Below are 56514 nucleotides of genomic sequence, written 5' to 3'. Positions count from 1 at the left end.
CGGCGGGCCGGACTGTTCCAGCGCGCGTCCGACCGACTCGATGAACTCGGGCAGCGCGTCGCGCAGCGCCGCGTAGTGGACGCGAGGCGCCCCGGGATGCTGGGTCTCGGCCAGCTTGATCCAGCGATCGACGATCAGCGAAGAGTCGCGTTTGAGCACGGCGCCGATTTCCCTGTGGGGCTCGGCGCGCAGCGCGTAAGGAGCGAGATCCATCTTTTCCGGTGGAGAGAGACGAACGCCTCGGAGGGCCGCGCAGTATAACCCGGCCGTGGGGTCAGACCCCAGCTTTATCGGGGTCTGACGCCGGCTTCATCGAGGGTCGGACCCCGGATCCCGTCACCAGCGCCGCGCGCGCCAGCGCATCGGCGAGGTCGACCGCCAGGTTCTGCCGGCCGAGGCGCTCGCTGAAACCCGAGCGGTCGAAGAGCGAGCGCGGCTGCTCGTTGGCCTCGGCGATGAGGAGCGTCTTGCCGTTCTTCTCGAGCTTGCGGTGCAGCGCTTCCAGGATCTCGAGTCCGGTCGTGTCGACGTTGATGAGCTTGTGCATATCGAGCACCACCACGCGCGTCGGATGCTCGGGCCCCGCGAGCGCGATCAGCGGCTCGATCTTGGTCGCGGCGCCGAAAAAGAGCGAGCCGTAGAGCCCGTACGCCTCGACGCCGGCGGGCGTCTCGACGCTCAGCTCCTGGAGGCCGGTGAGCTGAGACACGCGCGTGATGAAGAAGACCGCCGCGAGCACCATGCCGACCTCGACCGCGACGGTGAGGTCGAGCACGACGGTGAGCACGAAAGTCGTCAGCAGGATCGCGCGATAGTTGAGCGTGTAGCGCCTGAGATCCTTGAGGTCGTGCCATTCGCCCATGTTCCACGCGACGACGACCAGGATCGCCGAGAGCGTCGCCAGGGGCACGTATTTCGCGATCGGCGCGGCGACGAGCACCACGACGAGCAAGGTAGCCGCGTGGATCATGCCGGCCACCGGCGTGCGACCGCCCATGAGCACGTTGGTGCTCGTGCGTGCGATCGCTCCGGTCGCGCAGAAGCCGCCGAACACCGGCACCGCGAAATTGGCGATGCCCTGCGCCATCAGCTCCTGGTTGGGATCGTGCCGATCGTCGATCATCGCGTCGGAGACGCGCGCGGAGAGCAGCGACTCGATCGCGCCCAGCAGCGCGATCGTGAAAGCGGGAAAGACGAGATAGCGCAGCGTGGCGAGGTCCATGTCCGGCCACACGAGCGCAGGCAGCGTCGAAGGCATCTCGCCGAAGCGCGAGCCGATGGTCTCCACGCGCAGGTCGAGCGCGGCGGCTGCAACGGTGCCGAGGACCAGCGCGATGATCGGGCTCGGAATCGTGCGCCACTTCCTGGGCCACGCGAGGATGACGACGAGGCAGCCGACCGCGAGCAGCACGTTCTGCACGTTCACCGTCGGCGCGGCCTGCCACAGCATCGCGATCTTGCCGAAGAAATCCGCCGGCAGCGCTTCGGTTTTCAGTCCAAAGAACTCCTTCACCTGCGAGAGCAGGATCAGCACCGCGATGCCCTTGGTGAAACCGGTGACGACCGACACCGGGATGAAGCGTATCCAGGTGCCGATCTGGAAGAACCCCATGAGGAAGAGCATCGCGCCGGCCATCATGGTGCAGAGGAGGAGGTTGGCCACGCCGTACTGCGCGACGATGCCGTAGACGATGACGATGAAGGCGCCGGTCGGCCCGCCGATCTGCACGCGCGAGCCGCCGAGCGCCGATATGAGAAACCCGGCGACGATCGCAGTGTAGATACCCGACTGCGGTGTCATGCCGGAGGCGATCGCGAATGCGATCGCGAGCGGCAGCGCCAGCACCCCGACCGTGATGCCGGCGGCGAGGTCGGTCGCGAATTGCGCGCGCGTGTAGCCCGCGACGGCGTCGACGAGGCGCGGGCGAAAGCGGGCGATGCCGAAGCGGCCCGCGGTGCGGCGGCGGTCTTTCATGGAGGCGCGTAGGGATTTTGGGGCGATTCTAACAGAATTGCCATTCGACGCACATAGTATTAACATACGATTAACATAGCACCGCAACCGCACCCATGGAATCGAAGACCGCACGCCTGACCATCCTGATCGATCCGAACAAGAAAGAGGCTTTCGACGCGCTCTGCGCGGCGCAGGACCTCACGCCTTCGCAGGTCGTGCGGCAGCTCATCCGCGAATACCTCCAGCAGAACGGCGTGACCTGGACCCCAGCCGGCCCCGCCGCGAAGCCGACGCGCAAGTAGGAGACTCGCGCCGCGCGCCGGCCTGCGGTGCGTTACCCTACCGTGACGCATTCAGGAGGAGCGCATGAAGAAGAACGGCTGGGGTCTGATCGGCACCGGCAGGATCGCGGAAGAGCGCGTGCTGCCGGGGATCAACGCGTTTTCGGGCAACGCGCTGGTCGGCGTGGTGAGCCGCGATGCCGGCCGGGCGTCGGACTTCGCGAAGCGCTTCGGGGCGAAGCACGCCTACACGAGCTTCGACGAGCTCCTCGCGAACCCGGAAGTGACCGTCGTCGCCATCCACACACCGAACTCGCAGCACGCCGAGCAGGCGATCGCCGCGGCGCGCGCGGGCAAGCACGTGTTCTGCGACAAGCCGATGGCGACGACCGTCGCAGACGCCAGACGCATGATCGAGGCGTGCTCGTCCGCGGAGGTCAAGCTCGGGATCAACTTTCACAACCGCTTCATGCCGGGTTTCGTCGACGCCAAACGCATCATCGACAGCGGGGAGATCGGCGAAGTGCAGATGGTGCAGATCGAGGCGAGCCCCGGCGCCAAGGGCGGCAGCCGCGCCAACACCTGGCGCACCGATGCGGACCTCGCAGGACTCGGGACGACGATGAGCATCGGGGTGCACATCTTCGACATCCTGCGCTACCTGCTGTCCTCCGAGATCGAGACCGTCTCGTCGTTCTTCGATACGCCTCGCAACGTCATGGAGACGACCAACCTCTCCACGTTCCGTTTCGCCAACGGTGTCCTGGCGCAGGTGAGCATCCACGAGACCACGCCGTTCCCGCACAACGATTTCGTGATCTATGCCGGCAAAGGGCGCATCATCGGCCGCGGCATGACGCGAAGCCGCGCCGGCGGGCAGATGCACATCACTGCCGCCGACGGCAAGACGCGCGTGCAGGAATATCCCGCGATCAACGCCCACGAAGCGTGCGTGATCGACTTCAGCAAGGCGATATTGGAAGGCCGCGATCCCGGCGCTACCGGCTACGACGGGTTGAAGAGCGTCGAGCTCACGGTGGCGATGGCGGAGTCGGCGTGGAATGGAAAGCAGGTGAAGCTGAAGTGACGGATGAGGCGGTGACGGGTGAAGCGGTGACGAAAAATCGGTGACGTGAAACGGTGGCGGGGAACTCATGAGAAAAATTGTTTTTGGGCCGGTCATTGCGCCGGCGGCGTGGGCCATCGGCGAATCGCTGCTGCCGGAAGGCTTCTCGATCGAGATCCTGTCGAAGGACGAGAAGAAGCGCGCGGAGCAGTGGAAAGACGCGGAGTTCTACATGGGCTTTCGCGGCGGGTTGATGGAAGCGGACTACGAGCGCATGGGCAAGCTCAAGCTCATGCAGTTCCTGTCCGCGGGTTACGACGGCGTGCAGCTCGACACGCTGCGCGAGCTCGGCATCTCGCTGGCCAACAACGGCGGCGCGAACTCGTACGCGGTCGCCGAGCACGCGATCCTGCTCATGCTCGCTGTTTCGCGGCAGCTTCCCGACCTCGACCGTCTCGTGAAGAGCGGCAAGTGGAAGTCGAACCGCTTCGGCGAGGAGGAAGAGCACGAGATCGCCGGCAAGACGATCGGCATCATCGGCCTGGGATTCATCGGCAAGACGCTTGCGCGCAGGCTCGCCGGCTTCGAAGTGAAGCTGCTCTACGCGGACCCCGTCCGTCCGACGCCCGAAGACGAAGCGAAGCTCAACGTGCGCCACGTCGACCACGACACGCTCTTCCGCGAGTCGGACATCGTCACGCTGCACGCCCCGTTCGACGCGACCACGCACCACATGGTGAACGAGCGCACGCTCGGTCTCATGAAGAAGGACGCGATCCTCATCAACTGTGCGCGCGGCGAACTCGTCGACGAAGCGGCGCTCTACAGCGCGCTGAAAGGCGGGAAGATCTGGGCCGCCGGTCTCGACACCTACGACCCCGAGCCGCCCAAGCCCGACAATCCTCTGTTCACGCTGCCCAACGTCGTGCTCACGCCGCACGCCGCGGGACCCACGTGGGAGAGCTGGCCCAAGCGCTTCGGCAACAGCTACGCCAACGTGCAGCGCGTCGCGCGCGGAGAAGCGCCGCTGTGGGTGGTGCCCGAGCTCCGCAAGTAGCGATGTGACCGTCATCCCCGCGCAGGCGGGGATCCATTCTATGGAATTCAAGATGGATTCCCGATCACGTCGCGCTGGCGCGCGGTCGGGAATGACGGTGCGGGCGTCTCTATAATAAGCGCCACACGCAGTGAACATCCGCAGTCCAATCCGTGACCATCTACATCATCGTTGCGCTCGCGTTCCTGACGCACGTCGGTTTCGCGGGCAGCCGGCTGGCGGTGCCGCTGTATGCGGTGGACCAGGGCGCTTCGCCGTTCATCGTCGGGACCGTCGTCGCGCTCTATGCGGCGCTGCCGGCGATGCTCGCGGTGCCCGCGGGCCGTATGATCGATCGTCTCGGCTACAAGACGCCGCTGGTGTTCGGCACGAGCACGGTCTGCGCGGCGCTCCTGTTCCCGTTCCTGTGGCCGTCGATGGCGGTGCTGTATTTCACCGCGTGCCTGCTCGGGGTGGGCTTCATGGCGCTGCAACTCGCGACGCAGACGCTGGCGGGCGCGATCGCCGCACCCGACGAGCGCGCGCGCAACTTCAGCTGGCTGTCGATCGGCTTCGCGACCGCTAACCTCACCGGCCCGCTCCTCACCGGTTTCCTGATCGACCGCATCGGCTACCCCTACACCTTCGCGTCGATCGCGCTGCCGCTCGTTCCCGCGATCGTCATCTCGTCGCTGGCGAAGCGCTGGATCCCGTCCACCGCGCACAAGAAGTCCGAGCCGATCAGCGGCGGCTTTTTCGACCTGCTCAAGATACGCGACCTGAGAAATACGCTGATCGCCAGCGGCATCGTGTCTTCGGCGTGGGACGTCTACCAGTTCTTCATGCCGATCTACGGGCGCTTCGTGGGCTTGAGCGCGACCGTCATCGGCACGATCATGAGCGCTTTCGCGATCTCGATCATCCTGCTGCGCGTGGTGCTACCGTGGGCGGTGCGCCGGAGCAGCGAAGCGCGGCTCCTCACCTACGCGATGTTCGTCGCGTGCTTCGCCTTCGCGCTGTTTCCGTTCTTCACGAACCCGTTCGCGCTCGCCGCGGTTTCGTTCTTGCTTGGCATAGGCTGCGGCTGCGGCCAGCCGCTTTCGATGACCCTCGTGTTCAACGCCTCGCCCAAGGGCCGCGCGGGCGAAGCGACCGGCATGCGCATCACGGTAAACCAGCTCACTCACATGACCATCCCGCTCCTCTTCGGCGCGATCGGCAGCACCGTCGGACTGCCTTCGGTATTCTTCGCGAACGCGGGCTTCCTCGTCTTCGGCGGCTACATGAGCTGGCGCAACCACGCCTCATGAAGGTCGTCTGCGCGCTCATCGCCTGTTTCCTCGCCGCGCCCGTGGCCGCGGCGGAGTTCGACGCCTGCGTCGCCAAGCTGCGCAAGGAAGCGGTCGGTAAAGGGATCGACGGGAAAGTCTTCGACACCGCGCTCGCGGGCGTGGAGCCCGACCAGACCGTGATCGACGCGCTGGGCGCGCAGCCCGAGTTCGTCACCCCGATCTGGGATTACCTCGCCGCGCTCGTCGACGACGAGCGCATCGCCGACGGCCGCGCGATGCTCACTCAATGGGGCAGCGTGTTCGCCGACGCCGAGCAGCGTTACGGCATCGACCGCCACGTCATCGCGGCGGTGTGGGGCGTCGAATCGAACTTCGGCCGCAATCTCGGCGGCAGACCGCTGGTGCGCTCGCTCGCGACGGTGTCGTGCTTCGGTCATCGCCAGCGCTTTTTCCGAGGCGAGCTGATCGCGACGCTGCGCATCCTCCAGTCCGGGGATATGCCCGCCGAAGCGCTCAAAGGCTCGTGGGCCGGCGCTTTCGGCCAGACGCAGTTCATGCCCTCGACGTACCAGCGCCTCGCGGTCGACTTCGACGGCGACGGCCGGCGCGACATCGTCGCTTCGGTGCCCGACGCGCTCGGCTCGACCGCGAACTTCCTCGCGCGCGCGGGGTGGCAAACCGGCGACCCCTGGGGCTACGAAGTGAAGTTGCCCGCGGGCTACAGCGGACCGTCGGGCCGCCGCAACAAACAGCCGCTCGCGAAGTGGAACGCGCTGGGCATCACGCGCATCGACGGTACGCCGTTGACCGGCGGCGGTCCTGCAGGCCTGCTATTGCCTGCAGGCGCGACCGGACCGGCATTCCTGGTCTTCCGCAACTTCGATGCGATCTACTCGTACAACGCCGCCGAATCGTACGCGCTCGCGATCGCGCACCTGTCCGACCGCCTGCGCGGCGGCGGCCCGTTCACGACGGCGTGGCCGACCGACGATCCGGGCATCTCGCGCGCGCAGCGCAAGGAATTGCAGCAGCTCCTGCTCGACCGCGGCTACGACATCGGCGCGGCCGACGGCGCGATCGGGCCGCGCACGCGCGGGGCGATCCAGTCGTTCCAGACAATGGCGGGACTCGAGCCGAACGGACGTGCGGGGATGAAAGTGCTCAACGCGTTGAAGGCGCAGGCGGCCGCGCCGGCGCCTGCGGAAAACCCGGGTCAGACCCCCATGGAGCCGGGGTCAGACCCCGCTGCTCCCGCGGCAGCCGGTACGCCGCCGGCTGCTTCGCAACCGTAGGGTGCGTCAGCCGCGAGAGCGGCGTGACGCAGCGCGCCGGACTCAGCCTTCCGCTGCCAGCATCGCCAGCGCGTCGCGAAGCTCGTTCGTGAACCGCTTCGCCACGCCCTTCTGCACGGCCTGCGAATTCTTCGAAAAGTAGACGAGCGCGCCGTCGGGCCGCGTGCGCCCACGCTCCTCGTAGATCGCGGTGATGAACGCCTTGTCGAAATCGGCATCGTCCGGCGAGACATCGACGTTGGCGAGCGCTTTCGACGGTATCGTCGAGGCGCCGCCGTGCTGGACGGCCGTCGACCAGATGACATCCTGCAGCGCATGCGACCGCGTGAGCACGTCGAGCCCGTCTTCGTCGACGAGCTTGCGCACGAGCAGGTCGAAGTGCGTGCGCTTGATGAATTCGTGCTGCGCCGCCTGGAACGCGGCGGGATCGGAGGTCGCGAGCGCTTTCCACGCCGCGGTGAACTGCGCCGAGCCGGGCGTGAGCCCCGCGAAGCGGTCGGCGAACTCGAAATCCGGCTGCGACACGAAGCGCTTCACCGTGCCGCCGTTGGGCTTCGACGTCATCTGGTACGAGCCGTAGGACGAGCCGCCCTGGTCGCCTTTGCCGGTCGACACCACGCCGGCGCCGAGGCCGCCGGTCTCGTACTGCAGCGACAGCGCGCCGAGCTCGTGCAGCGCCGGCGGCTGTGGCAGCGGGAGCGGTTTGGGGGTGAGCGTCGGCTGCGGCTTGGGCCTGGTCGTGACTTTCTCGCCCGGCAGCGTAAGGACGTCCCCTACACGCAGCTTGTCCGGATTCGGCTTGAGCTTCGGGTTCGCGTCGAGGAGCCTGGCGAGCGTGACGCCGTTTTTCTTCGCGATCTTCGACAGCGTATCCCCCGACTTCACGGTGTAAGGCATGGCGGAGCTCCTCTGGCGGCGTTCGATCCACGATAGGGGCGCCCGTCGAACGCGTCAATCAGTGAAACGGGGCTTGCTGCGACTTTTCTTGCGGTACGTGCCTTCGGCCGTCACGTTGAGGCCGAAGCCGCATTCGCCGGCCTGCGTGACGTCGAGCCGCGTGCGCGCGAAGCGCATCGTGATCCGGCAATCACGCGTGCCGGGCGGCTCGAAGATTGCCGTGTCCTCCGCGATGTACGCGATGCCGCGCGCTTCGCCGGTGTTGGCGATGCCGCCGGATTCGTACGTTCCGCTGTACTCGACTTTCAGCCTCTGCCTGCCGAGCGCCCACACCTTGATCTCGCCCGAATCGGCGATCCACGTGCCGTTCACTTCGCCCGCGCCGACGACGCGCGCCTCGGCGTGCGCACACGGGAGCGCGAGCGTGCACGCGAGCATGTACCATGCGGGGTTTCGCATGGCCCGATCCTAACTCACATGCAGTCGATCATCTCCATCAGCAACCTTTCCAAGATCTATGCGTCGGGCTTTCGCGCGCTGAAGCACGTCGACCTCGAGATCAGCCGCGGCGAGATCTTCGCGCTCCTCGGCCCTAACGGCGCGGGCAAGACGACGCTCATCAGCATCGTCTGCGGCATCGTCAACGCCTCCGGGGGCAGCGTCACCGTCGACGGGCACGACATCGTGAAGGACTATCGCGCCGCGCGTTCCATGATCGGCCTCGTGCCGCAGGAGCTCACGACCGACGCGTTCGAGACCGTGTGGGCCACGGTGTCGTTCAGCCGCGGCCTCTTCGGGCGGAGCGCGAACCCGTCGTACATCGAGCAGGTGTTGCGCGACCTCTCGCTGTGGGACAAGAAGGACAGCCGCATCCGCACGCTCTCCGGCGGGATGAAGCGCCGCGTGCTGATCGCCAAAGCGCTGTCGCACGAGCCGCGCGTGCTCTTCCTCGACGAGCCGACCGCGGGTGTCGACGTCGAGCTCCGGCGCGACATGTGGACGCTGGTGCGCAGGCTCCAGGCGAGCGGCGTCACGATCATCCTCACCACGCATTACATCGACGAAGCCGAGGAGATGGCCGACCGCATCGGCGTCATCAACCGCGGCGAGCTCGTCCTCGTCGAGGAGAAGACGGAGCTCATGAGAAAGCTCGGCAAGAAGCAGCTCACGCTGCACCTCCAGCGTCCGATCGAGCGCATTCCGGACGGATTCGAAAGTTACGGGCTGGAGCTGACCGCCGACCGCGAGAACCTCATCTATACCTACGACGCCCAGCGCGAGAGCACCGGCATCGTGCCGCTGATCGCCCAGCTCAGCGCGGCCGGCATCGAGTTCAAGGACCTGCAGACCCGGCAGAGCTCGCTCGAAGACATCTTCGTCGACCTCGTGCACCGCGAGAAGGAGTCGGCATGAACCTCCACGCGATGCGCGCGATCTACATGTTCGAGATGGCGCGATGGGCGCGCACGCTGATGCAGAGCGTCATCTCGCCGGTGCTGTCGACCTCGCTCTATTTCGTCGTCTTCGGCGCGGCGATCGGCTCGCGCATCCCGCACGTGGAGGGCATCAGCTACGGCGCCTTCCTCGTGCCGGGGCTCGTCATGCTGTCGGTGCTCACCCAGAGCATCTCGAACGCGTCGTTCGGCATCTATTTCCCGAAGTTCAGCGGCACGATCTACGAGCTCCTGTCCGCTCCGGTGTCGTACTTCGAGCTGGCGGTGAGCTACGTCGGCGCCGCGGCGACCAAGTCGTTCATCCTCGGGGTGATCACCATGGCGACCGCGGCGCTGTTCGTGCCGCTCGAGGTGCAGCACCCGGTCTGGATGATCGGTTTCCTCGTGCTCACGTGCGTGACCTTCAGCCTCTTCGGCTTCATCATCGGGATCTGGGCCGACGGCTTCGAGCAGCTCCAGCTCATCCCGCTGCTCGTCATCACGCCGCTCACGTTCCTCGGCGGCAGCTTCTACTCGATCCAGATGCTGCCGCCCCTGTGGCAGACCGTCTCGCTCTTCAACCCCGTGGTGTATCTCGTCAGCGGATTTCGCTGGAGCTTCTACGGCCTCGCCGACGTCCACATCGGGGTGAGCCTCGGGATGACGGTCGCCTTCCTCGCGGCCTCCACCGCCGTCGTGGCGTGGATGTTCAAGACCGGGTATCGCCTCAAGCGCTGAGCGCACTACGCGCGCGCGCTCGCCGGTGAACGCCAAGGAGGAAAACCAAGGTTTCCCTCCTTGAACCTCCTTTCCTTCAAAGCCGCGCAGGGTGCGTTAGTCCTACTGTGTCATTGCGAGGCTCGCACAGCGAGCCGTGGCGATCTCGTGGCGCACGAGCCGTCCCGAGCGCCTCGGGATTGCTTCGTCGCCGCGCGCGCGGCTCCTCGCAATGACACAGTAGGATGAGGCGCGACAGCGGCGTAACGCACCGCGAGATGCCGGGTTGATGTACGCACCTGCGCCGGAGTAGCCTGTCCCGACTTGCGACCGTTTCGCTTCCTCGGGAGGAGCCGTCATGAACATCAAGGCGATGAATGGCGTTGCACGGATACTCAAGGCCGAAGGCGTCAAGTGGATCAGCTGCTATCCCACCAGCCCCATCAACAACGCGCTGGGCGAGGAAGGAGTGCCCATCTACATGATGGGCGAGGAGCGTTTCGGCATCGCAGTCGCGGACGCGTTCTCGCGCGTGACGTGCGGCCGGCAGATCGGCGTGTGCACGGCGATGGCCGGCCTCAACGCCGCGGGCATCCAGATGGCGTACGGCGCGATCGCGCAGGCGTGGGAGGATTCCTCCCCGGTGCTGATCATGGTCGAAGGCCTCGCCCGGGGCGCGAGCCGGCACACCCATTTCGATATCGCGCAGGCGTTCAAGCCCGTGACCAAGTGGGTCGGCGAGATCGATCGCGCCGACCTCGTTCCCGATTACATGCGCCGCGCGTTCACGCATCTGCGCTCGGGCCGGCCCGGTCCGGTGCTGCTCGTCGTGCCGCGCGACCTCGGCGAGTACGACGAGGACCAGGTTCCCTACACGCCGGTGAAAGGCTGGCGCAGCGGCCCCGATCCGGACGACGTCAAGGCCGCGATCCAGGCGTTACGCGCGGCGAAAGATCCGCTGCTCTACGTCGGCGAAGGCGTGTATTACGCCGACGCGACGCAAGAGCTGCTGCAATTCGCCGAGCTCGCCCACGTGCCGGTCCTCACCACGCTCAAGGGCAAGGGCACGTTCCCCGAGAACCATCCGCTGTCGCTCGGCGTGCGCGGCTCGCTCGCCGCGCACTACCTCGAGAAGTGCGATCTCCTGTTCGCGATCGGCTCGAGCCTGTTCCCGAACCGCTTCAGCCACGCGGTGCCCGAGCCGCACAAGAAGACGATCGTCCAGTGCAACGTCGATCTCATCGACATCCACCGCAGCTACGAGACCAGGCACGCGGTGATCGGCGATGCGAAGCTCACGCTGCAGGCGCTCGCAGCCGAGCTTGCGAAGCAGGGGCCGAAAAAGAATCCGAACCTGCTCGACGACATCAGCGCGGGCCGCAAGGAGTTCATGGCGAAGTTCCAGCCGGTCATGGAGTCGAACGACACGCCGATGAATCCGTACCGCGTCATCGGCGACCTGATGAAAGTGCTCGATCCGAAGAAGTCCTTCGTGACGGCGGATTCGGGCAATACGCGCGACCAGACGAGCACGGTGTACCAGGCGCAGATCCCGCGCGGCCACCTCGGCTGGGGCAACGTGTCGACCCTGGGCTTCAGCTTCGCGGGCGCGTTCGCGGCCAAGCTCGCGTATCCGGACCGGCAGTGCGTGAACATCACCGGCGATGCGGGGGTGTGCTACATGATGGGCAGCTTCGAAGCCGCGGCGCGCTACGGCGTGGGCCTCACCACGCTGCACATCAACAACGGCGGTTACTCGGGATACGGTCCGGGATTCTGGGGCAAGGGCCACGATCCTTACACCTGGAAAGTGTCGGAGCACGGATCGGCGTGCATGGCGTCGATGGCGCGGGCCGTCGGCTACCATGCCGAAGACGTGACCGAGCCCGCGGAGATCATCCCGGCGCTCGAACGCGCGTTCGCAGAAAACGCGAAAGGCCGCCCGGCTTTTCTCGAGTTCATCTGCTCGCACTATCCGGTGCACGGCGGGTGGGTGGGACGCGAGTAAAGGGGAATTGCATGGCCAGAAACGGCTACAGGATCTTCGATTCGGATACGCACGTCGGTCCGTACATGGAGGTCCTGGACAAGTACCTCACCGACTCGGAACGGACGCGCCTCCAGGCGTGGGAGGACTACAAGAGCGTCAACAAGGGCGGCCACGTCACGTACACGAAGGGTCAGCGCATTTACCGGCGCAGGCTCGGCGACGCCGAAGCGGATCAGGCGCCTGCCGGTTACATGGCGGGCTACACCGGCGTTGCGCGCGAGCGTGATCCTTCGCCGACTCTCGACGCCGATCCGTCCGAGCGCATCAAGGACATGGATTACGAAGGCGTCGACGTGAACCTCACGCTGCCTTCGGGCTGGTTCGGGACGTGGACCGCCGGCGACGACGTCGCGCTCGAGGCCGGCATGTATCGCGCGTATCACCGCTGGATGCAGGACTATTGCAGCGATTACCCGACGCGCCTCGGCGGTCTCGTGCTCGCGTGCGCGCGAGACGTCGAAGGCAGCGTCGCGGAGATCCGCCGCTGGGGCAGGTCGCGCTGGGCATGGGGCGTCATGGCGTACACGCCGTACGGCATGCCGCTCGACCATCCCGACCTCGAGCCGATCTGGGCGGAGGCGGCCGCGCACGATCTCGCGGTCTGCCTGCACACGTTCACCGTCATGCCGCCGTACGCCCCGGGCGGCCTCGACACCTGGGAGAACCTGTTCGTGCAGCGCTCGGCGGCCCATCCGTGGTGCGGCATGCGCAACATGGCCGCGCTGATCGGCAGCGGCGTGATGGACCGCTATCCTGGTTTACGCATCGGCACGCTCGAAGCGGGCCACGGCTGGCTGCCGTTCTGGATGAAGCGCCTGGACGAGCACGCCGAGACCATTCGCGCCGCGCTGCCCGCGCTCAAGATGAAGCCGAGCGAGTACGTGACGAGCGGCCGCTACTTCCAGAGCATCGAAGTGCCCGAAGGCGCCGGAATGACCAACGCGGTCGCCGATCTCGTCGGCGACGAGGTGCTCATGTATGCGTCGGACTATCCTCACGGCGAGAGCCACTTCCCCGAGACCGTGAACATCGCGCTCGGCTGGGAGATGGGCCAGGAGCGCCGGCGCAAGCTCATGTGGGACAACGCGGTGCGTCTCTATGCACGTGCCGGGCTTCAGTAAGGACTTCAGGGAGATGACCCGATGGACGCATTAGAGCTGCTGCACACCCGCCAGTCGGCAGGCAAGCTTCAGGACCCGCCTCCGGACGACATGGAGCTCGCCGAGATTTTCCGGAGCGCGGTCACCGCCCCCGACCACGGCCGCCTGCGGCCCTGGCGTTTCGTCGTCATCCGCGACGAAGCGCGCGAGCGCTTCGGCGAGGTCATGGCGAAAACCCTCAAGGAGCGGCGTCCCGACACCAGTCCGGAGATGCTGGAGCGCGAGCGCGCGAAGCCGATGCGTGCGCCGCTGATCGTCGTCGTCGCGGCGCACACGCAGGCCGGCAAGATTCCGGAGATCGAGCAGGTCCTGGCCGTCGGCGCGGCGGCGCAGAACATCATGCTCGCGGCGCACGCGCTCGGTTTCGGCGCGATGTGGCGAACCGGCGACGTCGCCTACGACGCGAGCGTGAAGACGGCGCTCGGGCTCGAGCCGGCGGACTCGATCGTCGGCCTGATCTATCTCGGCACGCCTGCCGGCGATCCTCCGCCGGCCCAGCGTCCGGTGCCGGAGCATTTCGTGACCGAATGGACCGGCTGAAGGCGCTGTTGCTCGTGAGCGCCGCGGCGCTGGCGCCGCGCGCCGTCGCTCAAACGGTCCCGGACTATCCCGCCAAGCCTGTCCGCGTCATCGTCGGCCAGGCGCCGGGCGGCGGCAACGATATCCAGACGCGGATCTTCGCGCAGAAGCTCACCGATGCTTTCGGCCGCGCGTTCGTGGTGGAGAACCGCACCGGCTCGGGCAGCGTGCTCGCGTACAGGACCGTCGCATTGGCGGCGCCGGACGGCTACACGCTGCTCGGCGCGACGGGCGGTTTCACCATCGCGCCGGCGGTGCATGCGAGCCTCGGTTACGACCCGTCGAAGGATTTCGCGCCGATCTCGCTCCTGGTGCAGGCGCCGTTTCTGCTGATGGCGCATCCGTCGCTGCCGGTGAGAAGCGTGAAAGACCTCGTGGCGCTCGCCAGGGCGCGGCCCGGCGCGCTCACTTACGCATCTTCGGGACACGGCTCGTCCACGCATCTCGCTTACGCGCTGTTCACGACGCTCGCGCGCATCGAGCTCACCCACGTTCCTTACAAAGGCACCGGCCCCGCGCTCGTCGATGCGATGTCGGGACAGGTGCACACCCTCATCGGCAACGTGCTGTCGAGCCTGCACTTCGCCAAATCGGGCAAGCTGCGCGCGCTCGGCGTCACCACCGCGAAGCGCTCGCCCGCGGCGCCTGACCTGCCGACGCTCAGCGAAAGCGGCGTCGCCGGTTACGAATCGAGCACCTGGCACGCGTGGTTCGCGCCCGCGGGCACACCGCAGGCGATCGTCGCGAAGCTCAGCGGGGAGCTCGCGAAGAGCGCCAAGGCGCCCGACGTCGTATCGCGCCTTGCGCCCGACGGCGGCGAACCGGTCGGCAGCTCGCCCGAGCAGCTGCGGCAGTTCGTGGCGAGCGATATCGCCCGCTGGCGCAAGGTGGTGAAGGACGCCGGCATCAGGCTTGACTAGGAGACGGCATGGCCATCAACGAAAAATCCACGCGTCTGAAGCAGCTCATCCACCGCAAGGACAAGGTGCTCGCGGTGCTGCACCCGCCGACCGCCGCGCACGCGCGCATCATGGAGAAGGCGGGTTGCGAGGCGGGTTTCGTCGGCACCGGCGGCGTGGTCGGCGCCTACACCGGGCTCGCCGACGTCGGCACGCTGACCATGACCGAGTGCGTGCAGATCGCCGGCTGGATCGCGCAGGCGGTGAATTTCCCGGTGATGATGGACGGCGATACCGGTCACGGCGGCGTGATGGCGGTGCGCCGCATGATCCGCGAGTGCATACGCGCCGGCATCGCGGGCATCCGCATCGACGACCAGCCGATCGAAGGCAAGCGCAAGACCCAGAGCGCGGGCGTCGAGGTCGTGCCGCTCGAGCAGGCGGTCGCGCGCTATCGCGCCGCGGTCGACATGAAGAACGAGCTCGATCCGGACTTCGTCGTGATGGCGCAGTGCTACGCGCGCGATGCGGCCAACAGCAGCTTCGAGGATACGCTCGAGCGGCTGAAGGCGTATCGCGAGCAGGCCGGCGTCGACTGGGTGCAGCTCGAATCGCCGCATTCCACCGACGAGATCAGGCAGGCGCGCGCCGCCGTCGACGGCCCGTTCTCGTTCATGAAAGGCAAGCTCGGGCGCTTCCTCGGCTTCGACGAGCACTTGGCGCTCGGCGTGAGCATCGCGTGGTATCCGAGCTTCACCCACCACGTCACGTGGGCGGCGCTGTGGGATTTCATGCGCGAGTTCCGGGAGCGCGACGTCGGCGCCTGGAACGATTTCACGGCGAGCCGCAAGGACGATCCGTATCCGGTCCCCGAGGTCGGCCCGGAAGGCGAGGGCCTCGACAGGCAGCGCGAGCTCGAGGAGCGGTATCTCTCCGGCGCGATGCTGGAGAAGTATCGCCGTTAGTTCCTGCGTGTCATTGCGAGGGGCCGCGCAGCCGGCGACGATCTCTCGCGATGAAACATCATGGAATTTTCTCGCAGGCTCCGATTCAAATAAGCGGAAGTAGATGGATTGCACGGCTTTCGTGCGATACCCTCGGGACTGGCTTCCGTTCACCTATCCTTTCATTCGACTACATGAGCGCATTCGAATCCGACCGAGCCCAAAGAAAATTCCCGATCATCGGTGTCCTTTTCCTGATCGTTGTCATCGTTCTCGCGGGCGGCGGGTATTACCTCGCGCCGCGCTTCGAACGCAGCGCGCCGCAAGTGAAGCTTCCGGACTCCGACGTGCTTGGACTGTCGTCCATGGACATCGCTGTGCACGACGCGGGCGCCGGATTGAAATCGGTTTCTGCGACCCTTTCCGCGGGCGGCACGGACTACCCGCTGCTCTCCGAGCAGTTCGCCCAGCCGGCGAGCGGGAAGAAATTCAGCCTCGCGACGTCCAAGCTGTCCGGCCTCAAGGAAGGTCCTGCGGTATTGCGCGTCACCGCGCGGGACGCATCGCTGTGGAACTGGTTCCGCGGCAACGAGACCGTCATCCAGAAGAACCTCACGATCGACGTCACGCCGCCGACGGTCGAGCTCATCGCCGATGACCGCTACGTCAACTTCGGCGGCGTCGGCGTGATCGTCTACAAGGCTTCGGCCGACACCGCGACGAGCGGCGTGAAGCTCGGCAATTATTTCTTTCCGGGTTACAAAGGCCAGATCAAGGATCAGCCCGACGCCTACATCGCGCTTTTCGCGCACGCCTACAACGTGCCGGCGGACGCCAAGGCGCAGCTCGTCGCGACCGACAAGGCGGGAAACTCCAGGCAGATCCCGGTCGTCTACGAGCTCAAGAACGTGAATTACAAGAAGAGCACGATCGCGCTTTCGGACAACTTTCTCCAGAACAAGGTCGTGCCGCTGCTGACGGACGTCGCCGCGCGGCAGGGCTCGCCGAAGGACATCTTCGTCGCGGTCAACAAGAAGCTCAGGGCCGACAACGAGAAGAAGATCATGGAGGTCACCAGCAAAGGGACGCCGACGATGCTCTGGAGCGGCGCCTTCGCCCAGCTCAGCAACTCCAAGGTGGAAGCCAACTTCGCCGATCAGCGGACCTACGTCTATAACGGCGAGCCGGTCGACACCGCCTATCACCTCGGCTACGACCTGTCGGTCACGAAACACTATCCGATCGAAGCCGCCAACAGCGGCACCGTCGTTTACGCCGAGCCCCTGGGCATCTACGGCAACTGCGTCATCCTCGATCACGGCCTCGGCCTCTTCACGCTCTACGGCCACCTGAGCTCGTTCGACGTGAAGGTCGGCGATACGGTGAAGCAGCGGCAGATCCTCGGCAAGACCGGCGAGACCGGGCTCGCCGCCGGCGATCACCTGCACTACGGGGTCTATCTGAACGGCGTCGCCGTCCTGCCGGTGGAGTGGTGGGACCAGAAGTGGATCACCGACAACCTCACGCCGAAGCTCGCGGGCAAGAGCAGCGAGGCGGTGGCCGAATCGCAGCGTTCGGCGCGCGCGGGCAAGGGGACCAAGCGCCGGCGTTGAGCGCCTTATCGGTATGATGTGCGGGTTCGCCACGGCGTATCAGGGGAGATTCGTATGCCACTGCGCAACTCCGCCACGCACTATGGGTCGGTTACCCGGTTCTTCCATTGGGCGGTATTCCTGCTCTTCGCGTACCAGTACGTGGTCGCCAACATCATGACCCGGATAGAGCCGAACAAAACGGTGCTCGGGTTCGGTCAGGACGTGTATTACAACTGGCACAAGTCGATCGGGCTGGTGCTGCTCGCCCTCGTGATATTGCGCTTGGCGTGGCGCAAGCTCACTTCACTGCCCGATTGGGCGCCCGGCCTCACGCCGGCCGAGCGCTCCCTCTCCGGCTGGAACGAGACGCTCCTCTACACCTGCATGTTCCTGATGCCGGTGAGCGGCTACCTCTTCGTCATGGCGGGCGATTACGGCGTCCGGCTGTTCGGACGATGGGACCTGCCCAATCCCATCGGCAAGCAGGAATGGCTCGCGACCACCGCCCGCGTCGTTCACCTCGTCACGTCCTACGCGATCGTGATCATCGCGGGCTCTCACGTGGGCCTGGGTCTGAAGCGCCACATCTTCGACCGCGATGGGTTGCTGCACCGCATGCTGCCTTTCGGCAGGCCCTGACGCACGCCTAGCGCTCGACGCGTATGCCGAGCGCTCTGGTGATCTTCGCGGTGGTCGCCATATGACTTCCCTTCCCAGGCTCGTCACCCCCATCGCTTTCAGCAGCTTACCGTAGCGCGCGACGATCGGCGCCGGCGTTCCCTAAGCACAGACACCCGGTGAGGATGTACTCAATCGATTTCATCTCGATCATGTTTGCGTCCTGAGGCCGCACTGACGATACTGGACGCGACGCACGCACACAAGGAGAGAGCGATGACACAGGCCTTTGGTCCTCTGCATGGCATCCGCGTGATCGACCTGGGCCGCCATCAGGCCGGACCCCGCTGTGCGCAGGTGCTCGCCCGCCTCGGCGCCGAAGTCATCAAGATCGAGCGCATCGGCGGCGAAGAAACGCGCTACCACGCGCCGTGGGTGCGCAGGCAGAGCGCCTACTGGGTTCAATACAACAGCGGCAAGAAGAGCGTGAGCATGGATTTGCGCACCGAAGACGGCAAAGCGGCGCTGCGCAAGCTGGTCAAGGTGGCCGACGTGCTGGTGCAGAACTTCCGGCCCGGGACGATCGACGAGATGGGTTTCGGCTACGAAACGCTCAAGGCGCTGAACCCGCGCATCGTCATGGTCAACATCTCGGCGTACGGGCAATTCGGTCCGTATCGCGACCAGATCGGTTACGACCCGATCGGTCAGACGATGTCGGGCATCGCGATGGTCACCGGCGCGGAAGGGATGCCGCCGATCCGCGCCGGTGTGCCGATCATCGATCGCACGACGGCGCTGCATTCGGCGATCGGCACGCTCGCGGCGCTCATGGAGAGGACCGTGTCCGGAGTAGGGCAGACGATCGACGTGTGCCTCGCCGATTCCGGCTACAGCCTAACCGAGATTCCCATCACCGCGTATCACGGCGCCGGCGTGGAGCCGAAGCGCGGCCGTTCCGAATCGGCGCCCAGCGGGATGTATCCGTGCGCCGACGGATGGATCCTCATTTCCGCCGGCGACGACCACATGTGGCCGCGCGTGTGCAGGGCGCTCGGCAAGCCCGAATGGCAGGACGATGCGCGCTTCGCGCAGCGCCGCGACCGTGCGAAGAACGCCGCGGCGATCAACGAAGCGGTCACGGCGATGTTGTCCACGATGAGCATGAAAGACGCGATCGGGCACTTCACGCGCCACGACGTCACCGCGGCGCCGGTGAACACCATTCCCCAGGCGTCGCGCGATCCGCATCCATGGGAGCGGCGCGCGCTCGTCGAAGTGCCGGATTTCCTCGCCGGCACGATCGCGGTGTCCGGCGATTTCTGGCACTTCGGCCGCACGCCGGTGACCGTGGGCTCCACACCGAAAGTCGGCGAGCACAACGAGGAGGTGCTGGGCGGGCTGCTCGGCTATTCCGACGGCGACATCGCGAAGCTGTACGCTGCGGGCGTCATCTCGAAAGAGGACCACTACGACACGGTCGCGTCGGCGTGATCGGAGGAGACGCTCGATGAACGCGTTGTCGGCGGATCAGGTCGCGCAATGGAAGTACGACGGATTCCTGTCCCCGTTCCCGCTGCTCGATGAACAAGAGCTGCGAGCCTGCCGTCAGGGTGTGGCGCGTTACGAGCAGTGGCTGGGTTCCCCGATCAACGCGGACGAGGCCATGAAATGGCGGTCGATGGTCTATCTGCTCATGCCCTGGGCGGCGAAACTGGCGCGACACCCGCGCATTCTCGACAAGGTCGAGGATCTGCTCGGACCTGACATCCTGATTTTCACCAGCACGTTCTTCATCAAGGAGCCGCGCTCGCCGACGATCGCCGCGTGGCACCAGGATTCGACCTACTATGGACTGGACCCGAAAGAAGAGGTCACGATCTGGATCGCCTTGACCGAGGCGAGCGAGGCCGCCGGTTGCATGGACGCGCTGTCGTTTCGAGGCAGGCCGCGCCAACTGAGCCACGTCTCGCACGCCGTAAGGGACAGCGTCAATCGCGCAGGCCAGGTCATCACCGAGCCGCTCGACGAGAGCGCGCCGGTGGCGATGCCGCTCGAGGCCGGATGGTTCTCGATGCACCATGGGCTGTGCCCGCACCGGTCGGGGCCCAACACCTCGAATCACCGGCGCATCGGACTGGGGCTCAATTACATCCCCACGAGCGTCAAGCCGTCGGGATCGATCCGCCATGCAGCGCTGCTCGTGCGCGGCGTCGATCGCTACGGGCACTTCGAGGAGGCCGCCTGGCCGAAAGAAGAGCTGGGAGAGACCGAAGTGGCCGCGCACGAGCGGGCGATGAGCCTCTACCGGGATGCGTACCTGGAGGAAGAGTCGAAGCACGCGAAGCTTGCGGGCCGATCGAGCCGGGCGTCTATTCGAGCTTGATGTTCAGCCGCTTCACCTGCTGCTCGACCTCCGTATAGTCGCGCGCGAGCGCGGCTTTGAACTGCGCCGGCGTCATGCGCTCGGCGGGCTGGCTACCGTCGGCCACGAGCCGCTGCATCATCTGCGGCGAATAAAAGCCGTCGCTCACCACGCGATTCAGTGCATCGACGATCCTGCGCGGCGTCCCCGCCGGGGCCTGCAGGCCGTAGCGGTTGATGATCTTGAAATCGGGATATCCCTGCTCGGCCACCGTCGGCAGATCCGGCATCGACGGCACGCGCGTCAAGCTCAGCGCGGCCAGTCCGCGCAGCTTGCCGCTTCGCATCGCGGGCGTCGCGGAGAGCGTGCTTGCGACCGCCATCTGGATCTCGCCGCCCATCGCCGCGACGATCGCGGGCGCGGTGCCTTTGTAGGGCACGAACTGCAGCTTCGCGCCGGATAGCTGTGCGAAGCGTTCCATGCCCAGGTGCACCGCCGCGCCGACGCCCGTCGAGCCGGAGTACGTCACGCCGCGCGCGGCCGAGTGCGCGACCAGCTCCTTGATCGACTTCGCGGGCAGGCTCGCATGGGCGAGGATGATGTACGGCTGGACCGACGTGGGCGTGACGGGCTCGAAGGACTTGAGCACGTCGATGGACACCCGCTTCGTCGCACCGAGGATGATGAGCGTGTCGCCGAGGCTCAGCAGCGTGTAACCGTCCGGCGCCGATCTCGCGACCAGCTCGACGGCGATGGTGCCGCTGGCGCCGGGGCGGTTGTCGACGATGGTGTTCTGTCCCCACGCGTCCACCAGCATCTGAGCGACGGCTCGCGCCATCATGTCGCCGCCCGCGCCGGCGGACGCTGCGACGACCAGCCGGATCGGCCGGGTCGGATAATCGGGTGGTTTGTCCTGCGCGCTCGCCGCCGCGCAAATCCCGGCGAGCGTGAGCCAGCTTGCAACGGTCCGGTTTACGCGGTTCATGAGCACCTCCCCGAGAGGACTGCATGATGCGTACGGCGGTCGATACTGCCAGGGGCGTAACTACGCGCTCATTCGATGCGCTCGACCTCGGCCGTCTCGACCGGCGCCACGACATCGAGAACCTTGGCGACGTACTCGGCCTTCTCACCGACCGGCGCCACGATGCGCAGCGCCTTCTCGGCGGTGTCGCGGCCGAGCAGGCGCGAGATGACCCATCCGGCGAGATAGGGCGACGCGAGACACCCGCCGGCGCTCGCGATGTTGCCGGTCGCGACGAACGGCTGGTCGAGCACGCGGATGCCCAGCGCTTCCAGCCCGGCGCGCGACTTCATGCTCGTGCACACCGGCAGGTTTGCAAGCAGACCGAGCTTCGCCAGGAACCACGCGCCCGCGCATTGCGAGCCGATGAGCTGGCGCTTCGGATCGAGCTTCAGCCGCGACATGATCGAGGGGGCCTCGACGATCTGGCGGCTGCGCGGGCTGCCGCCGAACAGCACCGCATCGGCGTCGTTCGCATACTCGAGCGGCTGCTGCGCGGTGACACGGATGCCGCCCGTCGACGTCACCGTCTCGCTCGGGCACGCGATCGCGACGTTCCAGTCCGCGAGGTCCACCCGGGTCAGGATGTGGTGGCTCACGAACGAGTCGATCTCGTTGAAGCCTTCGAACGTCAGTATGGCGATGTTCATCTGGATCTCCTGGTCGTCTCCGAGAGGCTATCGCGGCGCTGCCGGTACTCGCATAATGCACCGCAAGCCACAGCGTGACCAGCCGCGTGAGGAGAGCGACCATGAGAACGTTCGAGAGTCACCTCGCGCTGTTCATCGGCCGCTGTGCTGCCGTCGTCGCGCTCGCGGTGGCGTATCCGGTCATGGGGCAGCCGGCCTGGCCCAACAAACCGGTACGCCTGATCGTGAATTTCGCAGCCGGGGGCTCGACCGACGTCATCGCGCGCGCGATGGCGACGCGTCTTTCGGAGTCGCTCGGCCAGGCCATCGTGGTCGACAACCGGGTCGGCGTCGGCGGCAATGTGGGCCTCGAAGCCGCCGCGAAAGCGTCCGCCGACGGCTACACGCTGCTGCATTCGTCGGACGGCACCATCCTGGTCAATCCGTTTCTCTACAGGATGGCGGTCGATGTGGAGCGCGAGCTCGACCCGGTCGCGCCGACCGCCAAAGCCGCGATCTTCTTCATCGTCCGGCCCGGCCTTCCGGTCAGAAACCTCGCCGAACTGATCGCCTATGCGCGCGCCAATCCCGGCAAGCTCAACTACGGCTCGGCCGGTAACGGCACCCTCCAGCACATCGCTGCGGAGATGTTGATGCGCGTTGCGAACATCAAGGTGACGCACGTGCCTTACAAAGGCTCGCAGCAGGCGCTGGTCGACCTTCTCGGCGGGGCGATCGACTTCACGTTCGATCTCGGCGCTGCGATCGGCCACATCAAGAGCGAGAAAGTGCGGCTGCTCGCGGTGCCCGGGCCGACGCGCTCGCCGATCTTCCCGGAGGCGCCGACGATGGCCGAAGCGGGCGCCAACGTGGACATCACGTGGATGTCGGGCGTCTACGCGCCGGCCGGAACGCCGAATGAGATCGTGACGCGCCTCAACCGCGAGATCGGGCGCATCATGCAGATGCCCGAGACGCGCGCGACGCTGACGAACATGGCCGCGGAAGCCGTGGCACCGATGACGCCGCAGGCGTTCGCGGCACACCAGAAACAGGCGCGTCAGCGTTTCGGCGCGGTCGTGCGCGACGCGGGCATCAAGGTTCAGTAGCCCTCGCGCTCACCGCGCCGCGGCCGGGAACGCGGGCAGCTTCTGGATGTCGCGCGCGTCGTGCTGGATGACGAGCGTGCCCTTCGCGTTCGCGAGCAGCTTCCTGATGCGGTCGATCGATGCGAGCGTCTGGGCGCGGTCGTAGTTGAACCACGGCACGCCGTTGGTCTCGTAATTCTCGCGGAAGTGCACCGCATCGCCGCTCAGGATGACCGTGCCGCTCTGCGCCAGCTTCACCATCAGGCTGCGATGCCCCGGCGTGTGGCCGGGCGTGGCCAGCACGACGACGCTGCCGTCACCCCACACGTCCTTGTCGTTGGTGAGCGGCTCGACCTTGCTCGCGCCTTTCTTCCAGCTCTCGAACGGCGCGTGATTCACGCCCTGGGTCGGCGTCGGCGCGCTGATCGCATCCCATTCGTACTTGCCGATCAGCAGCAGCGCGCCGGGGAACGACGCGACCTGGCCGGTGTGGTCCGCGTGATAGTGGCTGATGCCGACGTACTTGATCTGCTCCGGCTTCACGTTGAGCTTGGCGAGTTGATCCACCACGCTCACCTTCGGCGCCACGTTCGGCGCGCTCATCGAATGCCCGGTGTCCCACAACATGTATTCGTCGCCGTGCTTGACGAGATAGCAGCTGAACACGAACTGCAGTTTCAGGTCGCCGTAGGCGAAGGTGTCGGAGAAGCGCTGGTTGACCTGGGTGGGCGCCTGCGGCGTGCCGCAGTCGAGGCGGGTGAGGGACATGTCTGCCGCGTTTACCGACAGACCGGCGAGCATGCATACCGTCGCCGCCAGCGAGGATAGGATTTTTTTCATTCGACACGTCCTCCGGAGTGAGCGGGCAATCACTTTATCCGACGTATCGGCGTACACCAAGTGCGCGTAATCATGCCCCCGCATGTGGTAGAAGGGTCGGTTTCCTCCCGATCATCATGACCATAGACCGACGTAAGTTCATCTCGAGCCTGGGCGGCTCGATTCTCGTATCGACCCTGGGGGCGCGTGCGCATGCTGCGCCGGCAGCGCTCCACGAGCGCTGGAGCGACATCGAGGCTGCCTGCGGCGGCCGCCTCGGGGTGGCGGTGTTTCGCAAGGGGGCGCTCCACGGTAACCGCCTGGACGAGCGTTTTCCGATGTGCAGCACCTTCAAATGGCTCGCCGCAGCCTGCGTATTGCGGCGGGTCGATGCCGGATCGGAGGACCTGCAACGCCGCGTGCACGTCGGAAGCGAGGTGCTGTTGCCGTACTCGCCGGTCACCGAAAAGCACGCGGGCGGCAGCATGACCGTCGCGGAGCTTTGCCACGCCGCCGTCGCGGTCAGCGACAACGCGGCCGGAAACCTGCTGCTGGCGAGCTTCGGTGGACCGAAAGCGCTCACCGGGTATGCGCGCAGCCTCGGCGACACGGTGACGCGTCTCGATCGCTGGGAGCCGGAGCTCAACCAGTCAGTACCCGGCGATCCGAGAGACACGACCAGCCCGCGCGCGATGGCGCAGTTGCTGCGCCGGAACCTGTTGGGCGATGCGTTATCGGAAGCCGGCCGCCGCCAGCTCACGGCGTGGATGGAAGCGACCGTCACGGACGGCCGACGGCTGCGGTCCGGCCTGCCCGGCGGCTGGCGTGTCGCGAGCAAGACCGGCACGGGAGAGCACGGCAGCACCAACAGTGTCGGCGTGTTCTGGACACCCGCAGGCGAGCCCATCGTCGTCGCGGTGTATATCGCGGAGTCCGCGGCGCCCCTCGAGCAGCGTGAGAGCGCCATCGCGGCCGTCGCGCGGCGTGCGATTGACCCCATCGTATCCCGACGCTAGAGTCGAAACGCCACGCACGGACGACAGCATCGAATAACCAGGAGGAGGCGATGACCAACCTCGACCGCTGCTACAACATCTTCGACCTGCGCGAGCTCGCGCAGCGCCGCCTCCCCAAAGGCGTCTTCGAGTACGTCGACAAAGGCACCGAAGACGGGATCTCGCTCGAAGAGAACCGCGCCGCGTTCCAGCGCATCAAGCTGCGCACGCGCTTTCTCAACGACTGGTCCAGGCGCGATCTCGGCACCGAGATCTTCGGCAAGCGCATCGAGCTGCCGTTCGGCATCGCGCCGACGGGCAGCGCGGGGCTGATGTGGTACCAGGGCGAGGTGGAGCTCGCGAAGGCGGCTGCCGCGGCGGGCATTCCTTTCACGCTGGCGACAGGCGCGCTGACGTCGATGGAAGAGGTCAGCGAGAAAGTGCCCGATGCCCGCAAGTGGTTCCAGCTCTATCCGTGGGAGGACCAGGAAGGCTCCTACGAGATGGTCACGCGTGCGCGCGACCTCGGCTGGGAAGCGCTCGTCGTCACGATCGACCAGGCGCCGGGCCGCGGGCGCGAGCACAACGAGCGCAACGGCTACTCGTTCCCGTTCAAGCCCAACATGACGGCGGCGATCGACATGGCGAGGCATCCGGGCTGGGTGTGGCGCGTGATGCGCAAATACCTCATGAACGAAGGCATGCCCACCAACGCCAACTTCCCCGATCGCTATCGCCACACGATCCTCGACGGCAAGACGCGCGCGCGCCCGAAGTCGTTCCAGGGCATGACGTGGGAGCACATCCGCAAGTTCCGCGACTTCTGGCCGCGCAAGCTCATCGTGAAGAGCGTGCTCTCCGGCGACCAGGCGAGGGCTGCGGTCGACGCGGGCGCCGACGGAGTGGTCGTGTCGAATCACGGCGGACGCGCGTTCGACAGCGCGGTGGCGACCATCGACATGCTGCCCGAAGTCGTGGCGGCGGTCGGCGATCGCTGCACCGTGATCCTCGACAGCGGCGTGCGCCGCGGCAGCGACATCGTCAAGGCGCTCGCGCTCGGCGCGAAGATGGTCCTGGTCGGCAGGGCGACGCTGTACGGCACCGCGTGCGGAGGGCAGGCGGGCGCCGCGAGGGCGATCCAGATCCTCAGGGATGAAATGGAGCGGTCGTTCGGCTACGTGGGCGCGCGCAGCGTTGCGGAGATCGGCCCGCACATCTTCGCGCACCAGAGCCCCGTGATGTCCGTGGTCCCGATCGCCGCGAAGAAATACGCATGAACCGCGGCTAAGCCGGCTCGCGATCCCAGGGTGATTCGGCCACCGCGTTGCGCGCGCTGATGCGCCCGAACGCGAGGCATTCGCCGATGTTGCCCGTGCCCTGGTAGAGGTAGCTGTAGATCGAGCCCAGCTCGCCGGCGCTGTAGAGGCGCGGGATCGGCGAGCCGTCGGGACGCAGGACCTGTCCGCGCTCGTTGCGACGCGGCCCGCCCTGGGTGTTGAGCATCGAAGGGGAGAGCTCGATCGCGTAGTACGGCGGATCCCCGAAACGCCGCAGCATCTTGGTGCGGCCGAAGTCGGCGTCCTTGCCGGCCTCGCACAGGTGATTCCATCGCAGCACCGTCGCTTCGAGCGCGGCCGCATCGAGGCCGATCGTTGACGCAAGCTCGGCCATCGTTGCGGCTCGCCTGATCCAGCCGCGCTCCAGCTCCACCGCGTTGTCGCGGCTCCACGGGTAACGCTCGATGATGCGTCCCCACCCGCTCGGTCCTTTCGCGTCGTACAGCGGACCCGCGCCGAACACGCCGTGATCGAACACCATGAACATCGGACACGGCACCGGCATCGGCGCCCACTGGCCGTGGCGCTTCACCTTGCCGTGGCGCGTGTGCAGCTTCTCGTCGCAGAAGCGGTTCGCGTCGGGCCCGACGACGATCATCCCGCCGGGCTGCTCGTGCGAATGATGGAGCGGGGTCATCGAAAACGGCGAGTGGTAGTCGGGCACCTTGAGCGCCATCGAAGGCCCGGCGTAGTTGTTCATGTGCCAGAGATCGGCGCCGACCGCCTGCGCCATGCTGATCCCGTCTCCGTTGTTGTACGGGCTGCCGGTGGTGTAGCAGGACGCGAGACCCGGCAGGTAGTTGCGGATCATCTCCTGGTTGTTCTCGAAGCCGCCGCAGGTCAGCACCACCGCCTTGCGTGCTTTCACGCGCAGCGATCGGCCGCGGTGCCCGGCGCGGACGCCGAGGATCTCGCGCGTCGCACCGTTCTGGATCAGCTCGCATCCCGGCGTCTCGTACAGAATCTCGATCGGCCGGCGCTTCACCGCCGATTCGAACGCTTTCCACGTGTTCGAGTAGCCAACGACGTCGCCGTGATGGAACTTGTGCGCGCAGTCGGCGCCCGGCAGCTCGGGGAACTCGATGCCCTCGGGCTGGTGCTGGTGTTCCCGGGGTTCGCCGCCGATGCTCGAGACCCAATCGTTGTTGCGGCTCACTTCCCCGGCCCACGCGCGCACCATCGCTTGCGGCACGGGGAACGATCCGCACAGCGCGTTGAGATAGGTGATCGCCTTGTCGACGTCGTAGATCTGGAGATAACCCTGGCCCGCGACGCGCGTGTTGCCGCCTTCTTCGCCTTCGGGCGCCTTTTCCAGCAGTACGACCTTCGCGCCGAGATCGTGCGCCGTCACCGCGGCCGCGGCGCCGGCACCGCCGAATCCCACGATGACGACGTCGGCTGCCTTGTCCCAATCGATGTTCAACGGTAGGGGTGGGTCGGTTTCTTGTAGAGGGCGGTGATCTGCTTCACGTACTCGCGCGTCTCGCGATACGGCGGAATGCCGTTGTAGCGCTCGACCGCTTTCTCGCCCGCGTTATACGCGGCCAACACCAGCGCGACGTCGCCTTTGAAATACGACATGAGCCATTGCAGGTACGCGAGCCCGCCCTTGAGATTGTCGAGCGTGTTGAAAGCGTTCTTCACGCCGAAGCGCGTGGCGGTCGCGGGAATGAGCTGCATGAGGCCTTGAGCGTTCTTGGGCGACACGGCGGCCGGCTGGAAATTCGATTCGACGTGGATCAACGCCATCACGAGCGCCGGGTCGATGGCATATTCCGGCGCCCAGCGCTCCACCAGCCGCGCGACGTCGCCTCGTACCTGCGGCAGGGCCGGGGATGCGGCGGCGCTCGCAACCGGTTCGTTCATGCAGGCGGGCAGCACGCTGCCGGTGCCGCGGGAGACGTAAGGCAGGAGCTCTTTCGCGCGCTCGCTGCCGAGCTCGGCCGCCTTGTTGATCAGCAGTGCCGCGACGCCCTCGTTGGGCAGCATTTCCCGCCCCGAGCCGTAGATCTGTCCGAGCCTGAAGACCGCGTCGGCATTGCCGCGCGCCGCCGCCCTGCACCAGAGCTCGTTCGATTTGGGGAGATCGCGCTCGACGTTTTCGCCGCGCTCGTACAGGACGGCCAGGGTCATCAAGGCCGGCACGTCGCCGCGTTTGGCTGACGCTTCGAGCGCCGTGACGTCGGGAAGCGCCTGTGCGGCCGCGTGACCGCACACGAGCGCGAGCGCGCACGCCAGCGATCTCGAGGCTGCTTGCCGGAGTTTGTTCACCATGCGGTCAGAGCCGTTGGACAAAGGCGCATCGTAAAGCACGACGTCGGCTAAATGAAGGAAGCGATTCGGGGTGTGTTGACAGGTTGACCGTGTAGCGACCTGCTGGCGTGCACCTGGTCTCTCACGCCTCATATCCGCGGGCCTGTGGTTCCTCGCCGGCGGCCTCGGTCAATGCCGCATCTATTCGAAATACCTCGCGCTGCAGATCAAGGCGAGCGAAGAAGGCTTGCTGCCGGCGCGATAGCGCCTCAATCCGGAAGCGCGAACACCCAGATCGATCCTCCGAGCGGCACGTTCGGCAGCGTCTGCCGCGCGGTGGTGCTGCCGTACAGGCCGCCGATCCCCGAGAGCACCGCGACGTACTGCTTGCCGTTGCGCGTCCAGGTGACCGGCTGCGCGTTCACGCCCGAGCTCGTCCTGAATTCCCACAGCGTCTCGCCGGTGTCCGCGTCCATCGCGAAGAACTCGCCGCTGTGCTTGCCGTTGAAGACCAATCCGCCGCCGGTCGCGAGCACGGCCGACCAGATCTGTACGTCCTTCAACGGCACGCGCCATTTCGGCCTGGCGGTCAGGGGATCGATCGCTTCGGTATGGCCGACCACATCGCCGGGCTTGAGTGTCGCATAGCGGTTCGCCATGCCCTGATAACGCGCGCCCGGTTTGTAGGGCGCCAGCTCGGTGAACTTGTAGAACGAGGCGATATCGTTGGTGTTGGCGTAGAGCAATCCGGTGTTCGGATTGAAGGCCGCATGCGGCCAGTTCTTCGCACCGCGAACGCTCGGCCACATCTCGATCTCTTCGCCGGCGCGGAGCCTCCGCGACACCTCGGACTCCACCGGACGGCCGGTCGCCATGTCCACATGGGTCGCCCAGTTGACCTTGCCGAAAGGCTTCGCGGACAGGAGCTTGCCGTTGGTGCGATCGAGCACGTAGAGGAAGCCGTTGCGGTTCATCTGCATGACGACTTTTCTCGTTTGGCCGTCGACGGGGATGTCGGCGAGGATCAGCTCCCACAGCGAATCCCAGTCATAGACGTCGTTCGGCACGAACTGGTAGTGCCAGACGATCTCCCCGGTCTTCGGACGTATCGCGATGACCGATGCCGCGTACAGATTGTCTCCTTTGCGGTTGACCGGGTTCCACGCGCCGGCGTTGCCCGTGCCCCAGTACACCAGGTCGAGCTCGGGATCGTACGAGCCGGTGATCCAGGTGCTGGCGCCGCCCGTCTTGTAGGAGTCACGCGGCTCCCACGTGTCATAGCCCTTTTCGCCCGGTCCGGCGGTCGTGTAGCGGCGCCACAGATGCTTGCCGGTATCGGGATCCCAACCGTCGAGGAAACCGCGGATGCCGAACTCGGCGCCCGAGATGCCGGTGATGACCACGCCGTTGGCGATCTGCGGAGCCACCGTCTGCGAATAACCTTCCTTCCATTCCGCGGCCTTCTGCTTCCAGAGGACCTTGCCGGTCTTCTGATCCATCGCCACGACGAACGCGTCGAGCGTGGTGCGGAACACCTTGCCGCGGTAGAGCGCGACGCCCTTGTTGGACACACCGCAGCAGACCACGCGGGGTGTGTCGGGCACGAAGTCGGTCGGCGTGCGCCAGAGCGTGTTGCCGGTCGCGGCATCGACCGCCACCGTCCATTTCGCGTTGGCGACGTACATCACGCCGTCGTAGATCATCGGCTGCGCCTGCTCGCCGAACTCGTTCTGCAGCCCGAGCGTCCACACCGGCACGAGACGCTTGACGTTCGACTTGTTGATCTGTGCGAGCGGGCTGTAACGCTGCTGGTAATAGCCCATGCCGTAGGTGAGCACGTCATCGGGCGAACGGTGATCGTTGACGAGCTCCTCGGCGGTCGGACCTTCGCCGGTCCTGGAGCGCGTCACGTAATCCAGGGATTGCTGTGTCGGCGTGGCCGCGCAACCCGCGGCCACGATCACGGCTGCCTGCACGATCCAGCGTTTCATAGTCCCCTCCCTTTGTTATCGCCACTGTAGCGCCGATCGGGCTGGCGGTGGCAAGATCGTGACAAGGAGGATGCGACCATGCCACTAGCCACCCTACGCGGTGCGGCGATCAACTACCTCGTCCTCGGGGACCAGGGACCATGGGTGTCGTTGTCCCCCGGCGGCCGCCGCGAGCTGGCCGCGGTACGCTCGCTCGGCGAGCGCATCGCCGCGGCGGGATACCGCGTGCTGCTGCACGACCGGCGCAACTGCGGCGCGTCCGACGTCATCATCGACGGCGACGAATCCGAATACGACCTCTGGGCCGACGATCTGCACGCGCTGATGACCGGGCTCGATGCGCTGCCCGCCCACATCGGCGGCTCATCGTCGGGCTGCCGCATGTCGATCCTCTTCGCGCTGCGCCACCCCGAAGCGGTGCGCTCGCTCCTCTTGTGGCGCGTCACCGGAGGACGCGCCGCGGCCGAGCATCTCGCGCGCCAGTACTACACCGACTTCATCGAGCTCGCCGAGCGCGGCGGCATGGCGGCGGTGTGCGATTCGGAGTTCTTCCGCGAGCGCATCAAAGAGCGCCCCGAGAACCGTGCACGGCTGATGGCGATGGATACGGCGCGCTTCGTCTCGGTCATGTCGCACTGGCGCGAATACTTCATCGCCGGCGCGGACCAGCCGGTGATCGGCGCGTCGGAAGAAGAGCTGCGCTCGATCGAGGTTCCGGCCTGCATCGTGCCCGGCAACGACTTCGTCCACGCGCGCCGCGCCGGCGAGAACGTCGGCCGGCTCATGCCGGCCGCGCAGGTGCACGACATCATGCCGCCCGGCCCCGACCTCGACGAGATTCCGTTCGCCGAGTGGGAGCGGCGCGAAGGTCAGTTGGCCGAAGTGTTCCTGAGCTTCCTGCGCGGCGTGGCGTAGGTCCAGGTACTCCTCGTACACGGTCATGTTCTTGCCGAAGGAGATCGCCGCAGTCTGATCGATCCAGAGGAGTCGGGCGTTTTCAATCTCTAGGGAAACGGCGTTCCGGTCACCGGCAGCACCTGTCCGGTGATCCATCCCGCATAGTCCGAGGCGAAGAACAGCACCGCGTGCGCGATGTCCTCGGGCCCGCCGAGGCGCCGCAGGGCGATGCGCTCGAGCAGCGCTTGCTGGCCGGCCTCGCCATACGACGCCCACTGCCGCTCGTAATCGGGACTGGTGCGCAGGAATCCGGGCGCGACCGAATTCGCGGTGATGCCGTAGGGTCCGAGATCGTGCGCGAGCTGGCGCGTGAGCCCGAGCAGCGCGTGCTTGGCCGAGCAATAGGACTGGATGCCGTTCAGGCTGGGCCTCAGGGCCGCGCCCGACGTGATGGTGACGATACGCCCTTGGCGGCGCCGCTTCATCGCGGGGATGGCCGCTTGCAGCACGTTGATCGCCGAAGTGACGTTGGCGTCGTAGATCGCGTCCCATTCGGCGGGCTCTACATCCTCGAAGTCCCTGGGTGCCTGGCCGCGCACGCCGCCCGCCGCATGGACGACGACATCCGCTTCGATCCCCGCCAGCAGTGCGCCGACCGCAGAACGATCCGCGAGATCGATCCGATGCGCCTCGGCGCCGTCGATTGCGACCGGCAGAACGTCGAGCGCAATCACTCGTCCGCCGCATCCGGCGAAGGCTCGCACGATCGCGCCGCCGATGCCGCGCGCCGCGCCGGTGACGATGATCGTGCGATCGTCGAAGCGGATCTGCATCACCTACGCCGCGAGCCGATACACGCGTGCCGCCGTGTCGTGAAACAGCGCCGCGCGCTCGCTGCTCGAATAGTCCTTCGACAATCGCTTGAAAGCGTTCCAGACGACGCCATACGCGTACGACGGCTTGTCCACCGGGAAATTGCTCTCGAACATGCAGCGATCCGGTCCGAACTCGTCGATGCAGTGGTGCATCAACGGCGCCAGCGTCTGCGCCAGCTCTTCCGAGCCGATGGGCTTCTCGCGCCTGGCCCAGTCGAAGCCGAAACGCTTCTGCCCGACACCGCCGAGCTTGATCACGACGTTGGGGCATGCCGCCACGGTCGCGATGCCGCGTCGCCACTCGGCGAGCACTTGATCGTCGCGGTTGGCGTAAGGTCCCACGCGTACCAGCCCGCCGATGTGGTTCAACACGATGGTGAGCTCCGGCACGGTGCGGGCGAAAGCGGCGAGCTCGTCGAGTTGCGGGTGATAGAGCGAGTTGTCCAGCGTCAAGCCCATCTTCGCGAGCACCCGCGCACCGGCACGGTATTGCTCCGTCGCCATCACGCCCGGGATATCGCGCTGCGCGAGCTCGGGGCTTGCGTCCCAACCGGCGGAGTGGCGTATGCCGCGAAAGCGCGGACTCGCCGCCCGCATCGCCTCCAGCACCGGCGCGACCTTTTCACCGAGCTTCAGATCGGCGTGACCGACGATGGCGGCGGCGATTTTCGTCGGACCGTGCCTGGCAGCTTCGTCAGCCACACCGTCGACGTGAGCGACCTCGCCCACGGGGCGCATTTCCTGCGGCCCGTCGCTGCGATAGAACGCTTTCACCTCGATGAACACGGTCGAGCGCACATTGTGTCCGCTGTCTCGAATGTCCGCGGCGAGATCGGGCAGCAGGTAACGCCGATAGGCCGGCGGCTCGTGGCGCTCCGCCCAGATGTGATGATGCGGATCGCAGATGGGAAGCGCCGGCTCGAGCGCGCTTTCGGGCGTGAGCTGAAGCCAGTCGGGTCCGCCGATCGTCACGTTCATCTCGCAGCCTCCATCATTCCTTCGTGCAATAGCGGTCCGGCCTCGGGCGTGATCACGAAATCGATCAACGCCCTGGCCGCTTCCTGTTCTTTCGAGTTTCCCATGATCGCGATGGCGAACACCACGTAGTCGTGGAGGCCGCCCGGCAAGTCACCCACGTAGTCGGTGCCGGCCACCGGGATGCTCACGTTGCGCTGCTGGATCGCCATCTCCACCTCGCCGCGCGCGACGTAGCCGGCCGCGGGACGGCCGTCCGAATGGACAGTCCTGGACCTCATCGCTTCGGCGATGCCGAGCTTCTCGATCGCTTGCGCCGCGACGATCCCGCTTCCGCCGAGCGAATAGCAGATCGACCGCGCGCCGAGCAGCGTGCGCCTGAAGGCTTGCGGCGTGCCGATGTCGGGCCGCGGCGCGCCCGACCTGACCGAGAGGCCGACGGCCGCGCGCGCGAAAACAACACTGGATCCTTCGACCACCTTGCCGCGCGCGATGACGCTCTCCATCACCGGCGTGGTCTGCACGATCAGGTCGGCAGCCGTATCGGAGATCAGCCGCTGTTCCAGCTCGTCGCGGCTTTCCTGGCGCACGCTCAACTCGTGGCCCGTGAGTCGGGTGAACGCGGGCGCGATCGCGTTCAATCCCGAGACCGCGCCCATCGATGCCCGGACGATGAGCATTTAAACGACCGCCTCGCCGGCGCTCGTCGATTTGTGCATGAGCCTGCGCGCGTTGGGCGCGAACGCGTTGCGGTGATGCATGGTGCAGCGGTTGTCCCACACCAGCAGGTCGCCGACTCGCCACTTGTGCTCCCACACGTATTTGTCCTGGCACGCGTGCGCCCACAGCGCGTCGAGCAGCGCTTCGCTTTCGGCCAGCGACAAACCGAAGACGTACGAGTTGAGCCGGCGGCCGAGATACAGGCATTTGCGTCCGGTCACCGGATGGGTGCGCACGATCGGGTGTTTGACCCCGGGCGCCTTCGACGGGTCGGTCACGTCGGCGAACTCGGGACGTTTCACGCCGGCGGAGTTGTGCACTTTCGAATGGTTGGCGTATTTGCCGTCGATCCTGGCGGCCAGTCCGGCGGGCAACTCCTCGTACGCCTTGTACATGTTCAGGAACGCGGTTTCGCCGCCGTGCTCCGTGACTTCGATCGCGTGCAACAGGCTCGCCGAGATCGGCTTTTCGGTGAACGAGCTGTCGGTGTGCCAGTACGCCTCGCCGTCGCCCAGCGCACCGATCGGCTTGCCCTGGTCGTCGACGATGTTCGAGATGATGGCGACATTGTCCGGCAGGCTGTCGGGCAAGTACGCCTTGCGCCCGAGACCGAGCAGTTGATTCGCCGCCTGGCCGGGCGGACCGAACAATTCGCTCAACCGTAAGAGATCGTCGAAGGAGAGGCGCTGCCCGCGAAACAGCAGCACGAGGTTTTTCGTCCAGGCGTCGACGATGAATTCGCGCTGCGCGGCGGACACGTCCTGCGACAGATCGATGCCGCTAATCTCGGCGCCCAGCGCGCGGCCGGTCGGAATCACGTCCATGGTTCGCGAGCCTCCTGGGTTACTCTCTCCGTCCAAATGTTAACCGATCCGATTCAGTGGTTCGGCAGGCGCGGCATCTATTACGGCTGGGTCATCGTCGCCGTCACGTTCCTCACCCTGTTCATCGCCACCGGCTTTCGCTTCGCTTTCGGCGTCTACTATTCGGCCATCGTCGACGAGACCGGCTGGGGCCGCGCGGAAACGGCGGGCATCGTTTCCGCCGCCATGATCGTCTACGCCTGCACGGCGGCGCTGAGCGGGTATCTCTTCGACCGCGTCGGCGCACGGGTGCTGTTTCCGATCGGCGCGCTCTGCATGGGGGCGGGCCTGATGCTCTGCTCGACGGCGACGTCGCTGGCGGGCCTGACCGCGACCTACGGCATCCTGCTCGGCTTCAGCTACGCGGCGCTCGGATTCATCCCGCACATGGCGATCGTGCCGCGCTGGTTCGACCGGCGCCGTGGGCTCGCCTCGGCGTTATCCCTCGCCGGCAACGGACTCGGCTCCCTCGTCATCGCGAGCCTGAGCGCGGAATTGATCGTGCACGTCGGGTGGCGGGAGGCGATGTGGTGGTTCGGCATCGTCGCGATGGTGGTGCTGATTCCGGTCACCGTCGTTTTTCACCGGCATTCCGCCGAGCGCGTCGGGCTGGTGCGCGACGGCGCGTCCGCGCGGGCCGCCGCGCGCGCCGCGCCCGCCACGGGCACCACCCTCCATGATGCGCTTCGCAGCCGGCACTTCTGGCAGCTGGCGCTCGCCGTCACCGCGATGGGCACGGCAACCATGACCATCGTCGTGCACCAGACGCGCATGCTGGTCGACATGGGCTACGGTCTCACGCTGGCGTCGCTCATCTTCGGTGTGCTCGGCGCGCTGCGCGCCTTCGGCGGCCTGATATGGGGGGCGCTATCGGACCGCATCGGCCGCTCGGCCTGCGTGGCCGTCATCTGCGGCATCAGCCTCGTCGGGCTGGCGTTGTTGTGGCTGGCGTCTTTCGTGCCGCCCGAATCCGCCGGCCTGCGCATCGCCTTGCTGGCGGGCTACCTGCTGATGTTCGGCCTGGGCTTCAACGGCATGTCCCCGGTCTATGCGTCGGCGGTCTCCGATCGCTTCTCCGGCCGGAACCTCGGCACGATCCTCGGGCTGCTCGACCTGGGCTTCGGCCTGGGCTCGGCGGCGGGCCCGTGGTGGGCCGGATGGATGTTCGATCGCTACGTCAGTTACACCGGCGTCATCGTCGGAGTCGCGGCAGGGGTCGTGGTCGCCTGTCTCGCGCTGTGGAGCGCGAGCAGGCGCTATCCCCGGTCGATGCCGGCCGCGCCGGCCGGCACGTCGTAGAAGGCGAGCGTCATCGACACGGCGGTGTAGAAGCCCATCAGCGTGATCACGTCGGTGACGCCGACGTGGCCGAGCGCTTCGACCGCGCGGTCGTACAGTCCTTTCGAAACCCAGCGCGAGCTCGTGAGGCAGATCGCCATCTCGTAGACCACCTGCTCGCGCTGGTCGTCGAACGAGGTCGGCAGCCCGGAGAGGATCGCATCGACTTTCTCGCTCGGCAGCCCGGAAGCCTTCGCGGCCCGCTCGTGCGCGTTCGTCGGATAGATCGAATGCCACTTGCTGTTGACGATGCACACCGCGATCTCGCGCTCGCGCTCGGAGAGCGAATAGCCCTTGCGGAAATGCGCGCCGAACGGCGCGATCGCTTTCGAGAGCCTGGGGTTGTGCACCCAGATCTTGGCCGGGCCCGGCAGGCGGCCGCGCGCCTCGATCATCGAGCGATACCCTTCCTGCTGCTCGGGCGTCATCCGGTCGTACGGGATCTCGGCATAGCGTCCGAACGTTGGAGTCTCAGCCACGGTCGTCCCCTCTCAGAATTGAATCGGCGGCCTTTTCCGCGATCATGATGACCGGCGCGTTGGTGTTGCCGGACGTGACCGTCGGCATGACCGACGCGTCGATCACGCGTAAGCCCTGCATGCCGCGCACGCGCAAGCTTTGGTCGACGACCGCCGCCGCGTCGCTTCCCATCCTGCAGGTACCCACCGGGTGGTAGACGGTGAAACCCTTGTTGCGCACGAAGTCGATGATGTGGTCGTCGCTCGCGCAGGCATCGCCGGGATCTTTCTCGCACTTGATCCAGCGCGCCAACGCCGGCGTCGCTGCGAGCTTGCGGATGAGCTTCACGCCGTCGAGCATGCTCGCGACGTCCGCCTCGCGCTCGAGGAAGTTCGGCTGGATGGCCGGTGCGGCATTCGGATCGGCCGATTTGATTTCCACGGTGCCGCGCGATTCGGGCCGCAGCTTGCACACCGACATGGTGAATCCGGAGTATTTGTGCAGGCTCGGATCGGTGCGGTCGGTGCTGTAGGGAAAGAAGTGGAACTGCACGTCGGGCCGCGTGAGCCCCGGCTGCGTGCGCGCGAATCCGCCGGCGAGCCCGGCGTACCACGACAGCGGTCCGCTGCGATTGAGCGCGAACTTCATGCCGAGCATCATCCTGCGCCACGGGCTCATGAGATCGTCGTTGACGGTGATCGGCTGCGTGCACTCCCAGATCACGCGCGATTGCAGGTGATCGTGCAGATTGCGGCCGACGCCTTCGAGCGGATGCACGACGTCGATGCCATGGCGCTGCAACAGATCCCCGGGGCCGATGCCCGAGAGCTGCAGGAGCTGCGGCGACTGGATCGCACCCGCCGCGACGATGACCTCGCGCGTGGCGAACGCCTGTCGCTTGACGCCGTCGACGACGAACTCCACGCCGTGCGCGCGCAATCCGGTGGTGAGCACGCGGCTGGCGTGCGCGTGCGTGATCACTTCGAGATTGGGCCGCCGCATGGCCGGACGCAGATAGGCAACCGCGGCGCTGCAGCGCATGCCATTGCGCGCCGTGCCCTGGAAGTAGCCGACGCCTTCCTGGGTCGCGCCGTTGAAATCGCGATTGCGCGGGATGCCGACCGCCTCGCCGGCTTCGACGAACGAGTCGGCGAGCGGATGGCGGTCCTTCACGTCGGACACGCACAACGGCCCGCCGACGCCGTGCCAGTCGTCCGCGCCGCGCGCCTGGTTTTCCGATTTCTTGAAGTACGGCAGGCAGTCTTCGAAACCCCAGCCCGGATTGCCGAGATCGCGCCAGTCGTCGAAGTCTTCGCGCTGGCCGCGCACGTAAAGCAGGCCGTTGATCGAGCTCGACCCGCCGAGCACGCGCCCGCGCGGCACCTTGATGTTGCGCCCGTTCATGCGCGGCTCGGGCTCGGTCTCGAACATCCAGTTCACTTGCGCGTCGAACATCACCCGGCCGAAGCCGATCGGGATGTGGATCCAGCGGTTCGTGTCGCGGCCGCCCGACTCGAGCACGAGCACGGTGTGCTCTCCCGATTCGGTCAGGCGATTGGCGAGCACGCAGCCCGCCGAGCCGGCGCCGACGATGATGTAGTCGTAGCTGTCGTTCACGGTGCTCCTCCCGTTGCCCGGGCTGTCGCCGCAGGGGTTCCGCAAACTTATCCGATCGGGACGCCGCTCGCCACGTTTCCTTCCAACCGCAAAAGAGTATCCTGCGATCGTGGCTAGTCGTTGGGAGGGACGCCATGTCGAACCGTTCCCAAGGCGCTTGCAGGCTGTTGGTCGCCGTCTTCGCCGCGCTCCCCGCGGTCGATCCCGCAGTCGCGCAAAAACCTCCCGACGCCTTCCCGACCAAGCCGGTGCACATCCTCGTGGGATTCACCGCCGGCAGCGCCACCGACATCACCGCGCGCCTGATCGGCCCGAAGCTCTCGGACCTGTGGGGACAGCCCGTCGTGATCGATAACCGCTCCGGCGCGGGCGGCACGATCGCCTGGGCCGCGGCCGCGAAAGCGCCGCCGGACGGACACACGATCACGATCGTGTCCACCGCGTTCGCGATCAGCTACGTGCTGCAGGGCAAGAGCCTGCCTTACGACGCGCTGAAGGACTTTCGCGCCGTGACCCTGATCGGCACGCCGACCGGAACCCTCGTCGTCGCGCCTGCGCTCGGCGTGAAGTCGGTGAAAGAGCTGATCGCGCTCGCGAAGGAAAAGAAGGTGATCTACGCCTCGACCGGCGCAGGCAGCGGCACGCACTTGGGCACCGAGCGCTTCAACATGGCGGCGGGCATCAAGCCGGTGCACGTCGCATTCAAAGGGCAGCCCGAGATGATCGTCGAGGTCGTGACCGGCCGCGTGAATTTCGCCATCGTGAGCCTGGGCGCCGGGATGCCGTTCATCAAGGACGGCCGGCTGGTGCCGCTCGCGGTCAATACGCCGCGGCGCTCCGCGCACCTGCCGGACGTGCCGTCGCTGTTCGAGGTCGTGCCGGGCTTCGAACGGGACGCGGCGCACGCTCTGATGGCGCCGGCACAGACACCGACGCCGGTCGTGCGGCAGATCGCGCGCGACGTCGCGCGCGTGCTGGAGATGCCCGACGTGAAAGAGCGCCTGCTCGCGATGTCGTTCGATGCATCGCCCACGACGCCGGAGGAATACGATCGCGAGGTCCGCCGCCAGGTCGAGGTCTTCACCAAAGTGGCGAAGGCGCTCGGCCTGATCAAGTAGCCGCTAGACCTTACTGACGCTTCGCGTGACGTCAAGCGTCAGCGATGATATCATTCTTAAAATTTGATATCTAAGGGCGCACCCGCATGATCCGCACTGTCATCAGCATCGATCCGGACGATAAGGCGTGGCTGGATCGCGAGGCGAAGCGGCGAGGTGTGTCGATGACGCGTGTCGTCCAGCACGCAATTTCTGACATGCGCAAACGCGCCGAGATTCATCCCGCCGGCTTCGATCGACTTCTGAGGGAGACCGCAGGAATCACGAGGCTGGGAGATGGCCTCACCTATCAGCGAAAGATGAGGGCGGAGTGGGATAAGCAGAAGTGAACCTGTTGCTGGATTCGGTCATTCTCATCGACCATTTCAACGGCGTGGAGGCCGCGACGACCTATTTGGCGGCCAATTATGGCGACGCGGCCATTTCGGTCATCACGAGAGCCGAGGTACTCGCGGGTTTTGCGGAAGCAGATCTTAAGAAGGCAATACAGCTCCTCGACACGTTCGTGACGCTTCAGATCGACGAGCCGATTGCCGACCTCGCAGCGTCCTTGCGAAGGAAGCATGGATGGAAACTTCCGGACGCATTTCAGGCAGCGCTGGCGCAACATCATTCGCTGAAGCTCGTCACGCGCAACGAAAAGGACTTCAACCGGCGCCACGCGTGGGTGCTGGTTCCGTATCGCGTTTAAGCGCTCGGGCTCGGCCGAGCGCTTCCGCGAAGTGCACGGTTAGCTAAGCCCCGGGATCTACGCCGTCACCTGATCGCTCAGCCACTCGACGGCCGCCTGCGCGCCGCCCTTGCCGTGCGGGATGCCGAGCGCGCCCAGCGCCATTTCGACGACGCCGAGCGTGCCGAGGATCGTCGGCGCGTTGACATGGCCCATGTGCGCGATGCGGAAAGCCTTGCCGGTGAGATCACCGATGCCGTGTCCGAGGATCACGCCGCAGTTCTCGTCGCAATAGGCGCGCAGCCGCTGCGGGTCGTGGCTGTTCACGAGCACTGCGGTCACGGTGTCGGAGCGCTCGCCCGGCTCGATGATGTTGAAGCCGATCGCTTCGCGCTGCGACCACACGTCGACCGCACGCCGCACCGCCTCGGCCAGCAACGCGTGACGGCGGAACACGTTCGGAAGGCCTTCGGTGAACAGCATGTCGAGCGCCTGGCGCAGGCCGAACAGCAGATGCTCGGGCGGCGTGCCGCAATACTTCTGGTAATGCACGTCGCCCTCGCGGTCGGTCCAGTCCCAATACGGCGTGCGCAGTCCTGCGGTCTTGTGGATGTCGCGTGCGCGCGCGTTGGCGGCGACGAAGCCCAGGCCCGGCGGCGTCATCAGGCCTTTCTGCGAGCCCGACATGGCGACGTCGACGCCCCAGGCGTCCATGTCGAACGGCACGCAGCCCAGCGAAGCGACGCGTCGACCATGAGCAGCGCATCGTGCCTGGCCGAACGTATCGCCTCGGCGATCGCGGGGATGTCGTTGACCACGCCGGTCGCGGTGTCGATCTGCGCCACCATCACCGCCTTGATCTTGCCGCCCTTGTCCGCCTTCAGCCGTGCCTCGACCTCGGCCGGCCGCACCGCACGGCGCAGGTCGCCTTTCAGGACCTCGACCTCGACGCCCAGGCGGCGCGCGCTCTCGCCCCAGATGACGGCGAAACGTCCGCTCTCCAGCACCAGGATGCCGTCGCCTTTGGACAGCACGTTGGTGAACGCGGCTTCCCAGGTGCCGTGGCCGTTGGCGATGTAGATGTAGGTGCGGCCCGTGGTGTTGAACACGCGTCCGATGTCGCGCAGCAGCCCGTCGGTGAGCGCGAGCAGCGGCCCGGAATAGATGTCCACCGCCGGCCGGTGCATCGCTCGCAGCACCTCGTCGGGCACCGTCGTCGGTCCCGGTATGGCCAGGAATTCACGCCCCGCTCGTACGCTCATCGTCCGATTCCGATTGAACGCGTCCTCTCGCGTCGGCTGATTCTAATCGCCCGTGTGCTCAGTCGAGCTTGATTCCCGCGGTCTTCACCACCTTGCCCCACATATCGAGCTCGGCGCGCAGCAGGTTGCCCAGCTCCGCCGGGGTGTTGCTCACGGACGCTCCGCCCTGTTCCTGCACGAAGCTCTTGATGTCGCTCCTGGCCGCCGCCCTGGCGGTTTCGGCATTGAGCGTCGAGACGACGTCCCTGGGCGTCGCGGCCGGCGCGAAGAGCGCATACCAGTTCATGATGTTGATCTTCGGATAGCCCGACTCGGCGATCGTCGGCACGTCCGGCAGGTTGGGCGAGCGCTTCGGCGTGCTCACCGCCAGCGCATGGAGCTTCCCGCTCTTCACCTGCTGGAGCAGAACCGGCAGGTCGGCGAACGCGACCTGCACCTGGCCGGCAATCAAGTCCATCGTCGCCGGACCCATGCCTTTGTAGGGCACGTGCACGATATCCATCCCCGCCGCCTGCTTGAGCAGCTCCATCGCGAGATGCGGCGTGCCGCCGGTGCCCGATGAGCCGTAGTTCAACTGCTTCGGCCGCGCCTTGGCCAGGGCCACCAGCTCCTTCACCGACTTCACCGGCAATGAAGGATGCACGGTCAGCAGCTCCGGCACGGTGGCGAACAGGCTCACCGGGGCAAAGTCTTTCACCACGTCGAACGGCAGCCTGGCGTAGACGTTCGGGTTGATGGCGAACGAGCCGGCGGAGCCCACGACGACGGTATAACCGTCCGGAGCAGACCGGGCGACGTGCTCGATGCCGACGATGCCGTTGGCGCCGGCACGGTTGTCCACGATGACCGGGTTGTTCATGTGCTCGTTCATCTTTTGCGCGAGGGGCCGCGTCAGCATGTCGATCGGCCCGCCGGGCGGATAGGGCACGACGATACGGACCGGTTTGAGCGGAAACTTCTGCGCGTGCGCGACGCCGCCGGCACTGATCAGGGTCAGCGCGCCGGCGACGGCTGTCGTGAGCTTCATGTAAAACGCCTCAAAAATGGAGCACGGCTCAACTCGCCGATCTATCCGGCAGTGTGTCGGTCGGCTCGACGGGAAAGTGACACGCTACCCGATGGCCCGGACCGTCGTCGAGCAGGGGTGGTGATTGCTCCGCGCAAAGCGCTTGCGCCTTCCAGCAGCGTGTCCGGAAACGGCACCCCGACGGGGGGCTCGCCGGACTCGGCACCTCGCCCTTGAGCAGGATCCGCTCGACGCCGCCTGCGTTCGCAAAGTCGATGCGCGGCTGTGCGGACAGCAGCGCTTTGGTGTACGGGTGGCGAGGCATTTCGTACACCGTCTCGACCGTGCCGATCTCGACGATGCGCCCGAGGTACATGACCGCGATGCGGTGTGACATGTGACGCACGACGGCCAGGTCGTGCGCGATGAACAGGCACGCGATCTGGAAAGTCGACTGAATCTTCTCCAGCAGGTTGACGACCTGCGCCTGCACCGACACGTCGAGCGCCGACACCGGCTCGTCGCACACCAGGATCTCCGGATTCAAGGCGAGCGCGCGGGCGATGCCGATGCGCTGGCGCTGGCCGCCGGAAAATTCATGCGGATAGCGCCGCGCGTGCTCGGGCAGCAAGCCCACGCTCTCCAGCAGCTCGCCGACGCGCGTCGTCCATCGCTTGCGCGGCAGCACGTCTGCGTGGATGGTCCACGGCTCGGCGATGATCTCTCCCACCCGCATGCGCGGGTTCAACGACGCGTACGGATCCTGGAAGATCATCTGTATGCGCCGGCGGATATGCTTCAGATCGGCCGCGTTCGCGCGAAAGATATCTTCGCCGTGAAACAGCGCCTCGCCGGCGCTCGGCTCCTCGAGGCGCATCAACGTGCGCGCCACGGTCGTCTTGCCGCAACCGCTCTCGCCGACCAGCCCCAGCGTCTCGCCTTGGTGGATCCCGAAATCGACGCCGTCGACGGCCTGGATGGAGCCGGCGCTTCGGCGCAGCCGCAAGCCGCCGCCGGCGGAGTAATGCTTGACAAGCCCGCGGACGTCGAAGATCGGCGCCGAAGCCGTCACGTCAGCGGCCATCGAACACCTCCTGCGCGACGAAGCACTCGGCATGGTGACCCGGCTCGGTTTCGACTCGGGTCGGGAGGGCTGCGCGGCACGCGTCGGTCGCCCTGCGGCAGCGGGGATGGAAGCTGCAGCCGAGGGGCAGGCGCGCCATATCGGGCGGCGATCCGACGATCGGGCTCAGCGTCTGCTTGTGCGTGCTCGCTCGCGGAACCGATTCGAGCAGCGCCTGGGTATACGGATGGGCGGGCCGCGACAGCACCTCGCGCACCGGACCGCTTTCGACCACGCGGCCGCCGTACATGACCGCGACCTGATCGGCCACTTCCGCGACGACGCCCAGGTCGTGCGTGATGAGCACCATCGCCATGTGACGCTCGCGCTGCAGGTCGAGCAGCAGCTCCATGATCTGTGCCTGCACCGTGACGTCCAATGCGGTGGTCGGCTCGTCGGCGATGAGCAGCTTCGGATCGAGCGCGATCGCCATCGCGATCATCACGCGCTGGCGCATGCCTCCGGAGAATTGATGCGGGTAATCACGCGCCCGCAGGTGAGGCTCGGGAATGCCGACTCGCCCGAGCAGCGCCTCGGCGCGGTCCAGCGCGGCCTTTGCATCCACAATCCCGTGCGCCCTGAACGGTTCCGCGACCTGCCAGCCCACGCTGAACACCGGGTTGAGCGAGGCCAGCGCATCCTGGAACACCATGCCGATATCGAGCCCGCAGCGCTTGCGCCATTCGGGCATCGATGCGCCGAGCACATCGGCGCCGTTGAAACGGATGCTGCCGCCCGTGATGTGCGCGGGCGGTGACGCGAGCAAACGCATGATCGCGGCGGCCGTCACGCTCTTGCCCGATCCGCTCTCGCCGAGCACCGCCAGCGTCTCGCCGCGCCGCACCGAGAAGCTCGCCCCGTTGACCGCGCGGACGATCTCGCGGCCGCTGCGGAATTCGACGCGCAGGTCGTTCACTTCGAGCAGGGCAGGTTCGGCTTCAGGCATCGGTCTTCGGAGCTTCGAGGCGCCAGCGCTGCACGGGGTCCGTGACCAGCCGCACCCAGTTGGAAAAAAGGTTCGCGGACAGCGTCGTGGCCATGATCGCCAGGCCCGGGAAAAACGAGAGCCACCAGGCTTGCGCGAGATAGTTGCGGCCTTGCGCCACCATCAGCCCCCAGGTGATCTCGGGCGGCTGGATGCCGATGCCGAGAAAGCTCAAGCCGGACTCGGACAGCATCACGATGGCGAAATCCACGGTCATGATGGTCAGCAAGGTCGGCGCGACGATGGGGACCACGTGGCGCCGCAGGATATGCGTGCGGCCTGCGCCCATGGCGCGCGCCGCATCGACGAAACCGCGCTCGCGGATCTCGAGCACCTCGGCCCTCGCGACGCGCAGGTACGACGGAATGCGGGTCACCGCCAGAACGATGACGAGGTTCGCAACCCTGGGTTCCAGCATGTACAGCACGACCACCGCCAGGAGCAGCGACGGGAAGCTCTGCACCACGTCCGACAGGCGCATGATGAGATTGCCGACGCCGCGCCCGACGTAGCCCGCGATGAGCCCCAGCACGCCGCCGACGATCAGCGCCAGCACCACCGAGGTGATCGCCACGACCAGCGTGTTGCGCGAGGCCACCACCAGGCGCGCGAGCATGCTGCGCCCGAGCGCGTCGCTGCCGAGGGCCATCAACCAGCCGTGTTCCGTCGCGCCGGGCGGAAGGTTGCGCGTGCGCAGGCTGATATCGGTAGCGGCTTTGCCGAGCAGTTCCGGCCCGACGAGCATGCACACGAGCATGAACACCAGCCAGACCGCCGAGAGCAGCGCCAGCCGGTCTCGCGCGAGCAATCGCCACCACGGCAGGCCGACGCGCACAGTCACCATCTCCGCCTGCGCTTCGATCGGTCGCGTATCGGTCATCACCGCCGTGTTCGCGGAATCGCTCACTGGTGGCGGATCCTCGGGTCGAGCGCGACGTACAGCAGATCGATGAGGACGTTCATCAGGAAGATCGCGATCGCGGTCACCATGATGGACGCCTGCACGACCGGAAAATCGCGCTGGACCACCGCATCGATCATGAGCTTTCCCACACCGGGCCAGCCGAACACCGTCTCCACGATGACGGCGCCGTTGATCAGCCCGACCGCGAGATTGCCGGCGACGGTGACGACCGCGAGGCAGGCGTTGCGCAGCGCATGGACGAAGATGACGGAGCGCTCGCTGACGCCTTTGGCGCGCGCGGTCTTGACGTAGGCCGAAGCGAGCGCGTCGAGCATGGCCCCGCGCGTGACCTGCACCAGCAATCCGAACGGGCGCAGCGCGAGCACCGTCACCGGCATGATCCAGAACAGCAAGCCGCCGGTGCCGGAGGTGGGCAGCCAGCGCAAGGTCACCGAGAAGAACAGGATCGCGGTGATCGCGACCCAGAAGTCCGGCGCACTGGCGCCGACCAGCCCGAACGTGCTGCCCATGCGGTCGAACAGGCCGCCCGGACGGTACGCGGCCAGCGCACCGACGACGATCGCGAGCGAGATGGCGATGAGCAGGGTGACACCGGCCAGCTTGAGCGTCGTGGGGTAAGCCTCGAGCACCACGTCGATGGCCGGTCGCTGCTTGCGCAGCGAGAAGCCCAGGTTGCCTTCCATGACCTCGCCGGCGAACCGCAGGAATTGCTCGGTGGCGGGGAGATCGTAGCCGTGCTTGTGCGCGAACTCGAGGCGATCCTCGCGTGAAGCGTCGACCGGCAGGAACAAATCGGTCGGATCGCCGGTGAGCCTGGCGAGGAAGAACACGGCGATGAGCAGCCCGAGCAGCGCAACAGCGCTGTGGGCCGCCCGCCGGGTGAGGTACGGGACCAGGGGATTTACTTGAAGGTGATCTGCTCGAGCAGGATTTCGCTGTTCGTCGCCGCTGTCGGCTTGAAATTGATCTTCGGACTGACGCGCGCGAAGCCGACCATGTGGAACAGGAAGACGTCCAGGACGTTGTCGTTGACCATGGCCATGGTCTCCTCCCAGAGCTTGGTGCGCTGCGGGCCGGCGGGCGTCTGCGTCGCCGCCTCGATCTTCTTGTCGAGCTCGGGGATGCAGTGCGACGACGTCTGCGCCTTGCAGCCGTACTTGGGATTCATGCTGAAGACCGGGTCGCCCACGTTGTTGTCATGCATGTGACCGAGCAGGACCGGGCCGCGCTCCTTCAGCTTGGCGTCGGCATCGGGCGTGAACGATCCCTTGTTCGGGTGGGCGTTGTAGTTGTTCCACAGGCTCACTTCGATCATCTGCAGCTTGACGTTGAGCCCGACCGCCGTATACATCGCCAGGATCGACTCGCAGGTCTCGGTGGTGTTCTCCCACTGGTTGATGCGGCAGATGAGCGAGATCGGCGTGTCGACTTTCACGCCCGCGGCCTTGGCCTCGGCCAGCAGCTTCCTGGCCCGCGCCTGACTGTATTCGAAGCGCTTCTTGTCGAGCGCGTGATTGTGTCCGGCGATGCGCGGGATCACCATCTGCGTGGCGATCATCGCCTGCCTGGGGATGATCGCGCCGTGCAGGCCCTCGCGGTCGACCGCATAGTTGAGCGCGAGCCGCACCCGCTTGTCGTTCAGCGGCGGAACCTGCGATTCGATGCGCAGGTAGTTGGTCTCCGAGTTGGGATAAGCGAAGTCGGTCTTCGCGTCGGTGGCGTCCTGGTGCGAGATGTTGGTCGCCAGGTGGGCTTCGCCGACTTTCACCATCGCGGCGGCCACCGCCGATTCCTTGCGCCACACGTAGCGCGCGCCGTCGAGCTGCGGCTTCTTGCCCCAGTAATGCGGATTGCGCTTGAGCACCACTTCGACGTTGGGCGTGTAGTGGTCGATCATGTACGGGCCCGTGCCGACGGAAGTGTTCAGGATCCTGATGGGCTCGTTGGGAGCGCCGACGGTGAGCGTGGTCATGCGCACCGGCAGGATCGGATCGGGCTTCGGGGTGACGATATCGATCGTCGCATCGTCGACCTTCACCACCTTGATCGGGAAGCCCGAGAACATCTTGGTGCGCGCGTTGCAGTCGAGCTTCGGGTTCAGCGCCTTGTCGAACGAGCTGGCGATGGCCTCGGGCGTCAGCGGCGTGCCGTCGCTGTACTTGATGCCCTTGCGCAGGTTGAAGCGCCAGGTGGTGTCGTTCATCTGCTTCCACGACGTCGCCAGCCGCGGCTTGAGCGAGCTGTCGTTCGGGTCGAGCTCGATCAGCGTCTCGTTGACGTTCTCGCGGATCACCCGCCCGACGGCCGACCGCGCGCTGTTGCAGTTGTCGAGGCTGTCCGGCTCCTCCGGGATGACGATGGTGATGGTTCGCTGCGCGAACGCGGTAGAGGGCGCGATCAGCGCCACGGTCAGGAGCGCCGCCACCGACATCGCAGTCGTGCCAAGCCGGTGCAACACAATTCGAGACGTAGCCATGGTGTGCTCTCCTCGCTTTGTTGTCCTGCTGGAACCGGACCTGCTGTGCTCACAGCATATTACAGGTCTATTCGCCCTGGAGGCCGTACTGGGTCGCGACCGGCGCGCTGATAGAGCACCGGAAACGCCAGGTGGCGGCGTTGCCCATATCGCCGGGGATGCGCGGAAAACGCGCCTCGAGCATGAGTATGCCGAGCGGCGCCCGGTAGAGCGTTTTCGCGCCGCGTGCGATACTCCGGGACTGCGATACCGTCACCTTGCGATCTCCGTTGCACCCGCATACCCGTCCGTCGGAAATGACGACCGCCCCGCGGCCGTTGATCTGTGTCGCCGCCAATGCGCTGGAAGCCGCGCACCGCCGCAGCCGGATGCACGGCACCGGCGAGCGCAACGTCCATTCGCTGTTGAGGATGGTCGACTGCATTCCGCTGCTGCTGCCGCCAGTGGGCGCGGCGATCGACATCGCGGACCTGGTGTCGCGGGTAGACGGCGTCGTGCTCACCGGCGGGCGCTCGAACGTCGAGCCGCACCATTACGAAGGTCCGCCGTTTCCCGACGACGAGATCATCGATCCTTTACGCGACGGCCTGGTGCTGCCGCTGGTGCGCGCGTGCATCGCCGAGCACGTCCCGGTGTTCGGCATCTGCCGCGGCATCCAGGAGATCAACGTCGCGCTGGGCGGCTCGCTGCATTACCGCATCCATCATCTGCCGGGAAAGAACGATCACCGCAGACCGCAGCGCGACGATGTCACGCCCGAAGAGGTGCACCGGCCCAATCACCTGGTCCGATTCACGCCGGGCGGCCTGTTCCAGTCCCTGACCGGCTGCGACGAGATGATGGTCAACTCGCTGCACGGCCAGGGTGTCGATCGCCTGGGCAACGGGCTGGTCGTGGAGGCGACGTCGCCGGACGGTGTGGTCGAAGGCGTGCGCTACGACGATGCCGAGCGGTTCGTCGTCGGCGTGCAGTGGCACGCCGAATGGCAGCCCGAGAAGCATGCGCTGTCGGCGGCGCTGTACAAGGTGTTCGGAGACGCTGCGCGCGCGCGTGCGGCGCGGCGCGCGGCTAAGTAAGCGCCGCGACGCCCGCGACCGGAACGGCCTTTGCGCCGCGCCTGCGCGTCAGCAGTAACCGGCGGGCTTCTTCGAGCCGGTCCGCGTCGAGATAAGCCTTGAGCAGAGTGAGCTCGATCAAGTCGTGCTGCGCGCGGCTGCCGCCGATGCGCTCGCTTTGCCGCGCCAGCGGGGCGAGCGCGGCGATCGCCGCGGGATAGTCGCCGCGCTCGAACGCTTCGAGCCCGCGCGCAAGCTCCGGCACGTACGAGCCCGACGGGTAGCGCTCTTCGCGCGCGATCCCCTCGATCTGCCGAACGCGGGCGTCGAGCGCCGCGTCGTCCTTCATCACGACGTGAGCGAGCATGACGTGCAGATCGGCGAGCCCGGCGCCGGGACGGGGCAGCGCGTCGGCGGCGTAGTCGTAGAGCGCGCGCCATGCGGCGGTATCGCGCGCATAGCCGGCGAGCTCGGAGCGCCAGAGAAATGCGACGCCGTCCCACACCTTCTGCTGCGGTCCGCCGGGATGGCGATCGGGCGCGATGGATTCGCAGTAGCGCTGCTGCGCCGCGCTCCAGTTGCCCGCGGCCAGCTCGAGCAGCGCGAGATGCCACGAGAGATGCCCGTGGAACGCGGCGTTGCGGGGATAGTCGGCGAGCCAGGACGCGAGGAAGTCGCGGCCGCCATCGGTATCGCCGCTCTCGTAGTGGACGTGCGTGTAAGCGTGCGCACAGTTCGCGTTGTTGCGGTTGAGCGCGACGGATCGTTCGATCTTTTCCCGCGCCTCCGCGACGCGGCCGTCCTCGCCGAGCCCGATCGCGTGATAGGAGAGGAACACCGGGTCGTCTCCATAGTGCGGGGCGAGCCGGTCGAGCAACTCTGCGTTCTGCCGCTTCTGGCCGATCCGGCCCGAGATGCCGATGAGGCCGTTCGGGTTCGTGGCGCTCGCGACGACGAGCGCATCGCGCGGGAAGGCCGCCAGGTGCTCGTAGAGCGCCTCGATGGCCGCATCGGTCCGCCCCGAGAACGCGAGGTCGAAGAAACGGATATGGCCGGCCTCGCGTGCGGAGACGCCGGCGGCCACGTGCTGGGCCGCCGTCAGCGCCGCGCGCGCGTCCGCGGCCCTGCCTTCACGCATCTGGATCTGGGCTTTGCCGGCGTGCGCGAGCGCGAGGCCGGGGTCGGCGGCGAGGGCGCGGTCGAAAGCTTCGATTGCGCCGGGGTATACGGTGAGCGCGAGCTCGCAGCCTTCGACGTAGGCATCGCGCGCGGCGGCAGAGGCGGTGGACAGCGGCAAATCGTAGCGGTCTCTCAGCATTCGGACTCCTCCACCCCCCCGAGTTTGGAAAATTATACGATTGAGGCCCCAAGGGTGATGTGAGGGAGCGCCATGTCGATCGAAGGTTTGCAAAGACCTGCCCCTGTTCCCAACGAGCTGACCCAACCGTTCTGGGCTGCGTGCAACGAACGGCGACTGGTTCTTCAGAACTGCACCGCGTGCTCGCGGCTGCACTATCCGCCCACGCAGAAATGCTCGAAGTGCGGCTCCGCCGACAAGCTCGAGTGGAAAGAGGTGCGCGGCAGGGGTCACATCGACGTCTACTTCGTCATACGCGATTCGCGCATCAAGGGATTCCAGTCGGCGCAACCGGTCAACTTCGCGGTGATCACGCTGGACGAGGATCCGGGCATCAACTTCCTCTCCAACCTTCCGGACAGGGCGCCCGGCGACGTGCCGCAGGGCGCGCCCGTCGAGCTGATTTTCGAGGAGACGAGCAACGGTCAGTTGATTCCGGAGTGGAAGGTGGTGGCCCATGGCTGAAACCAACTGGATGAGAAGCCGCGAAGGCATGGGGCTCTGGGAGCACCGCGGCAAGGTCGCGGTCGTCGGCTGGGGCCAATCCCACATCGACCGGCGCTGGGACGGCGTGACGCTCGACCGGAGTTGCGGCGGGCTGAGCAAGGAAGCCTGCCTGAAAGCGATCGCCGATGCCGGCCTCTCGCTGGACGACATCGACGGGTTGATCACCAGTGAAGAAACCCGAGCCGAGCAGACCTGGGCGCCGCGGCCGTACTTCGATCCGCCGTACGACACCGAGGACGGGCTCACCAAGGCTTCGGCGGGGTGGATCGAGAAGCAGCTGGGATTGAAGAACGTCAAGTACCGCGAGTCCAAGGCGCCGTACATCGGGCCGATGATGGGACTGGCCGCCCAGGCGGTCGGCGACGGTTTATGCAAGACCGTGCTGGTGTGGTACCCGATGGTGAATCTCTCGGGCCGCTACGGACACAACAATCCCGAGAACAGCAGGAAGGAAGTCTCGGGGAACAATGCCTTCGCGTTCCCGTGGGGTTATCAGAACGGCGCGATGTTCAACAATCTCGTCGTCTTCCTCCAGTATTGCAAGAAGTACGGCAAGTCGCACGACGGGCTCGCGCCGCTGTGCCTGAACCTGCGCAGGAACGGCCTGAGAACGCCGTGGAGCTACTACGCGTTGCACGAGCCGCATCAGCTCACGCGCGAGGAATACCTGAATGCGCGCGTGATCGAAGAGCCGCTGGTGGTTCACGACTGCGATCGGCCCGTGAACACGTGCGCGGCGTTCATCTTCACGACCGCCGAGCGCGCGAAGCACCTGAGGCAGAAGCCGGTCTACGTGCTCAACCATGCGCAGAACGCCGGTAAGGGCCGCAGCACCATGGCGACGCTGGACGAGCATCAGGCCGCGTGCGCGAGCATGGCGAGGAAGATGGAAGAAGGATCGGGATTGAACATCCGGGACATCGACATCTTCAATCCGTACGACGGTTATCTCACCTTCACGCAGCAGTTCCTCGAAGGGTTCCAGTGGCACGGCGTGAAGTGGGGCGAGGCGCACGACTTCTATGCGGAAGACATCCGGGTGGAAGGCCCGCACCCGTTCCTGTCGAGTGGCGGCAACAACGGGACGGGGCGCACGCGCTCGTGCCTCTTCTCGGACAGCCTCGAACAGCTGCGAGGCACGGCGGGTGCGCGGCAGGTGACGGCACGCGCCGAGACCGCGCTCGCGGGCTGCAACACGCCCGACAGCTGCGGCTTCATGACGTTCAGCGTCTCTCCGAACTAACCGTACCGTCATCGCGAGGCTCGCACAGCGAGCCGTGGCGATCTCGTGGCGCACGCCGGAAGCCGAGCGCCTCGGGATTGCTTCGTCGCCGCGAGCGCGGCTCCTCGCAATGACCAAGTAGGATCAAGGGGCCGGCCGCGCGAACCCCGCGAGGCGCACGTCGCGCGCGAGGCCTTTCGCCTGCGCGAGCACCTCGAGGTCGCCGTAGTCCTGCGGGTCCACCAGCGCGTTCATCGCGAGACGGCTCAATGCCCCGCGTGCGGCGGAGACGTCCTGTGTCTCGAGCGCGGCCAGCAGCGACGGGAAGCCGAGGTTCGTCAGGAACTGCCGCTGCGTCGTGTAGCCGACGGTGGTGAGCCCATGGCGCTCGCCGAGCCGCATCAGCGACGTGAAGTCGACGTGGCAGGTGATGTCCTGCCGGCCGATGTCGCGATACGGATCTTGCCGAACGGCGTGCCGGTGGTAGCACACCAGCGTATCGCCGCCGCAGTAGAGCTCGCTCGCCGTGCCGCCGTAGTCGATCGTCAAGACGAAGCCGCGGTCCAGCGCACGCGCAAGCTCGCGAGTCCAGTCTTCGAGGCGCAGGTTCACCTCGCCTCGAAACCCTTCGGGCAGGTCGAGACCCAGGCTCGCGATCCGTTCTTCGATGCGCGGCGATGACGGCTCGCCCAGGACTTCCGCGAGCTCACCGTTCTCGACAGTCACGAAGATTTCTTCGATGCGTCCGTCCCGGACGGAGAAGCGATGGACGGGGAAGTTGTCGATGAGCTCGTTGGTCAGGATGCAGCCGACGACGTTGCGGAACGCCGCAAGTCCTTCGGCTTTCACGCGCCGGATGTCGGGGTGCGACCGCGGCCCGCGAGGCTCGAAGTCCGCGGCGACGTAGCAGAGCGCTTGCGCGAAATCGGGCGCCGTGCGCCGGCACGCGTCTACGATCGATCGCGCCAGGCTGCCGTCGCCCGAGCCCACCTCGATCACATCGAACGCTCGCGGCGCTCCGAGGAGATGCCACATCTCGCTCAACTGGCGCGCGATCAGCGCTCCGAACGCCGGGTGAGTCATGGCCGAGGTGCCGAAGTGAGCATCGATCCGGGCGTCCGAAGCGTAGAAGCCCCCGCGCCGCGAGTACAGCGCAGCCTGCATGAACTGCGCGAACGTGATCCGTCCGTATTGGCGGATGAGAGTCCTGATCTCCTGCTCGACCGCGGAGTGCAGCGTCATCGATGCCTGTCCGCATGCGAGAATCGGTCGATATCGTCGGAGGAGGCGAACCGTGCCGGGGCCCTGTACCGGATTGACCGTGCTGGATTTCTCATGGGGAATGCCCGGCGCCTTGTGCACGCTGGTCATGGCCGATTTTGGCGCCGACGTGATCAAGGTGGAACCTCCCGGCGGCGATCCGTTCCGTTTCCAGCCCGCGTGGATCTCGTGGAATCGCGGAAAGAAAGGCGTCGCGCTCGACCTCGCCACGACCGCAGGCCGCGAGCAAGCCCTCGAGCTCATCGGTGCGGCGGATGTGCTGGTCGAATCGTTCCGTCCCGGCGACATGGCCGGCTGGGAATTGGACTACGCCACGCTGTCGCAACGCTATCCGCGGCTCGTCTACTGCTCCATCACGGGCTTCGGGCAGAAGGGTCCGCTCGCTCGCGTCAAAGGTTACGAAGGCGTCGTCGCGGCCAAGGCCGGCCGCATGTTCAACCTGCAGGGACAGCCCAACCGCGACGGCCCGGTGTTCTCCGCGGTACCCACCGCGAGCTGGCACGCGAGCCAGGCGGCGGTGCGCGGCATCATCGCCGCCTTGCGCGTGCGGGACCTCTCCGGGCGTGGCCAATGGGTGCAGACCAGCCTCGTGCAGTGCCTGGCTTCTCCCCACGACAACAACGTCGGCGACGGCGGGCTGGTGAACGTGCAGATGCGCCGCCGCGACCCGAAGTTCGCGCGCGCCCCGCGCGGCCGCGGCGAGTCCAGCATCGGCTACGTTCCGGTGCGCACCAAGGACGGCGTATGGCTTCAGCACGCCAACCAGCGCGTGCCCCACATCCAGGGTCATTTGAAGGCGATCGGGCTCCGGCACCTGCTCGAAGACGAGCGCTTCGCGCGCGTCCCGTCGATCAGGTCGGAGAATCGCGAGCTGCTGCGCCGGGAGATCCTCGAGGCGCAGCTGGAGAAAACCGCCGACGAGTGGATGGAGATCTACCTCGAAGACGGCGAGATCGCGGCGGAGCCCTATCGCACGTGCGTCCAGGCGATGGAGCATTCCGCGGTGCTCGAGAACGGCAGCGTGACCACGATCGACGACCCGCGCGTCGGGCGTCTGCGCACGTTGGCGCCGCTGGCGGAGTTGAAGGGAATGCCGGGCGCGCCGAGCGGACCCGCGCCCGACGTCGGACAGCACAACGCCGAAGTGTCGGGACACCTGCGGCCCGTGGCCCAAACCGCGGCCGCTGCCGACGCGCCGGCTCATCCGCTGTCGGGCGTGACCGTCCTCGACCTCGCCACGGTTCAGGCCGGGCCGTATGCCGCTTCGCTGTTGGCCGATCTCGGCGCGCGCGTGATCAAGGTCGACGCCACCGACAAGCGCCTCGACGAAGGACGGCGCTGGTCGGCGCAGGCGCTGACCGACGTGCGAACCTACTCCGGCAAGGAAACCCTCCAGGTCGACCTCCAGACGCCCGAGGGCAAGGAGATCCTGCACAAGCTGATCGCCCGCGCCGATGTGCTCTCGCACAACTATCGTCTCGGCGTCGCCGAGCGTCTGAAGATCGATGCCGGGACATGCCGCCGCATCAATCCGCGCCTCGTCTATGCGTGGATGGGCACCTACGGTCCGAACGGGCGGCATGCGCGCAGGCCGGGCGCGCATCCCATACCCGGCGCCATCATGGGCGGCGCGATGCGGCAGATGGGCCGGGGCATGCCGCCGCCGCCGGAAACGGTCATGAACGTCGAAGAGATCGCCGAGGCGACGCGCTGGATCATGAAGTCCAACTGGGGCCCCGATCAGAACACGTCCGCGGCGGTGGCCACCGGCATCGTGCTCGGCCTGCGCGCGCGAGACGCGAGCGGCAAGGGCGAGCCCGTCAGCGTCACGATGCTCAACGCCAACGCGTGGACCAATGCCGACGAGTATTACGACTATGCCGGCCGGCCTCCGATCGCAGTGCCCGACGCGGACATTCACGGGCTCCATGCGTTGTATCGGCTCTATCGCTGCCGCGAAGGCTGGGTGTTCCTCGGATGCCTCTTCCAGGAGGAGTGGGAGGCATTCTGTCGAACGGTGCAGCGGCCGGAGCTGCCGGCCGATGCGCGCTTCACGACACGAAAAGCGCGAGAGGAGAACGACGACGCTTTGATCGCAGAGATCGCAAAGATCTTCGCCGGCCGCGACGCTGCCGAATGGGAAGACCTGCTGCTCAAAGCCGACGTCGCCTGCGTGCGCGCCGACGAAGCGACGGAGGGCGAGTTCTATGCGGACCATCCGCACGCCAAGGCCAATGCGCTGAGCGTCGAGGTGGATCATCCGGTCGTCGGCACGCACCTGCGTTACGGCGGACTCGTCGAATTCTCGCTGACGCCCGGCCTCTACAAGGCCTCCGCGCAGATCGGGCAGCACACGCGCCCCCTGTTGCGCGAGCTGGGCTACGACGAGCAACAGATCGAAGACCTGGGGCGGCGCGGCATCGTGCAGTGGGCCGATGCCGCATCGGGCGGGGAGCCGTAGACCCATGCAGCCGCGAATCGAACAGGTCGCCGGCGTCGACCTCGAAATCCTGCGCGCAGGCGCGGGCAATCCCCTGTTGCTGCTCCACGGTTTCCAGCACATCGACCCGCGGCTGGCGATCGTCGATCTGCTCGCCCGTGAGGCGCAGCTCATTGCGCCGTCGCATCCCGGCTTCGGGCGCTCGTCGCGTCCGGCGGATTTCGGCACGGTCTACGACCTCGTTCATCTCTATCTCGGTTTGATCGATACGCTGCCGCCGGGGCCGCTCACGCTGATGGGTCTCTCGTTCGGCGGCTGGCTCGCCGCGGAGATCGCGATCAAGGCCGGGCGGCGCATCGACAAGCTGATCCTCGTCGACGCGCTCGGCATCAAGGTGAGCGGCCGCGAGACGCCCGACATCCTCGACGTGTTCAACGCGCATCCCGAGGACGTCGTCGCCAAGAGCTGGCACGATCCGAAAGAGTTCGCGCCGCGCTACGACGACATGGAAGACGATGAGCTCGTCACCCGCTCGCGCAACTGGGAAGCGCTCGCCCGCTACGGCTTCCATCCCTACATGCACAACCCGCAGCTCAAGCGCTGGCTCTCCAACATCAAGGCGAAGACGCTGGTGCTGTGGGGCGCATCCGACGGTGTGGTGAAGCCCGCGTATGGCGAGGCCTACGCGAGGCTGATTCCCGGCGCACGCTTCGAGCGCATCGCCAATGCCGGCCACCATCCCGAGATCGAGCAGCCCGAAGCGCTCGCCGCGCGCGTGCGCAACTTCCTCGCCGACTGAGCCGACACCATGGACGTCTGGTACCAGTGTGAAATACCGTATCCCTTCGTTGCGCAGGACGTGCTCGATCGCGCGCCGTCGGTGCGCGCGAGCCTGCCCAACCGCTACTGCGATCCGAACGTGGCGGCGGATCTCTTCGAGGAATGCATCGACGAGTTCCTGCTGGCCGATGAGCTGGGACTGAACGTCGTCGCGATCGAGCATCACGCCGGCATCAACTCGCTGCT

55 protein-coding genes and 1 pseudogene (2 of these 56 running past the window's edge) are annotated in these 56514 nt (G+C 66.4%); 30 read left to right on the top strand and 26 right to left on the bottom strand.

The window, feature by feature from the left end:
• Together VHP37_18200 and VHP37_18195 are read right to left on the bottom strand one after the other, a co-directional pair.
• Positions 1-213, bottom strand: the 5' end (the start) of a protein-coding gene (locus VHP37_18200; protein ID HEX2828292.1) for a HAMP domain-containing sensor histidine kinase. It extends 1002 nt beyond the left edge of the window; 213 of the gene's 1215 nt are visible here — the first part of the coding sequence; it begins with the start codon at positions 211-213; its stop codon lies off the left edge, out of view.
• A 61-nt stretch (positions 214-274) separates the two neighbouring features.
• Entirely contained in the window at positions 275-1975 is a 1701-nt protein-coding gene (locus tag VHP37_18195) for a SulP family inorganic anion transporter (GenBank protein ID HEX2828291.1), read from the bottom strand.
• Positions 1976-2070: 95 nt separating this feature from the next.
• On the opposite strand from VHP37_18195, the gene VHP37_18190 reads away from it, so the two are divergent.
• From VHP37_18190 to VHP37_18170, 5 genes are all read left to right on the top strand, one after another.
• Positions 2071-2259 (top strand): ribbon-helix-helix protein, CopG family, encoded by a 189-nt coding sequence (locus tag VHP37_18190; protein HEX2828290.1) that lies wholly within the window; start codon positions 2071-2073, stop codon positions 2257-2259.
• Positions 2260-2323: 64 nt separating this feature from the next.
• Positions 2324-3325, top strand: coding sequence for a Gfo/Idh/MocA family oxidoreductase (locus VHP37_18185; GenBank protein HEX2828289.1), 1002 nt, complete (start codon positions 2324-2326; stop codon positions 3323-3325).
• A gap of 67 nt (positions 3326-3392) precedes the next feature.
• Entirely contained in the window at positions 3393-4361 is a 969-nt protein-coding gene (locus VHP37_18180) for an NAD(P)-dependent oxidoreductase (GenBank protein HEX2828288.1), read from the top strand.
• Positions 4362-4513: 152 nt separating this feature from the next.
• Positions 4514-5650: an MFS transporter gene (locus VHP37_18175; GenBank protein ID HEX2828287.1), complete on the top strand. Its 1137-nt coding sequence runs from the start codon at positions 4514-4516 to the stop codon at positions 5648-5650.
• Positions 5647-6924 (top strand): lytic murein transglycosylase, encoded by a 1278-nt coding sequence (locus VHP37_18170; GenBank protein HEX2828286.1) that lies wholly within the window; start codon positions 5647-5649, stop codon positions 6922-6924. Before VHP37_18175 ends, VHP37_18170 begins: the two co-directional genes overlap by 4 nt.
• A gap of 42 nt (positions 6925-6966) precedes the next feature.
• On the opposite strand, the gene VHP37_18165 is transcribed toward VHP37_18170, so the two are convergent.
• Together VHP37_18165 and VHP37_18160 are read right to left on the bottom strand one after the other, a co-directional pair.
• Entirely contained in the window at positions 6967-7821 is an 855-nt protein-coding gene (locus VHP37_18165) for a LysM domain-containing protein (protein ID HEX2828285.1), read from the bottom strand.
• A gap of 54 nt (positions 7822-7875) precedes the next feature.
• Positions 7876-8280 (bottom strand): hypothetical protein, encoded by a 405-nt coding sequence (locus VHP37_18160; GenBank protein HEX2828284.1) that lies wholly within the window; start codon positions 8278-8280, stop codon positions 7876-7878.
• Between the two features lie 18 nt (positions 8281-8298).
• Between VHP37_18160 and VHP37_18155 the strand changes: the two genes are divergently transcribed.
• From VHP37_18155 to VHP37_18105, 11 genes are all read left to right on the top strand, one after another.
• Positions 8299-9234 (top strand): ABC transporter ATP-binding protein, encoded by a 936-nt coding sequence (locus tag VHP37_18155; GenBank protein HEX2828283.1) that lies wholly within the window; start codon positions 8299-8301, stop codon positions 9232-9234.
• Complete coding sequence (locus VHP37_18150) at positions 9231-9992, top strand: ABC transporter permease (GenBank protein HEX2828282.1); 762 nt, start codon at positions 9231-9233, stop codon at positions 9990-9992. The genes VHP37_18155 and VHP37_18150 overlap by 4 nt, the downstream gene beginning before the upstream one ends.
• Positions 9993-10329: 337 nt before the next feature.
• Positions 10330-11979, top strand: coding sequence for a thiamine pyrophosphate-dependent enzyme (locus VHP37_18145; GenBank protein HEX2828281.1), 1650 nt, complete (start codon positions 10330-10332; stop codon positions 11977-11979).
• 11 nt (positions 11980-11990) lie between these two features.
• Complete coding sequence (locus VHP37_18140) at positions 11991-13142, top strand: amidohydrolase family protein (protein HEX2828280.1); 1152 nt, start codon at positions 11991-11993, stop codon at positions 13140-13142.
• 21 nt (positions 13143-13163) lie between these two features.
• Positions 13164-13721 (top strand): nitroreductase, encoded by a 558-nt coding sequence (locus VHP37_18135; protein ID HEX2828279.1) that lies wholly within the window; start codon positions 13164-13166, stop codon positions 13719-13721.
• Positions 13709-14680: a tripartite tricarboxylate transporter substrate binding protein gene (locus VHP37_18130; GenBank protein ID HEX2828278.1), complete on the top strand. Its 972-nt coding sequence runs from the start codon at positions 13709-13711 to the stop codon at positions 14678-14680. The genes VHP37_18135 and VHP37_18130 overlap by 13 nt, the downstream gene beginning before the upstream one ends.
• An 8-nt stretch (positions 14681-14688) precedes the next feature.
• Positions 14689-15624: an isocitrate lyase/PEP mutase family protein gene (locus VHP37_18125; protein ID HEX2828277.1), complete on the top strand. Its 936-nt coding sequence runs from the start codon at positions 14689-14691 to the stop codon at positions 15622-15624.
• A 173-nt stretch (positions 15625-15797) separates the two neighbouring features.
• Complete coding sequence (locus VHP37_18120; protein ID HEX2828276.1) at positions 15798-17216, top strand: M23 family metallopeptidase; 1419 nt, start codon at positions 15798-15800, stop codon at positions 17214-17216.
• A 54-nt stretch (positions 17217-17270) separates the two neighbouring features.
• Positions 17271-17837 carry a cytochrome b gene (locus VHP37_18115; protein HEX2828275.1) on the top strand — a complete coding sequence of 189 codons (567 nt, stop codon included), beginning with the start codon at positions 17271-17273 and terminating at the stop codon, positions 17835-17837.
• Positions 17838-18092: 255 nt separating this feature from the next.
• Complete coding sequence (locus VHP37_18110) at positions 18093-19310, top strand: CoA transferase (protein HEX2828274.1); 1218 nt, start codon at positions 18093-18095, stop codon at positions 19308-19310.
• A gap of 16 nt (positions 19311-19326) precedes the next feature.
• Entirely contained in the window at positions 19327-20202 is an 876-nt protein-coding gene (locus VHP37_18105) for a phytanoyl-CoA dioxygenase family protein (GenBank protein ID HEX2828273.1), read from the top strand.
• On the opposite strand, the gene VHP37_18100 is transcribed toward VHP37_18105, so the two are convergent.
• Together VHP37_18100 and VHP37_18095 are read right to left on the bottom strand one after the other, a co-directional pair.
• Positions 20189-21166, bottom strand: a complete 978-nt coding sequence (locus VHP37_18100; GenBank protein ID HEX2828272.1) for a tripartite tricarboxylate transporter substrate binding protein — start codon at positions 21164-21166, stop codon at positions 20189-20191. The two genes, VHP37_18105 and VHP37_18100, sit on opposite strands and share 14 nt — an antisense overlap.
• Before the next feature lie 68 nt (positions 21167-21234).
• On the bottom strand, positions 21235-21855 hold the full coding sequence (locus VHP37_18095) for a DJ-1/PfpI family protein (GenBank protein HEX2828271.1): 621 nt from the start codon (positions 21853-21855) through the stop codon (positions 21235-21237).
• A gap of 101 nt (positions 21856-21956) precedes the next feature.
• Here VHP37_18095 and VHP37_18090 point away from each other — a divergent pair, with 101 nt between their 5' ends.
• A complete protein-coding gene (locus tag VHP37_18090; protein HEX2828270.1) occupies positions 21957-22943 on the top strand; it encodes a tripartite tricarboxylate transporter substrate binding protein in 987 nt (328 codons plus the stop codon).
• A gap of 9 nt (positions 22944-22952) precedes the next feature.
• Here the strand turns inward: VHP37_18090 and VHP37_18085 are convergent, their stop codons facing one another.
• Positions 22953-23762: an N-acyl homoserine lactonase family protein gene (locus tag VHP37_18085; GenBank protein HEX2828269.1), complete on the bottom strand. Its 810-nt coding sequence runs from the start codon at positions 23760-23762 to the stop codon at positions 22953-22955.
• Positions 23763-23878: 116 nt separating this feature from the next.
• Here VHP37_18085 and bla point away from each other — a divergent pair, with 116 nt between their 5' ends.
• Both bla and VHP37_18075 read left to right on the top strand, forming a co-directional pair.
• The gene (gene bla / locus VHP37_18080; GenBank protein HEX2828268.1) at positions 23879-24757 is read left to right on the top strand and encodes a class A beta-lactamase; all 879 of its coding nucleotides are present in this window, start codon (positions 23879-23881) and stop codon (positions 24755-24757) included.
• A gap of 50 nt (positions 24758-24807) precedes the next feature.
• On the top strand, positions 24808-26013 hold the full coding sequence (locus VHP37_18075; protein ID HEX2828267.1) for an alpha-hydroxy acid oxidase: 1206 nt from the start codon (positions 24808-24810) through the stop codon (positions 26011-26013).
• A gap of 7 nt (positions 26014-26020) precedes the next feature.
• On the opposite strand, the gene VHP37_18070 is transcribed toward VHP37_18075, so the two are convergent.
• The 3 genes from VHP37_18070 to VHP37_18060 all read right to left on the bottom strand — a co-directional run bounded on the left by VHP37_18070 (position 26021) and on the right by VHP37_18060 (position 30317).
• Positions 26021-27496, bottom strand: a complete 1476-nt coding sequence (locus VHP37_18070; GenBank protein ID HEX2828266.1) for an FAD-binding protein — start codon at positions 27494-27496, stop codon at positions 26021-26023.
• Complete coding sequence (locus VHP37_18065) at positions 27493-28347, bottom strand: transglycosylase SLT domain-containing protein (GenBank protein HEX2828265.1); 855 nt, start codon at positions 28345-28347, stop codon at positions 27493-27495. The genes VHP37_18070 and VHP37_18065 overlap by 4 nt, the downstream gene beginning before the upstream one ends.
• A 248-nt stretch (positions 28348-28595) precedes the next feature.
• Positions 28596-30317, bottom strand: coding sequence for a PQQ-dependent dehydrogenase, methanol/ethanol family (locus tag VHP37_18060; protein ID HEX2828264.1), 1722 nt, complete (start codon positions 30315-30317; stop codon positions 28596-28598).
• 78 nt (positions 30318-30395) lie between these two features.
• Here VHP37_18060 and VHP37_18055 point away from each other — a divergent pair, with 78 nt between their 5' ends.
• Positions 30396-31232 (top strand): alpha/beta hydrolase, encoded by an 837-nt coding sequence (locus tag VHP37_18055; GenBank protein HEX2828263.1) that lies wholly within the window; start codon positions 30396-30398, stop codon positions 31230-31232.
• Positions 31233-31321: 89 nt separating this feature from the next.
• Here the strand turns inward: VHP37_18055 and VHP37_18050 are convergent, their stop codons facing one another.
• Genes VHP37_18050 through VHP37_18035 form a run of 4 tightly spaced genes read right to left on the bottom strand, consistent with a single transcriptional unit; the run spans position 31322 to position 34608 of the window.
• Positions 31322-32047: an SDR family NAD(P)-dependent oxidoreductase gene (locus tag VHP37_18050; GenBank protein ID HEX2828262.1), complete on the bottom strand. Its 726-nt coding sequence runs from the start codon at positions 32045-32047 to the stop codon at positions 31322-31324.
• Between the two features lie 3 nt (positions 32048-32050).
• Positions 32051-33067 (bottom strand): amidohydrolase family protein, encoded by a 1017-nt coding sequence (locus tag VHP37_18045; GenBank protein ID HEX2828261.1) that lies wholly within the window; start codon positions 33065-33067, stop codon positions 32051-32053.
• Positions 33064-33744, bottom strand: coding sequence for a substrate-binding domain-containing protein (locus VHP37_18040; protein ID HEX2828260.1), 681 nt, complete (start codon positions 33742-33744; stop codon positions 33064-33066). The genes VHP37_18045 and VHP37_18040 overlap by 4 nt, the downstream gene beginning before the upstream one ends.
• The gene (locus VHP37_18035) at positions 33745-34608 is read right to left on the bottom strand and encodes a TauD/TfdA family dioxygenase (GenBank protein ID HEX2828259.1); all 864 of its coding nucleotides are present in this window, start codon (positions 34606-34608) and stop codon (positions 33745-33747) included.
• A 36-nt stretch (positions 34609-34644) separates the two neighbouring features.
• Here VHP37_18035 and VHP37_18030 point away from each other — a divergent pair, with 36 nt between their 5' ends.
• Positions 34645-35946: an MFS transporter gene (locus VHP37_18030; GenBank protein HEX2828258.1), complete on the top strand. Its 1302-nt coding sequence runs from the start codon at positions 34645-34647 to the stop codon at positions 35944-35946.
• On the opposite strand, the gene VHP37_18025 is transcribed toward VHP37_18030, so the two are convergent.
• Both VHP37_18025 and VHP37_18020 read right to left on the bottom strand, forming a co-directional pair.
• Positions 35904-36464: a hypothetical protein gene (locus tag VHP37_18025; GenBank protein ID HEX2828257.1), complete on the bottom strand. Its 561-nt coding sequence runs from the start codon at positions 36462-36464 to the stop codon at positions 35904-35906. The two genes, VHP37_18030 and VHP37_18025, sit on opposite strands and share 43 nt — an antisense overlap.
• Entirely contained in the window at positions 36457-38061 is a 1605-nt protein-coding gene (locus VHP37_18020; protein HEX2828256.1) for a choline dehydrogenase, read from the bottom strand. Before VHP37_18020 ends, VHP37_18025 begins: the two co-directional genes overlap by 8 nt.
• Positions 38062-38195: 134 nt before the next feature.
• Between VHP37_18020 and VHP37_18015 the strand changes: the two genes are divergently transcribed.
• The 3 genes from VHP37_18015 to VHP37_18005 all read left to right on the top strand — a co-directional run bounded on the left by VHP37_18015 (position 38196) and on the right by VHP37_18005 (position 39870).
• Positions 38196-39179, top strand: a complete 984-nt coding sequence (locus VHP37_18015; GenBank protein HEX2828255.1) for a tripartite tricarboxylate transporter substrate-binding protein — start codon at positions 38196-38198, stop codon at positions 39177-39179.
• An 86-nt stretch (positions 39180-39265) separates the two neighbouring features.
• Entirely contained in the window at positions 39266-39508 is a 243-nt protein-coding gene (locus tag VHP37_18010; GenBank protein HEX2828254.1) for a hypothetical protein, read from the top strand.
• Positions 39505-39870, top strand: a complete 366-nt coding sequence (locus tag VHP37_18005) for a PIN domain-containing protein (GenBank protein ID HEX2828253.1) — start codon at positions 39505-39507, stop codon at positions 39868-39870. The genes VHP37_18010 and VHP37_18005 overlap by 4 nt, the downstream gene beginning before the upstream one ends.
• A gap of 57 nt (positions 39871-39927) precedes the next feature.
• Here the strand turns inward: VHP37_18005 and VHP37_18000 are convergent.
• From VHP37_18000 to VHP37_17965, 8 genes and pseudogenes are all read right to left on the bottom strand, one after another.
• Positions 39928-41036 (bottom strand): annotated as a pseudogene (locus VHP37_18000) (aminotransferase class V-fold PLP-dependent enzyme).
• A gap of 133 nt (positions 41037-41169) precedes the next feature.
• A complete protein-coding gene (locus VHP37_17995; protein ID HEX2828252.1) occupies positions 41170-42138 on the bottom strand; it encodes a tripartite tricarboxylate transporter substrate binding protein in 969 nt (322 codons plus the stop codon).
• A 28-nt stretch (positions 42139-42166) separates the two neighbouring features.
• Positions 42167-43201 carry an oligopeptide/dipeptide ABC transporter ATP-binding protein gene (locus VHP37_17990; GenBank protein HEX2828251.1) on the bottom strand — a complete coding sequence of 345 codons (1035 nt, stop codon included), beginning with the start codon at positions 43199-43201 and terminating at the stop codon, positions 42167-42169.
• Positions 43191-44186: an ABC transporter ATP-binding protein gene (locus VHP37_17985; GenBank protein ID HEX2828250.1), complete on the bottom strand. Its 996-nt coding sequence runs from the start codon at positions 44184-44186 to the stop codon at positions 43191-43193. The genes VHP37_17990 and VHP37_17985 overlap by 11 nt, the downstream gene beginning before the upstream one ends.
• The gene (locus VHP37_17980) at positions 44179-45132 is read right to left on the bottom strand and encodes an ABC transporter permease (GenBank protein ID HEX2828249.1); all 954 of its coding nucleotides are present in this window, start codon (positions 45130-45132) and stop codon (positions 44179-44181) included. The genes VHP37_17985 and VHP37_17980 overlap by 8 nt, the downstream gene beginning before the upstream one ends.
• Positions 45129-45980 (bottom strand): ABC transporter permease, encoded by an 852-nt coding sequence (locus tag VHP37_17975; protein ID HEX2828248.1) that lies wholly within the window; start codon positions 45978-45980, stop codon positions 45129-45131. The genes VHP37_17980 and VHP37_17975 overlap by 4 nt, the downstream gene beginning before the upstream one ends.
• A 71-nt stretch (positions 45981-46051) precedes the next feature.
• Positions 46052-47626 (bottom strand): ABC transporter substrate-binding protein, encoded by a 1575-nt coding sequence (locus VHP37_17970; GenBank protein HEX2828247.1) that lies wholly within the window; start codon positions 47624-47626, stop codon positions 46052-46054.
• A gap of 67 nt (positions 47627-47693) precedes the next feature.
• Positions 47694-47882: a hypothetical protein gene (locus tag VHP37_17965; GenBank protein ID HEX2828246.1), complete on the bottom strand. Its 189-nt coding sequence runs from the start codon at positions 47880-47882 to the stop codon at positions 47694-47696.
• Positions 47883-47922: 40 nt separating this feature from the next.
• Here VHP37_17965 and VHP37_17960 point away from each other — a divergent pair, with 40 nt between their 5' ends.
• On the top strand, positions 47923-48702 hold the full coding sequence (locus tag VHP37_17960; protein HEX2828245.1) for a gamma-glutamyl-gamma-aminobutyrate hydrolase family protein: 780 nt from the start codon (positions 47923-47925) through the stop codon (positions 48700-48702).
• On the opposite strand, the gene VHP37_17955 is transcribed toward VHP37_17960, so the two are convergent.
• Positions 48695-49999: a hypothetical protein gene (locus VHP37_17955; protein HEX2828244.1), complete on the bottom strand. Its 1305-nt coding sequence runs from the start codon at positions 49997-49999 to the stop codon at positions 48695-48697. The genes VHP37_17960 and VHP37_17955 overlap by 8 nt on opposite strands.
• Positions 50000-50071: 72 nt before the next feature.
• On the opposite strand from VHP37_17955, the gene VHP37_17950 reads away from it, so the two are divergent.
• On the top strand, positions 50072-50503 hold the full coding sequence (locus tag VHP37_17950) for a zinc ribbon domain-containing protein (GenBank protein ID HEX2828243.1): 432 nt from the start codon (positions 50072-50074) through the stop codon (positions 50501-50503).
• Positions 50496-51788, top strand: coding sequence for a hypothetical protein (locus VHP37_17945; protein HEX2828242.1), 1293 nt, complete (start codon positions 50496-50498; stop codon positions 51786-51788). The genes VHP37_17950 and VHP37_17945 overlap by 8 nt, the downstream gene beginning before the upstream one ends.
• Before the next feature lie 123 nt (positions 51789-51911).
• Here VHP37_17945 and VHP37_17940 read toward each other — a convergent pair whose 3' ends face one another.
• Positions 51912-53009, bottom strand: coding sequence for an SAM-dependent methyltransferase (locus VHP37_17940; GenBank protein HEX2828241.1), 1098 nt, complete (start codon positions 53007-53009; stop codon positions 51912-51914).
• Between the two features lie 52 nt (positions 53010-53061).
• Here VHP37_17940 and VHP37_17935 point away from each other — a divergent pair, with 52 nt between their 5' ends.
• The 3 genes in view from VHP37_17935 to VHP37_17925 are tightly spaced (at most 9 nt apart) and all read left to right on the top strand, a layout consistent with a single transcriptional unit that may run on beyond the window.
• On the top strand, positions 53062-55509 hold the full coding sequence (locus VHP37_17935; GenBank protein HEX2828240.1) for a CoA transferase: 2448 nt from the start codon (positions 53062-53064) through the stop codon (positions 55507-55509).
• A 4-nt stretch (positions 55510-55513) separates the two neighbouring features.
• On the top strand, positions 55514-56287 hold the full coding sequence (locus VHP37_17930; GenBank protein ID HEX2828239.1) for an alpha/beta hydrolase: 774 nt from the start codon (positions 55514-55516) through the stop codon (positions 56285-56287).
• A gap of 9 nt (positions 56288-56296) precedes the next feature.
• Positions 56297-56514, top strand: partial view of an LLM class flavin-dependent oxidoreductase gene (locus VHP37_17925; GenBank protein ID HEX2828238.1) — the start only. Its footprint extends 1033 nt past the window's final position; only the first 218 of its 1251 coding nucleotides appear in the window; the start codon lies at positions 56297-56299; its stop codon lies off the right edge, out of view.

This window comes from Burkholderiales bacterium (assembly GCA_036262035.1).
Lineage (GTDB): Bacteria > Pseudomonadota > Gammaproteobacteria > Burkholderiales > SG8-41 > JAQGMV01.
Note: the sequence above shows the minus strand (reverse complement) of the source record. Positions and strands in the feature narration are given on the sequence as shown.

Coding starts and splice junctions, on each gene's coding strand:
- VHP37_18195 (HEX2828291.1), bottom strand. CDS start 1,975: ATGAAAGACCGCCGCCGCACCGCGGGCCGCTTCGGCATCGCCCGCTTT.
- VHP37_18190 (HEX2828290.1), top strand. CDS start 2,071: ATGGAATCGAAGACCGCACGCCTGACCATCCTGATCGATCCGAACAAG.
- VHP37_18185 (HEX2828289.1), top strand. CDS start 2,324: ATGAAGAAGAACGGCTGGGGTCTGATCGGCACCGGCAGGATCGCGGAA.
- VHP37_18180 (HEX2828288.1), top strand. CDS start 3,393: ATGAGAAAAATTGTTTTTGGGCCGGTCATTGCGCCGGCGGCGTGGGCC.
- VHP37_18170 (HEX2828286.1), top strand. CDS start 5,647: ATGAAGGTCGTCTGCGCGCTCATCGCCTGTTTCCTCGCCGCGCCCGTG.
- VHP37_18165 (HEX2828285.1), bottom strand. CDS start 7,821: ATGCCTTACACCGTGAAGTCGGGGGATACGCTGTCGAAGATCGCGAAG.
- VHP37_18160 (HEX2828284.1), bottom strand. CDS start 8,280: ATGCGAAACCCCGCATGGTACATGCTCGCGTGCACGCTCGCGCTCCCG.
- VHP37_18155 (HEX2828283.1), top strand. CDS start 8,299: ATGCAGTCGATCATCTCCATCAGCAACCTTTCCAAGATCTATGCGTCG.
- VHP37_18150 (HEX2828282.1), top strand. CDS start 9,231: ATGAACCTCCACGCGATGCGCGCGATCTACATGTTCGAGATGGCGCGA.
- VHP37_18145 (HEX2828281.1), top strand. CDS start 10,330: ATGAACATCAAGGCGATGAATGGCGTTGCACGGATACTCAAGGCCGAA.
- VHP37_18140 (HEX2828280.1), top strand. CDS start 11,991: ATGGCCAGAAACGGCTACAGGATCTTCGATTCGGATACGCACGTCGGT.
- VHP37_18135 (HEX2828279.1), top strand. CDS start 13,164: ATGGACGCATTAGAGCTGCTGCACACCCGCCAGTCGGCAGGCAAGCTT.
- VHP37_18130 (HEX2828278.1), top strand. CDS start 13,709: ATGGACCGGCTGAAGGCGCTGTTGCTCGTGAGCGCCGCGGCGCTGGCG.
- VHP37_18125 (HEX2828277.1), top strand. CDS start 14,689: ATGGCCATCAACGAAAAATCCACGCGTCTGAAGCAGCTCATCCACCGC.
- VHP37_18120 (HEX2828276.1), top strand. CDS start 15,798: ATGAGCGCATTCGAATCCGACCGAGCCCAAAGAAAATTCCCGATCATC.
- VHP37_18115 (HEX2828275.1), top strand. CDS start 17,271: ATGCCACTGCGCAACTCCGCCACGCACTATGGGTCGGTTACCCGGTTC.
- VHP37_18110 (HEX2828274.1), top strand. CDS start 18,093: ATGACACAGGCCTTTGGTCCTCTGCATGGCATCCGCGTGATCGACCTG.
- VHP37_18105 (HEX2828273.1), top strand. CDS start 19,327: ATGAACGCGTTGTCGGCGGATCAGGTCGCGCAATGGAAGTACGACGGA.
- VHP37_18100 (HEX2828272.1), bottom strand. CDS start 21,166: ATGAACCGCGTAAACCGGACCGTTGCAAGCTGGCTCACGCTCGCCGGG.
- VHP37_18095 (HEX2828271.1), bottom strand. CDS start 21,855: ATGAACATCGCCATACTGACGTTCGAAGGCTTCAACGAGATCGACTCG.
- VHP37_18090 (HEX2828270.1), top strand. CDS start 21,957: ATGAGAACGTTCGAGAGTCACCTCGCGCTGTTCATCGGCCGCTGTGCT.
- VHP37_18085 (HEX2828269.1), bottom strand. CDS start 23,762: ATGAAAAAAATCCTATCCTCGCTGGCGGCGACGGTATGCATGCTCGCC.
- bla (HEX2828268.1), top strand. CDS start 23,879: ATGACCATAGACCGACGTAAGTTCATCTCGAGCCTGGGCGGCTCGATT.
- VHP37_18075 (HEX2828267.1), top strand. CDS start 24,808: ATGACCAACCTCGACCGCTGCTACAACATCTTCGACCTGCGCGAGCTC.
- VHP37_18065 (HEX2828265.1), bottom strand. CDS start 28,347: ATGGTGAACAAACTCCGGCAAGCAGCCTCGAGATCGCTGGCGTGCGCG.
- VHP37_18060 (HEX2828264.1), bottom strand. CDS start 30,317: ATGAAACGCTGGATCGTGCAGGCAGCCGTGATCGTGGCCGCGGGTTGC.
- VHP37_18055 (HEX2828263.1), top strand. CDS start 30,396: ATGCCACTAGCCACCCTACGCGGTGCGGCGATCAACTACCTCGTCCTC.
- VHP37_18050 (HEX2828262.1), bottom strand. CDS start 32,047: ATGCAGATCCGCTTCGACGATCGCACGATCATCGTCACCGGCGCGGCG.
- VHP37_18045 (HEX2828261.1), bottom strand. CDS start 33,067: ATGAACGTGACGATCGGCGGACCCGACTGGCTTCAGCTCACGCCCGAA.
- VHP37_18040 (HEX2828260.1), bottom strand. CDS start 33,744: ATGCTCATCGTCCGGGCATCGATGGGCGCGGTCTCGGGATTGAACGCG.
- VHP37_18035 (HEX2828259.1), bottom strand. CDS start 34,608: ATGGACGTGATTCCGACCGGCCGCGCGCTGGGCGCCGAGATTAGCGGC.
- VHP37_18030 (HEX2828258.1), top strand. CDS start 34,645: ATGTTAACCGATCCGATTCAGTGGTTCGGCAGGCGCGGCATCTATTAC.
- VHP37_18015 (HEX2828255.1), top strand. CDS start 38,196: ATGTCGAACCGTTCCCAAGGCGCTTGCAGGCTGTTGGTCGCCGTCTTC.
- VHP37_18010 (HEX2828254.1), top strand. CDS start 39,266: ATGATCCGCACTGTCATCAGCATCGATCCGGACGATAAGGCGTGGCTG.
- VHP37_17995 (HEX2828252.1), bottom strand. CDS start 42,138: ATGAAGCTCACGACAGCCGTCGCCGGCGCGCTGACCCTGATCAGTGCC.
- VHP37_17990 (HEX2828251.1), bottom strand. CDS start 43,201: ATGGCCGCTGACGTGACGGCTTCGGCGCCGATCTTCGACGTCCGCGGG.
- VHP37_17985 (HEX2828250.1), bottom strand. CDS start 44,186: ATGCCTGAAGCCGAACCTGCCCTGCTCGAAGTGAACGACCTGCGCGTC.
- VHP37_17970 (HEX2828247.1), bottom strand. CDS start 47,626: ATGGCTACGTCTCGAATTGTGTTGCACCGGCTTGGCACGACTGCGATG.
- VHP37_17960 (HEX2828245.1), top strand. CDS start 47,923: ATGACGACCGCCCCGCGGCCGTTGATCTGTGTCGCCGCCAATGCGCTG.
- VHP37_17955 (HEX2828244.1), bottom strand. CDS start 49,999: ATGCTGAGAGACCGCTACGATTTGCCGCTGTCCACCGCCTCTGCCGCC.
- VHP37_17950 (HEX2828243.1), top strand. CDS start 50,072: ATGTCGATCGAAGGTTTGCAAAGACCTGCCCCTGTTCCCAACGAGCTG.
- VHP37_17945 (HEX2828242.1), top strand. CDS start 50,496: ATGGCTGAAACCAACTGGATGAGAAGCCGCGAAGGCATGGGGCTCTGG.
- VHP37_17940 (HEX2828241.1), bottom strand. CDS start 53,009: ATGACGCTGCACTCCGCGGTCGAGCAGGAGATCAGGACTCTCATCCGC.
- VHP37_17930 (HEX2828239.1), top strand. CDS start 55,514: ATGCAGCCGCGAATCGAACAGGTCGCCGGCGTCGACCTCGAAATCCTG.